Raw genomic sequence first — 57358 nt, forward strand, 5'->3', positions numbered from 1 at the left:
TCTCGATCCGGTCGTAGCCGGCGTTGCGGGCGGTCCAGAACGCGGAGTCCTTGCCGCTGAGCGCGCGCCACTGGGCGAGGAAGTCGGAGGCGCCGATCTCGCGCCCGTCGCTCCAGACGGCCTGCTGGTGCAGCTTGTAGAGCACGACCTGCTTGGGTTCGCGCTCGACGATCTCGGCCTTCTCCAGGTAGTCGGGGTTGGCGACCGGGCGGCCCCTGTCGTCGAGGGTGAACAGGTGCGGCAGCACGGCGCCGGCGACACGGGTGGTGGTGGCGTCGGCATCGGCCTGGAAGGCGTTGAAGGTGCCGGGCAGATCGTCCACGGCCCACTTCAGGGTCCCGCCGTCCGCCACCCGGTCCCGGGTGGTGGCGGCGATGTCCGGGCCGGCGGCCGCCGGGCCGCCCTCGTCGTCGGCCGCGCAGCCGGACAGCAGCGGCAGCGCGAGCACGCCCGAGGTGAGGAGGGCCAAGGAGCGGCGGGTGCGCCGACGCTGGGACATGGGGGTACCTCCGAGGCGACAGACAGGGGTCACGTGCGCCCGGCTGCGGTGCGTTCATCACACCGCAGGCCGGTCACGTGCTCACTGAAAAGGACGGCGCGCGCCCCCTCGCGCACCCCGACGCCGCCACGCCGCCAAGCCCACCCGTGTAGACCAGTGCCCGGGTCCCGGATGGGCCTCGCGTCCGGGTGCGAGAGGAGGAAAGGGCTCATATCGTCCGAAATGTGACCCCGCGCCTCTCCGCTCGTGTCCGCGACCTCCCGCCCGGCCCGCACCCCGACCGGCCCCCGGGGGCCGCCGGACGCCCCGGGACCGCCGCGCCGCCCCCGGACCCCCCGCCCGCCCGGGCCGCCGTGCGCCGGGCCCGGGCGGTGGCCCTGCCGGCGCGGGCGGCCGCCGCGACGGCCCTGGCGGCCGGGCTGCTGCTGCCGGCGACGGCGTGGGCCGCGCCCGGACCGGGCCCCGCGGCGCCGACGGCGGCCGCCGGGGAGGACACGCGGGGGGCCGGGGACTTCGTGCTGCCGGTGATCGCGGTCGGCGCGGCGGGCGCGCTCACCCTGTACGCGCTGAACCGACGCCGCCGGGGACCGGACGGCACGCCGCGCGCACAGGGCACCACCGGGCACGGCGAGGCGTGGACCACGAACCGCCCCGCCCTGCCCGAACTCGACGCGCGGGCCGGCGCCCTGCTGGTCGGCACCGACGACGCCGTGCGCACCAGCGCGGAGGAACTCGGTGTCCTCGTGGCCGCGTTCGGCGAGGAGCGGGCCCGCCCGTTCACGGAGGCGCTGGAGCACGCGCGGGGCGAGCTGGACCACGCGTTCCGGCTGCGCCGGCAGCTCGACGACGCCCACCCGCGGGACGAGGCGACGCGGCGCCGGATGCTGGACGAGATCGTGGCCCGCTGCGCGGAGGCGAACCGTCGACTGGACGCCGAGGCCGGGGACTTCGACCGCTTGCGGGCCCTGGAGAAGAACGCGCCGGCGGCCTTGGCCGAGGTGCGGACCCGGTACGCGGGCCTGGCGGGGCGGGTGATGACCGCGCAGGCCACCGTGACGGCCCTGCGGGAGCGGTACGCGGACTCCGCCTCCGATCCGGTGGCCGCCTTCCCGGCGCGCGCCGAGGAGCGCGCGGCCTTCGCGGAGACCGAACTCGCGGAGGCGGAGCGGTCCGTGGCGGCGTTGGAACGGGCCCGGGCGGCGGTCCGGATCCGGGCCGCCGAGGGGGCCGTGGACCAGGCCGCCGACCTGGTGGACGCGGTGGAGCGGCGGGCCCGGGAGATCGCGGCGGCGGCCGGGCTGCTCGACGGGGCGCTGATCGGGACCGAGGCCGACCTCGCCGAAGCGCGCGGCCTGTCCGCCGGCGCGCCGCCCGGGGCCGATCCGCGCGATCCGGTCGGGCGGGCCGAGGCGATCCTGGCGCGGGTGCGGGAGGGCCTGACGGCCGGTCGGCACGATCCGATCGACTCGCTGCGCCGGGTGGCGGAGGCGGACGCGGCCCTGGACGCCGTCCTGGCCGGGGCCGGGGCCGGGGAGCGGGAGGGCGGCGACCGGCGGGAGGCGCGACGGCCGGCGCAGGCGCTGGCGACGGCGCGCGGCGCGATCGACGCGGCCGAGGTCTCCGTCACGACCACGCGCGGGGCGGTGGGTCCGAGGGCCCGGACCCTGCTCGCGGAGGCCCGCCGGCACCTGGCCCGGGCCGAGGCGGCCGCCGCCGGCGATCCGACGGGGGCCCTGGGCGAGGCGTGGCGGGCCGACGCTCTGGCCCGGGAGGCGGGGGCCGAGGCGGAGCGGGACCTGCGGGCCTGGCACGACCCCTTCGACACCACCATGGGCGGGCGGGGCCGGGGCTCCGGCGGCCTGGGCGGGGCGGTGCTCGGCGGGATCGTCCTCGACGCCTCCCGCGACGAGCGGGGCGGGCACGGCGGTTTCGGGGCCGGGGACCTCGGCGGCTCGGGCCGGCCGCCCGGGTCCTTCGGCGGCAGCGGCACCCGGGGCCGGTTGGGCGACGGCGGCCGCTTCTGACGGCCCGGGACGGCTCCCCCGGCCGGCCCGACGGTGGTCGGGGGGGCCGTCCCGTCGTGCGCTACCCGTACATGTCGAGCAGTTCCTCCGCCGAGAGTTCGGTCGCGGCGGGGCCGGCGATGCCCGGCAGGGGCAGTTCGAACCAGACGGTCTTGCCGCGGTGGGTGCGCCGGGTGCCCCAGCCCGCCGCCAGCATCCCGACGAGTTGCAGCCCGCGGCCGCCCTCGTCGGTGTCGCGGGCCCGGCGCCGGCGCGGTTGCACGAGGTTGGCGTCCCACACCTCGCACACCAGGGTCCGGTCCAGCAGCAGCCGCAGCCGGATCTCGCCCTCGCCGTACCGCAGGGCGTTCGTGACCAGCTCGCTGACCAGCAGTTCCGTGGTGTCGAGCAGGCCCTCCAGGCCCCAGGCGGGCAGGGTGGCGCGGGCGAGTTCGCGGGCCCGGCCCACCGAGCGGGCCTCGCGGGGCAGGCTCCAGTCCCCGACCGCGTCCGGCGGCAGTCCCTGCACCCGGGCCATCAGCAGGGCGATGTCGTCCTCGCCGTGCCGGGTCTCCAGGGTCCGCAGCACATGGTCGGCCACGTCCTCCAGCGGGCGCACGGGGTCGGCGAGCGCGTCGCGCAGCCCGCGCAGCCCGTCCTCCAACGGGTGGTCGCGGGATTCGACGAGCCCGTCGGTGTAGAGGGCGAGCAGGGCCCCTTCGGGGAGTTCGACCTCCACCTCCTCGAAGGGTTCGCCGCCGACGCCGAGCGGCATCCCGGGCGGCACGTCGAGCAGGAGGCCGGGCCGGGGCTCGGCGCCGGGCTCGGCGGGTTCCACGAGGACCGGCGGCAGGTGGCCCGCGTTGGCGATGACGCAGCGCCGGGTCACCGGGTCGTAGACCGCGTACACGCAGGTGGCCAGGTAGACCTCGGCGAGGTCGGCGCCGGCGTGGTGCCGGGAGGCGGAGCGGGAGGCCGCCTGGGAGCCGGGGGCGCCCAGGCCCCGGGCCACCTCGTCGAGGGCGGCGAGGACCTCGGCGGGTTCGAGGTCGAGGAGGGCCAGGGTGCGCACGGCGGTGCGCAGTTCGCCCATGGCGGCGGCGGCGCGCAGGCCGCGTCCCATCACGTCGCCGACGACGAGGGCGGTGCGGTGGCCGGGCAGTTCGATGACGTCGAACCAGTCGCCGCCGACCTCGGTGGCGGCGTTGCCGGGCAGGTAGCGGCAGGCGATGTCCAGTCCGGACGCCTCGGGGGAGCCGGGCGGGAGCAGGCTGCGCTGGAGGAGCAGGGCGCGTTCGTGTTCGCGGCGGTACAGGCGGGCGTTGTCGATGCAGACGGCGGCGCGGGCGGCGAGTTCGACGGCGACGGCCCGGTCGCGTTCGCCGAAGGGTTCGCTGCCCTTGACCCGGGAGAAGCGGGCCATGCCGACGACGGTGTCGTGGGCCACCATCGGCACCAGCAGGGTGCACTGCACGGGGTCGCGGGGGCTCTCGCCGCCCTCCACGATGCGCGGGCGCGCCGTGCGCAGGGCCAGGGCGCCGGGGGATCCGGCGGCATAGCGGTGGATCTCGCCGACGGCCGCCGGGCGGTCCTCGCCGCCGGGACGCGGGATGGAGCCGAGGGCCGGCAGGTCGGAGACGGCGCTGCGGAAGGCGACGCGGCGCAGTTCGGGCGAGGGCAGTCGGGCCGCGCCGGGGCCACCGGGCAGGCTGGGGCGGCCGGGGCCCTGGGGGCGGGCGGGGCGGTCGTCGTCGCCTTGGAGGAGCCCTTGGTAGAGGTCCACGGCGGCGAGGTCGCAGAAGCCGGGGACGGTGACGTCGAGGAGTTCGCGGGCGGTGGTCTCCAGGTCGAGGGAGGTCCCGATGCGGTGGCCGGCCTCGTTGAGGAGGGCGAGGTTGCGGCGGACCCCGGCGGCCTCGCGGGCCGCGAGGCGACTGCGGGTCACGTCGGTGCCGAGGCCGGCGACCCCGATGGGCCGGCCGCTGCCGCCGTGCACGCGGTAGAGGTTGATGGACCAGTGGCGGTCCTCGCGCGCCCCGGGGGTGGCTCCGGTGATCCGCAGGTCGTGCACGGACTCGCCGGTCTCCAGGACCCGGCGCAGGGCCTCGGTCATCCGGTCGGCCTCGTGAGCGGGCAGGTAGTCGTGCACGGTGCGGCCGCGGTGGTCGTCGGCGCGGCCGCCGAAGACCCCGGCGAACCGCCGGTTGGCCCGCTGCACCGTCAGGTCCGTACCAAAGAGGAGGAATCCGAAGGGAGATTGACCGAATATCGCCTGCGAGGCGGCGAGGTCGGATTCGATCTTGCGCAACGCCCGGACGTCCACGACCACGCAGAGCGCGGCCCGCTCCCCCGTGCCGGTCTCGGTGGGCATCACGTAGATCTCGGCCACCCCGCGCTCGCCCTCGGCACCGGGCATCCGGAACGGGACCAGACCGGTCCACTCCTTGCCGTCGAGGATCTCGGCCATCCGGCGCCGGCCCCCGGCCCGCACCTCGGGCGGCATGAAGGCGTCGATCGGATCCAGCCCGACCACCCGCTCCGCGGGCAGCCCGAACAACTCCTCGGCCCGCAGACTCCACTGGTCCACGAGCCCGTCGGGCCCGATCGAGAAGGAGGCGACCTTGATGTAGTCGTAGATCGACCCGGGCGGACTGCTGTGCCACAGTCCGTCGTGCCACGCCCCCTTGGGCGCGCGGGTGTGATCCGTCTGTGCAGGTATCTCGCTCACGCGACCGTCCCCTCCAGCTCACCGCAACCGGACCGGCCCTGCCCGCAGTATTCAGCACCCGGGCCCGGGTGGCACAGCGTTCACGATCACAGCACGATCTCGTTCGTCCCGTTCGAATCGAGCCGGCCCGCGGACCGTCCCGTGATCGCCGACCGGCCTTCACCTTGTTACTCACCAGGAATGGCCAACTCGAACCACACTGTCTTGCCCGTCTTCCCGTGTCGGGTGCCCCAACGCTGGGCGGACACGGCGACAAGGTGCAGGCCGCGCCCGCCTTCGTCGTCCGGCGCGGCCACGCGCTCCCGGGGCGGATCCGGAAGCGGATCGGAAACCTCCACGAGCAGGGCCGGCCGGCCCACCCCGTCCGCGTGCCCCGGAGTGCCGGCCGGAAAACGCCGTACCAATCGCACACCGATGGGCCCGGAGGCGTACCGCAGGGAGTTCGTCACCAGCTCGCTGACCAGCAGGACCGCGATGTCGCCGACGCTGTCGAGGCGCCAGTCGCGGAGCGCAGCGCGCACCACGTGTCGGGCCGTGCGGACGGATCCGGGTTCGGCGGGGAAGGCCCACTCGGCACACGCACCTTCTGTGTCACTCACGCCGATCACTTCCCGGGCCGATCGGTCGGCCCCCGGTCGATCGCGTGCGGGAGCGCCGAGGGATTCCGGCGGCCGCAGGGGCGAGAAAGGGACTAAGTGCGACATACCCGATATTCGGGGTGTCGTACCATCCGTTCCGCCGTGCGGCGGCGCACTGTGGCACGAGCGGCCCACACGCCCCACCCCGCGCTCCCCGTTCCCCCGACCGGGGGACGGAACACAGGATTCGGGGCCCAAGCAGGGTGGCAAGAACCGGACCCGGACACGCCGGAGCCGGTCCGCCCCCGCGGGGACGGACCGGCTCCGTTCACCCGTTCACCCGTTCACGGGCTCAGGGTCGGACGCTCAGCCGTCGGCCCATCTCGGCGACCGCCTCGCGGTCCTGCTCCAGCCAGTCCACCGAGCCCAACTCGGCGGGCGCCAACCAGCGCAGCTCGTCGTGGTCCTCCAGGGGCTCGGGCTCACCGGCCACGAGCCGGGCGGTCCACACGTGCAGCACCAGACCGGGTCGGATCCGCCAGGCCCCGGGCAGGCGCTCGCCCACCTCGACCTCGACGCCCAGTTCCTCGCGCAGCTCGCGGGTCAGCGCCTGCGGCACCGTCTCCCCCGGCTCCGTCTTGCCGCCGGGCAACTCCCAGCGGCCCGCCACCTCGGGCGGGGCGCTGCGGCGGGCCGCGAGCAGCCGCCCGTCCCGGCACAGGGCTCCGCCCACGACCACGCGTTCCGTCATGGAACGGAGCCTATGCCGGCGCACCCGGGCGGACGGACGGGGTCAGTTGCCGCCGATGCCCGAGGTCTGGGGCGCCCGCTCCACGGTGTACGTGCACTTGTCCCTGGAGGCGTCCAGCTTCTCGACCAGGGTCACGGCCTCGGCCCGAGTGGCGTACCTGCCCACCCGATAGCGGTTGCCGGCCTCGTCCTGCCGTATGACCTCCCACGGGAGCGTGGCACCGCTGTCGCTCATCGCGCTTCATCCTCCGCCGACGTAACTGCCCGGGAAACCGCACTGTGCATATGCCGGAGCTTACGCCCGACCTTCACGGAGCGGATACGGGTTTACACGAGGAGATACCTGACGGAGATACGCATCCGGCCACGCGCACCGGTTCGCGCGCCCCGCACGCGGGCGTGCGTTCCCTCGCGGATCACCCGCGCGCACGCCTCGCCCCGCACCGGGACCGCGCCCCCGCGCCTCCCCCGACACTCCGGCACCCCCCTGGCACCCCCTCCGGCGCCCCGCGCCCGAGCCGTCCGCCGCGTCGCGGACGGTCCGCGATGATGGCACGCCCCGCCGCCCGGGGTCCACCCCAACCCGGGCGTGCGGGGCGCGCGTTGGACACGATCCGGCCCCACCGCCGCACCGGTCCCGCGCGTCGATCCGTCGGCCGGGCTACCGGACGGGCATGTGGTAGGCGAGCCGGTACCGGTCGGCGGGGACCACCACGTCCGCCGTCTCCACCGCGCGGCCCGATGCGTAGTACGTGCGTCCGATCACCAGCACCACGTGCCCCGGCACGCCTCCCAGCGCCTTCACCTCGTCCGCCAGGCCCGGTCGGGCCCCGACCTCCTCCACCACGTTGTCCACCACCACGTCGATGGCGGCCATCCGGTCCACCACCCCGCTCCCCCCGAGCGGCCCCTCCTCCGGGAGCATCACCGGCGTGCGCCCGGTCAGGGCCAGGGGCTCCCAGGAAGTGGAGAGCATCATCGGGTCCCCCGCCTCGCGGAACACGTACCGCGTGCGCATGACCCGTTCGCCGGGCTCGATGCCGAGTCGTTCGGCGATCTCGGCGGAGGCGAGGACCTGTTCGCTGACCGACTCCCAGGACCCCCGGGCCGTCGCGTCGGCCTGCTCCTGCCGGAACGGGGTGCAGGCCCCGGGGGTGCGGTATCCGGAGCGGGCCAGCCGGCGCGGCACCGGCCGTTCGCGCACGTACGTCCCCGAGCCGGACCGCCCCTCGACCAGCCCCTCCGCCATCAGCACCTTGCGGGCCTCCAGGGCCACGGTGTCCGAGACCCCGTACTCGGCGCGGATCCGGGCCTGGGAAGGGAGCCGGGTGTGCGGGGGCAGGGACCCATCGACGATCTTCCGCCGCAGGTCCCCCGCGACGCGAAGATAGGCCGGCTGCTCACCGAAAGTCACGAGGCACTCCCATCAGGTTGACAGACAGCTACAGGTTCGCAACCCAGGGTTGTGCGAGGCAAGCGCGGGCCAATGTTTCACTCGATGTGATGAAGGCAGGTCAATCAGGTCGGTTACTCGCGGTCACCGAACGCCCGCACGTCCGGCCCCCGACCCCGGAGCCCGTCACTCCGCCCGCGCCGGCGCCCCCGCCTGACGGCCGCCCGCACCGGCCCCCGCCCATCCTGCCCCGCGCCCCGCCGCCCCACGCTCCCCACCCGAACGGCCCGCCGCGACCCGCCGCGGGCCCGCGCGTCACCGTGCGCGTCGCCGTGCGCGCACGCCGAAGGGGGCGACCGCCGACGGCGGTCGCCCCCTTCTGTTCATCGCGCGGCCGGATCACCCAATCCGCCGCTCCCGGACCTGGAACTCAGGTCCGAGCGAGCCGGTCACGGCTCGACCGGTCGCTCAGAACTGGAGCGCCCAGGAGTCGATCTTGCCGACGTCGGCGGTCGCCTGGTCGGCCACCCGCAGCTTCCAGACCCCGTTGGCGACCTCGGAGGAGGCGTCCACCGAGACGGTCTTGACGACGTTGTCGGCGCTGCCGCCGGTCCGGTTGTGCAGGTTGTACAGGGTGCCGTCGGGGGCGACCAGGTCGATCTTCAGGTCACCGCTGTAGGTGTGCTTGACGTCGATCGACACCTGGAGCGAGGCCGGCGCGTTGCCCGCGACCCCGCTGACGGTGATCGGCGAGTCCACCGTGGAGTTGTCGTTCACCGCGTAGTCCGCGGTGTTCTCGAAGCGCTTCCCGGGCGGGGGCGTGGTGCCGCCGTCACCGATGTACAGCAGCCGGTTCGGGGAGCCGGTGCCGGGACCGGTGACCACGTTCGGGGTGGCCGCCGCGACCAGGGCCGCCGAGACCTGCGCCGGGGTGGCCGCCGGGTTCTGCGAGAGCCAGACCGCCGCCGCGCCCGCGACGTGCGGGGAGGCCATCGAGGTGCCGGAGATGGAGTTGGTGGCGGTGTCGTTGGTGTTCCACGCCGAGGTGATGGCCGAGCCCGGGGCGAAGATGTCGAGGATCGACCCGTAGTTGGAGTAGCTCGCCTTGGCGTCGGTGTTGGTGGTGGCGCCGACGGTGATGGCCTCGGCCACGCGGGCCGGGGACTTGGTGGAGGCGTCGGCGGTCTCGTTGCCGGCCGCCACCGCGTAGGTGATGCCGGCGGCTATGGAGTTGCGCACGGCGGTGTCGAGCGCGGAGTCCGCGCCGCCGCCCAGCGACATGTTGGCCACGGCCGGCTTGACCGCGTTGCGGGTCACCCAGTCGATGCCCGCGACCACCTGCGCGGTGGTGCCGGAGCCCTGGTTGTTGAGCACCCGCACGCCGACGATCTTCGCCTTCTTCGCCACGCCGTACGCGCCGCCCGCGACGGTGCCGGCCACGTGGGTGCCGTGGCCGTGGCCGTCCTGGGCCACGTTGTCGTTGTCGATGGCGTCGTAGCCGTTGGAGGCCCGCCCGCCGAAGTCGGAGTGGCTGATCCGCACACCGGTGTCGATGACGTACGCGGTGACGCCCTCGCCGGCCTTGTCGGGGTAGGTGTAGCTGTTGTTCAGCGGCAGCGCGCGCTGGTCGATCCGGTCCAGGCCCCAGGACGGCGGGCTGGGCTGGGTCGCGTCCACCGTGAACACCCGGTTCTGCACGACGGACTTGACGGCCGGGTCGGCGGCGAGCTTGCGGGCCTGCGCCTCGGAGACCTCCACCGCGTAGCCGTTGAGAGCGGCCGAGTAGGTGCGGTCGATGCGGGCGCCGTAGCGCTTGGCCACCGACTTGCCGCTGTCCTGGGTGGAGCGGGCGCGGTCGTCCTTGAGGGTCACGATGTAGCTGTTGGGCACCGCGTCGGCGGCGCCCGCGTACTCGATGACGCCTTCCGCGCCGGTGCCGGCGGCGGTCGCCGGGAGGGCCGTCAGGCCGCCGAGGGCGAGGGCGACGACGGCCGTCGCGCTGATGGCGGCGAGTTTCCGGCGGGATCGGGGCATCACGGACATGTGAGGGTTCCTCCTCATGAGTGGTGCGCGTGCGGGGGGTTGGTGGTGCTCGTCGTGCGTGCCGTGCGTGGTGCCGTGCGACGTGGGGTGCGAGTGGTGCACGTGGAACACGTGGGGCGCATGGAGCACAGGGGCACGAGGCGGTTCGCCGACGCCCCATCAACAGCATGGGCATGACAACCACTCGACCACGGGGAAACGTCCGCCCCCGTGACCTCCGGCGGCGACGCCCGGCTCAGGTTGACCCAGGCGTCCCTGATCCCACAAGAGGACAACGGAGGCGTAACAACCGCGCCATACGACGGCCATGATTCGGCAAAGGCGCTGCGCACCCGCCGCGCACACCCCGCGGACACCGCCACCCCCGCGAGCGCGGCGCCCGCCCCCGGCCGCCCGACACCCCCGCCCCACCCCCCTCGCGGCGCGCCCCGGCCCCCCGGCACCCGCACGGTTCCGGCCGGCCCCCGCGTCCCGCCGCCGGCCTTCCGTCCCGCCCCGCCGACACGTCCCCGCCCGCCCCGGCCCGGGCCGATCCCGCCACCCCAGGGCGACACCCGGCGCCGCCGACCGTTCGCTTCACGCCACCCCCGGCGCCGGGGCGCCCGCCCGGTCCGGGCCGGGCCGGGGCACGCCGGTGATCGCGGAGCCGGCCCGCCGGCCGGGCCCGGGGCGGGCCCCGGCCGCCACCGGCGACGCCCCCGGGCCGCCCCGCGCGACCCACCGCGGCCCCACCGGAGCGGGTTGTGAAGTTTTCGTGCCCGAGATCACCGCGGGCCCGGGCGGCCCGACGGACCGGGGCACACGAGGCACGGGCCCGGCCGGCCCCACGCGCGCCCCGCGCCTCCGGGGCCTAGCCGCGCGCGGCGGCCTCGTACAGGGCCTTGGCCCGGTCGTCGAAGACGGCCGCCGTGGAGTCCACGTCCGTGTCCCCGCCGCTGAGCACGGCGATCAGCCGGCCCGTGCGCCCCGGCCCGGACCGGTCCGCGATCCACGGGCTGCCGCTCGTGCCGGTCCAGAACCCGGCGCACGAGATGTGCATCATGTCCGGGTCCTCGGTGTCGTGCCCGGTCTGGGTGGTGCAGGAGATCGGCTCGTTGCGCGGGTTGTAGTCCTCGTCGGGGTAGCCGATCACGGTCACCTCCCGCTCGAACCCGGACCCGAAGTCCGGCAGCGGCGCCTTCCCGCGCCCCACCACGTCCTGGAGCGAGCGCCCGTGCTCGTCCGGCTCCACGGTGAGGAACGCGAAGTCGGCGGTGTCGTCGCCCCATTTGCTCCAGCGGTCGTCCACGTGCACCGCCTTGACCTTCCACACGCCGTACGGCTGCCTGCCCGAGCCCGCCCCGTGGAAGGCGGGGGCGAAGGACAGCTCGCCGATCGCGAGCCCGTCGTGCGCCGTCTCCCCCGGCACCCCGTCGGCGCCCTCGGGGGTGACGCAGTGCGCGGCGGTGGCGACGACGTTGCCCTTCGGGCTGTCCACCACGCTCGCCGTGCACCAGTGCGCGCCGCTCGCCATCAGCACCCCGACGGTCGGGAACGCGGTGGGCGGCGGCTCCTCGGCGGCCTTGACGAGCACGACGGTCAGCACCGTCGTCAGCCCGACGGCCGCCGCCGATATGCCCTTCGCCCAGGAACCCATCAGGCCCCGGCGGGCCCGCCGGACACGCCCGTCGCCGCCCGGGCCGGAGCCCGCGACGCGCTCGGCCGGGGATCCGTGCTCCCGTTCGCCGACGGCCCCGCCGTCGGGGCCTGCGACGGCTTCACCGGGTCGGGAGTCGGCTTGAGCAGCACCTCGCTGATCCACCGCAACGAACCCTCCCTCATGCCTCGAATGTAGGACTTGCCGTTGTGCTCGCCATTCTGGATCACCTGCAGGCGGGTGTGCACCGGACCCCGACCGTACTTGCGCATGAACGCCTCGGCGATGTCACGGCCCGGCTCCTTGGTCCCGATCTGGAAGTTGATCCACACGTCCGGCCCGCCCTTGGCGACCAGCGCGGCGGCCAGCTTCTCCGGGTTGTCGGCGTCCATCGCCGCCTTGTTCCCGTGCCACAGCGGGGAATCGGGGTCGGTCTGCACGCCCGAGGCGATGACGGCCTTGAACCGGTCGGGGTACTTCAGGACGTGCTTGAGCGCGCCGAAACCGCCCGAGGAGGAGCCCATGAAGGCCCAGCCGTCGCGGGAGGTGAAGGTGCGGAAATTGGCCTTCGCGAAATTCGGCACGTCATCGACCATCCAGGTGCCCATCTTGGGCTGTCCGGGGATGTCCGAGCCGTCGTAGTGGTACTTGGTGGTCGCGTTGATCACCGGCATGACGAGGATGAACGGCGGGTTGACGCCGTCCTTCGCCCCGTCGATCACGGCCTGCTGGAGCCCGAGACCGGTGCCCATCCAGTAGTTCTTCGGGAAGCCCTGACCGCCGGGCAGCGCGATCATGACGGGGAAGGCGCTCCGGGCGTACGCCGGGTCGTGGTACTCCTTCGGCAGCCACACCCACACGTCGCCGGTGAACCCGGACTTCTCCCCGACCAGGCGGTGCCGGACGATCTCGGTGCCGTCGGGCAGTCGGCTCTCGCGCACGAACGTGGCCTTGGGGCCGGTGGGCATCCGCACGCCGGGACGCGGGGCGGAGGCCGGGTCGGCGCCGGTGGCCTGGTCGGCGTAGGTGACCGGATCCCCTATGTCGTTGAAGAGGTTGAACTTCCACCCGGCCCAGCCACCCCCGCCCAGCAGCAGCGCGCCGGCCAGCACCCCGGCGATCACGCGGCCCCGGCGACGCCGACGCGGCGGGGTGGCGGCGGGGCCCGCGTACGCGTCCGCGCCGGCGGCGAAACCACCCGAGCCGGTGGCCGTGGCGGTGGGAGCGGTGGGGGTGGGAGCGGTGGGGGTGGCGCCGGCGGTGGCGGGGCTCACGTCGATGCCGGCGGGCACGCCCACCCGGCTCGCCGCCGCCGACCGCGCGCGCCGGGCCTCGCGGGCCCGACCCAACGCGAACCGACCCGCGGCCGTCTCCGGCCCACCCGTCGTCTCGCGCGGCGCCGGGGCGTCCCCGACCCCGCTCACACCACTGCGCTGCTGCTGGTCTCGCTGCACGGAACCGTCTCCGACCGTCGTTCACCGGCCTCGCGACGTTCCCCGCGAACCGGACCGAAATATCCCCCTTGCACCCTTCTTAGAGGGTGTGGCACCCGAACGGGTTGCCTGGGCGGGCCGAGTGGCCCCGTGACCTGGCCCTCACCCACCCGCGTGCGCGGGGCGGCCCGCGCGACCCGAGGCCGCACGGGCGGCGGTGTGCGTCAGGTGCTCCGGCGGGCCCCGGCTCGACGGCGAATCCCGCGTCACCGACCACCACGCCCGGCACAGGGCCACCGCGACCGGTCCGCACCAGATTATCCCGCCCCACCCGGCCTCCCCCCACCCCGGACCCCGCCGCGGCACGCACACGGCGCACGCCGTCACGCGACCGCGCTCGACCCCCGCCACCCGCCGCACCCGGGCCGCAACCGCCGCGCGCCCCACCACCGGGCCCCCGGCCCCGGCGCCCCCGAACGCCTCGAAGAGGGGCCGGCCGGGTGGCGCGAATCACCCCCGCCCCGCCGGGCCGCGCGCCCGAACATCGGAGCGGGGGCGTAGCGCGCCCCCGACCCCGCGACGCGCCCGCCCCGCCACCGGCGGCGGCCGGAGCGGGTCAGGGGCTCGGCGACGGGATCGGGCCGTCGCGACCGTCCACGTCGGCCGGCGCCCGTGCGGACCCGCCCCCGGGACGCCTCAGCCCGCGTTCGCCTCGGGCCCCTTCATCGCCTTGCTGATCCACTCCAGCGAGCCTTCCTTCATGCCCCGCACGTAGTGCCAGCCGTTGTGCTCGCCGTTGAGGATCTCCCGGACGGTCACCTTGATCGGGCCCTTGCCGTACGTGCTCTGGAAGTTCGTCAACCGCTCCTTGCCGGACTCCTTGGTCCCGATCTGGAAGTTGACGTACACCTCGGGCCCGCCCGAGGAGATGAGCTTCTGGGCCAGCTTCTGCGGGTTGTTGGCGTCCATCTCGGCCTGGTGGTTCTTCCACAGCGGCGAGTCCGGCACGACCTCGCCGCCACTGGCGATCACGGCCTTGAACTTGTCCGGGTGCTGCATGACCTGCTTGAGTCCCACGAACGCGCCCGAGGAGGACCCCATCAGGGCCCAGCCGTCCCGGGACTTCCAGGTGCGGAAATTGGCCTTGGCGAGGTTCACGACGTCCTCGGACAGCCAGGTGCCCATCTTGGGCTGCCCGGGGATGTCGGAGCCGTCGTAGTAGTACTTGGTGTCGGGGTTGAGCACCGGCATGACCAGGATGAACGGCAGGTTCTTCCCGGCCGCGGCGCCCTCGGCGATCGCCTGCGGCAGCCCCAGGCTCCGGTCGGCCCAGTAGTTGGTGGGGAAGCCCTCGCCGCCGGGGAGCGCGATGAGCACGGGGAAGCCGCTCTTCGCGTACTTCGGGTCCTCGTACTCCTTGGGCACCCAGGCCCACACGTCGCCCTCGAAGCCGGACTTCGCGCCCTTGAGGCGGGTCTTGACGATGCGGGTGCCGTCGTCGAGCTTCGTCGTCTGCTTGAACTCGGCGGCCGGCCCGGTCGGCATGGACACGTCGGACGCCTTCTCGCCGGCGTCCGGCGTCCCGGAGGCCCCGCCACCCTTGGCCTGACCCGCGGGCTTGTCGAACGAGACGACCTCGCCGTTGCCGTCGAACCACTCCTTCTGCCACCCGTAGTACCCGACGCCACCGGCGGCGAGCACGAACACGAGCGACAGGCTCAACCACAGCTTCTTGCGCGAACGCCGCCGGGGCGCCCCGCTCCCGTTCCCGTTCCCGTTCCCGGGCCCGGCCCCGTGCCCGCTTCCGTATCCGGGCGGTCCGGCGGGAGGCCCGGCCGGCGGCTGGTAGGCGGCCCCGGGGTACAGCCCCTGGGCCGGGGGTATCGGCGCGACCGGCGGCGCGGGCACGCCGTACCCGCCCCCCTGGCCGCGCGGCGGCGGCACGGGCCGCCGGGGCGCGAGCTCGGGCCGGTCCGCCGACGAGGGCACGACCGGCGGCACGGCCGCGGGCCCGCCCCCGTCCGGCTCCCCGTCGAACGGCCGCCCGTACCCGGGGTACGGCACCCCGGGCGCGGCGGGCGGCACGGAGGGACCGGGATACGCCGGCCGCGGCGCCTCGGGCGCACCGTACGGACCGGACGCGGCGGGCCGGCCCTGCCCCCCGCCCCAGGGATCACGCGGGTCGACGGCACCGTAGGGCGACGAAGCCGGCGGCGCGTCCGACGGCTCCTGCGGGTACGCGGGACGCCGCGGCGACTCCCCGTACGACTCCTCGGGCCGCGGGCGCTGCGGGTTCTCGTGCACGAATCTCGCTCCGTACGATCTCGGGCTGCCCCGCGCGCTCACGCACGGACCAGACTCGGCGGGCCTTCCCCCTGCTTGATGCGAGAACCCAACCCCAAGGTTCCAAATCCCGGCAAAATCCCCCCCGCCCCGAAACCCCGGTCTCCGCTTGTCCCGCACCCGTCTCTCAGGCCACGGGCGTCACACCGGACACCGACGGGCGTTCACCGTCAGCGACTCCTCTCGCGGGACAGTCCGCCGCGCACGTGTGCTCGACGCGGGCGGTATGGTCATCGACGCGGAACAACACCACACAGTGACACCCCAGAGCCATCCCCTGTTCCAGGACGTGTCGACGCAGGCTCGACATCTGGGCACCCGTCGTTCCCCGTTTGACGGTGATGGGACCGAGGACACCCCCCGTGGCGAACACACGTGACATCGGGGCCTGCCTCAGACCCAGATTCCATGTCAGCCAGCTGTGGACGAGGACACCACTGCCCCTCGTCACGTCCTTGTCCACGACGAGACGGACTCCGTAGACCTTGCCCTCCGGGTCGACCGCCATGTTCTCCGGCCGGTCCGGCTCACTCTCCTCGATGGGGGTCGCCCCCCGCGAGACCAGATCGACCAGCCCCTCACGGGTCGTGCCGATCATGCTGCTGAGCAGGCATTGCCTCAGTCTCCAGGCGGACACCGGATATCGCTCGGCCACGCGCGTGAACAGCGCCTGTCGTGTCATCGGTCCTTCCTCCGTGACCACCGCCACGACCGCCTCGACCGCGTTCGAATAGGGGGTGACCTTCAGATGCGTCCACTCGGTCAGGGCCCACGTCCCCTCCGGCCGCAGTCTCACGAACCTGGTGTCGCGTCGCAGCGCCTCGTTGATCGAGGCGACGGATCCCGTGTCGATCCCCGCGCGAAGGTCATCGGCACGGCTCGGCTCACCCCGCTCGAGCAGCCACAAGTACGCCGCGTCCCTGCCCCGGGCTCGACGGCGGAGCCATGACCCGTCGTCCGCCCGTATCACGGGGCTGCCACCGTGGCCCAGGATCTCCCTGATCGGCACGCCCAACGGGACACCCGCCGCCGCGGCGACGGGGTCCAGTCGCTCGTCCCGAAAGGGCGCCTCTCTCAGCACCTTCCGGAGAACGCTCTCGAGCGTCGTGGCGTCGACCGCCCACCAATGGCGCGTGCTCCCCGCCCAGGTTCGAGGGTTCCGCAACCCGGCGCCTTGGGCGAACACGTCGACGGCCACGTGATCCGCGACCCGCAGGACGCCGGCGATGTCCGCTCGGGAGACGGCGGGGGACACGGCCGACGAACGCAAACGCGCTCGCCAGTTCCCATCATGCAGATCACCGGCCTCGAGCAGACGCCCATGGGCCTTGACGATCAACTGCCTGGCCCTCTCTCCGGTCATCCGACGCTCCCGACCTATGTCCGCCAGTGTCCGCCCCTCAAGGCGGGCCGACAGCAGGTCACGCAGCTGCGGATGCAGAACCGTCCACGTCTCGGCGAGCCAGTCCGTCCCGCCCCCGGCCGCCCCGCCCCCCTCAGTCATCCGTGACATGGGCGAGCGTCAGCCCCAATCGCCGGGCGATCTTCTCGTGTGTCGCCTTCTGCTTGGACGTGACCGGGCGTACGAACGAGTCGACGGCGCAGATGGCCCACGGATGGGTGTCCCCCTCGGCCTGGGCCGAGATCGCCGCCCAGGCGAGGTGCTTGAAATCCTTGATCGGGGCCCACGCGAAGCGCTGCTCCACCTCCTCGTCGTCATCGCGCCGGATCGTCACCCGCAGGGGCTTGATCTCGAGAGTCTCCAGGTCGACGTGCCACCCCGGCCCGAGAGCCCTGGTCACCAGCGTCTCCACGGGTGTCGCGGGCTCGATGACGCACGAGGCCCATTTACCCACTCCGTAGGTGGCGCGCACGTATTCCTTCATCGGCCCGTCCTTGATCCAGGGCCTGACGTTCTCTGGTTTGCCGATGAACGGAATCAGCTTGCCGCCGATCTCGGGGTCCGCGGTCCACATCTGGTAGCGCTTGGTGCGTTCCGAATCCGGGAGATAGGTCCACCGCAATTCGGCGGCCCTCCCGTACAGGCGTCGGACGATCTCTTCTTCGAGGTCCGGGGGCAGCGCGTAGGTACTCATACGATTCCTGTCGTGTAGGGAAACTGCAGACGGACCTCGTCGGCGGCCGTCTCCAGGTCGGCCGCGTCCTGGATCCAATGGTCCATCAGCGACCCGACCGTCTCGTCGCTGAACTCGATGCGCGAGGCATGTGGCATGTGGACCCTCAGGTGTTCGCTCTCGCCGCTCTCGAGAGAACGCCGGAGATCGAGGGTCGCCGCGACCCGGCGGATGTCCGTGACGAAGTCGAGAACCTTCAGCGCGCGCTTGCCCGGGCTGAGCCTCAAGCCCCGACCCAGTTGCTGGACGAAGATCCTCCTGCTGTGTGTGACCCGCAGGAATCCGATCAGGTTCACGTCGGGGACGTCGACCCCCTCGTTGAAAACATCCACGCACGTGATGATCGGAACCCGACCGAGCCGGAATTCGTTCAACAGCAGTTGACGCCGCATTCTGGGAAGGCCGCTGTGCAGAAACGAGGCGTTTCGCCATGCCGGGTCTGAAACCGCGAACAGTCTGGCCATGTGCTCGGCGTGTTCGATCGTCTGACAGAACAGGATCGCGCGCGGCTCCGAGGTGTTGCGCCAGGCCTCGCGGACGTGCTCGACGATCTCCTCGTCACGCTGAGGCAGGAAGAGCGATCTGTTCAGATCTTTGATCGAATGCCCGTGCGAACTGGCGGTCCGCACGACGTCCCAATCGACGTTGTCGACGTAGAGACGGTAATCGACCGCCGAGAGGTATCCGGCGGCCATCCCCTCGGCGATTCCCATCTTGTACGAGAAATAACCGAAATGCGAAGTGATGTCGAATTTGTCACCGCGCCACGGCGTGGCGGTCACCCCGAACCGATCCGCATCACCGCACAGTTCGAGCAGTTCCGCAAATCTTCCGGTCTCCGCCACGTGATGAGTCTCATCGACCATGATCAAGTCGGGGCGGTAACCCAACTTGACGGCCGCCAAGACCGATTCGACGGTCCCCACGACGACACCGTCGAGCTGGTGGGGCTTCCGCTCCCCTGTGAGCAGGCGTGTGGGGACTCCCTTCCGGACGTGCCGCCACATCGCCTTCTCGAGCTGCTCGACGAGGTCCTTCATGTGAGCCACCACGAGGATCCTCGCGTCGGGGCGCTCCTTCAAGAACCCGGCGATAACCTCACCCCCCACAACGGTCTTGCCCAGACCCGTCGCCAGCACGAGGAGCGCCGTGCCCCGGTCCCGTAGGTCGCGGACGACGGCGTTCACGGCCTCCGTCTGATAGGGACGCGGTGAGTACCGGGCCGGTACGTCCTCTGGCATGCGCTCACCGATCGCGCGCAGCGTGGCCCCCTGCCAGACGACGATGTCGATGCCCACCCGCCCCAGCGCCACCCGTCGGGCCTCGGCCGTGGCGTTGAGGTCGGTGTTGGTGACCAAGACCGCTCGATCCGCCCGGTAGTAGGTCCGCGCCCGCTCCAGATCGTCGATCCCCGAACGATCGACCTTTCCGGCCGCCTTCCACTTGCACTGGAAGACCCACTGTTCACGCTCTCGCACCGCCAGTAGGTCCGCGCCGTTGTCCCCCGCGCCGTCGATGACGCGGACATCGGAGAACCCGAGGTGCCACAACGTCCGTTCGACGGCACGGGGCAGCCCCGCAGGCCCTCCGGCCAGGAGCTCGGAGGGCTCAAGGAACGACGCTCTCACCCCTCCTCCGCCAGCTCGTCGGACAGCAGGCGGATGCTCAGCCGGGTCCGCAGAAGCTCACTCGGCGAACCGGAACCGGAGAAACTGGCCCGGGTGGCGACATCGGACACATAGCCGACCGTGCGCGCGAGGCTGAGCCGTTGCGCGGAGGCCGTGGACACCCCCGCGTAGACCCCGGCGAAGACGCGCCCGTCCATGAAGGGTTCCGGCCAGGACTCCAGCAGCCGCACCAGGAAGAGCGCGGGCACGTGCGTCAGGAAGTCCCCGCTCTGACCCAGATCGGCGGTGCGCGTGACCTGACCGTTGGCGATCATCGCGTGCTCGGTCGTGGTGAGCTCGTCGGGGGAGAGGAATTGGAAGGCGCGCTGAGGATCTCCGACGGCGTTCAAGGCCACCACCATGCGCCGACGGACCTCCGCGAGGAGCTCCTGGGCCTCGGCGCTGATCGTCCGGACGTCCAAATCGGTTCCCGGCAAGGACTCCGCCCGGATGGCCGCGATCAACGCCGAGTGGGTCCAGTCCGAATCGCCGCGCACCTTGAGCAGGGCGGCGATCTCGGCGAGGAGCATGTCGGCCGGCTCCGCCCCGAAACGCCGGAACACGGCGTGGTCGAGGTCGAGGAACGCCGTGACGTCGTTGCCGCTGCGCTGTTCCAGCAACACCGGCGTCCGGTTCCCGTGCTCATCGAGCAGCGGGGACTCTCCGAGCTTCCTCGCCTCGACCTCCACGAAGCCGATCTTCCGGTCGGGATGCCCGAAGGAACGGCTGAGAGCGGGGTAGACCACGGAAGTCCTCAGGTAGCGGTCGATCCGCTCCTGCCGGGTCTCCGTCCGCTTCTCCCCGGGCACACCCTGGAATTGAGCCGGTACCGCCGGCCGTGTCGCCACCGGAGGCTCGGCGATCACCACGCGACCGGGCTCCGTCCCGTCCGACTCGGGAAGATCGAGAGGGAGGGCCGACGCTCCACCGAGGGCCTGCAACACGGCGTCCTCGTCGACCCTGCGCGCGGTGGCGGCGACGGCCTTGTCCGTCTTCCCGCGCCGCTTGGCCGCCTCGTGGTCCTGAACGGCCTGCCACCAACGCTCATCCGTCTGGTAGTCGGGATTCCCCCGATGGAATTCCTGGCCCCAGCGTCGCGTGTCGTCGTGAATCGGCTTTCGACCGTCTCCCGGCACCAGATAGCGCTCCCCGGCGTCGTTCCGACGGAACGCCTTGAAGAGGGTGGCCAAGGGGCTCGTGTTCGGGCCGTACTCGAGGGCGGCGGCGCGCTGGGGCAGCAGGGGGGCGACGCCGCGCACGATCTCCACGACCGATCGCCAGCTCCGGTCCCCGTACTCGAACGCGTCCTTCTGGTACGTCACCGGCACGTGGTCGATGTGGATCTCCCCGATGATCCGCCCACCCTGGTGAGCGAGGTCGACCGGGTACTCGGGTTCCTCGTTGCCGACGGCGCCGTCGGGGTTGCGCCACGTGAACAGCTGCTTGTCCCAGCGCAGGATCTTCCGACCGTTGCGCAGGAAGTCGATCCCGAACTGCTTCTTGTCCATGTACCGCTGGATGCCGAGCCATCCGTGCACCCGGCGCTCGCGCACGGAGAGACGATCCCCGCCGCAGTCGTCGCACGCCTCTCGATCGCCGAACTGCCACTGTCCGCAGTCGGCGCAGGCGAGACCGTCGGGCAGTTTGGTGTCGATGGGGATGTAGGCGGGGATCCGTTCCTTGTTGTTGTAGAGGACCGCCCGGTCGTCCCCCCAACGGCAGTGGAGCCTGGGCTTGACCTGATACCCGCCGACCCACAGCTCGAAGGGCCGGTTCGCGAGCAGCCAGGAGTAGACCTCCGCGAGCGAGTTGCGCAACGCGGCCTTGTTCTTGCTCAACCAGCGGGCCCGCACCGGGTGCAGCCTGCTGATGACGATGCGGGTGCCGTGCTCGTTCGGGTCGTTCTTGGGCTCGGTGATGTCCTCGGCCTCGAAATCGTCGCCGATTCGGTCGAGGTCGATCTCGACTCCGATCCACTCGGAGTCACCCTGCCTCGTCGTCAGCACTCGGGTCCGCTTGCCGAGGCGAGCCGTCGAGACGTTGAAGCCCATGCCGAAGAGGCCCAACTTGTCATGCTTGTCGTTGCCCGACCAACCCGCGCGGACCGCGCGCTCGAGCCGCTCGTAGGACATGCCTCGACCCGTGTCCGTGATGACCAGCTCGCCGGCCTCGGAATCGGGCAGTTGGACACTCACGCGAAAGCCGCCCACCCAGGGGCCGCCGGAACGATGGACCTCGGCGAAGTCGTCGAAGGAGTTGTCGATCAACTCGGCGACGCACTGCCACTCGTCGAACTCGATCTCGCCCAGCATGCGCAACACACGCGCGGAAGGAGTGATCTTCATCGTGGGAAACTGTCCTCCGGTTCTCTCGGCTCACGCCGACGACGCCTCGGAGCGACACCCGCTCCGGGCCTGACCCATCCCCCACCTGACGCGGTTCGATGGCCCGCGGCGAAGACTAGGGGTGGGGATCACATGGCGCGGCGACTTTCAGCCGCCGCCGCACCCGTCCTCGCCTCCCTCCCGGGCTCCGTCTCGGAGACCGTCTTCGAACAGGCTCAACGCCACGGCAGATCGTCGTAAGTCGCCACCTGCTCCAGGATGTGCGCGGTCACCTCTTCCCGGAGGACCGCGGGATCGTGCTTGGCGATGCCAAACGTGCGATTCCGCCCCTCGTGGACGGTGTCCCATTTACTCCGGGCGCTCTGACGAGTGCTCTGTCCCTGTTCGCGGCCACCGAATCCGTTCAGGACCGAGTTCCAGACCGGGCGATATCCGCGTCGGAGTCCGTCCTCCCCGAGATCCGCGTGCACGCTCGGCATGAGCAGGGCGCGGAACGCGAACTCCGCCAGCGGCAGGCCCGCGCCCGCGATGGAGGTCCGATGATCTCCCAGACGCTTGAACAGGGGGCTGCGGGACGCCGCCGTCCGACCCGTGGCGCTCTTGGACACGGCCTGGCCGACGTACACCGGTATGTCGAGCCGGGCGAGGGGCGCGTAGAGAGGCAGCGAGGACCCGCGGTAGTAGATCGCGTAGAGTCCCGACCCCTCGAAGCGCTCGATCGACTGGTAGAGGTCGACGAGCGGTTGCCGCTCGAAGGCGTGGCACACGATGTTGGTGAGATCCGCCGTCGACAACGGATCGAAGAAATCAGGCTCATATCCGTCCGACACAAAACCCTCCCACGCCGGCCGCGATCCCGCGGCGCCTCAACGCGAAGATCATATTGAGCGATCGAACGTGACCTCAAGGGGCTTCTCTCCCCAATCGGCGAGAACCATGGTCCCCACTTCCGACGGAGATCCGGGCCGCCTCTCGCGTAACGTCCGTGAACGCGCGATCACGGCTCGGAGCAGACCATTCCGCGGCCGTTCACCGTTGGCTCGCGCGCACTTCCGCGATGACCCGCGCGGCCGCCGCTTCCGGGGACTCGTGCTCCCAGATTCGAACGACCTTCCAGCCTTCCTCGACCAGGACGCGTCCCGTCTCCCGGTCCCTGGCCTTGTTCGTGTCGATCTTCGTCGTCCAGAAATCGACGTTCTTGGTCGCCGGACGGAAATGTTCCGGGCACCCGTGCCAAAAACATCCGTCCACGAACACCGCCACCCGGGCCCTGGTGAACACGATGTCCGCGGTCCTCCGCAATCCCGGGACCGGTCGCGCCGACACTCTGTAGCGAAGCCCCTCTCGGAACAACAGGGATCTGATCAGTCGCTCCGGACCAGTGTCCCGGCCACGATTCCCGCGCATCACGGCGCGGGTGGCGGCGGAGCTCGCCCACGACCCCTCGGGCAACGGTCGCTCGCCGAGCATCCCCCGCTCCCTGGCGATCTCCCACGCGGCGGCCAGGTTCCGGGACCGGGTCGGGCCGTCCACCTCGCCGATGTAGCGCGAGGGCGAGCGCCCGTCGTCGGACCAACGAAGGTACGCCCGGATCCGGCGGGTCCTGGGAAAGACCTTCAGCGTGACGGAGGCGAGGGCGTACCGCTCCTCGTCCAGCGCGACGTAGCGCCGCTCACGCCCCCCGGCCGCCTTGTCCTGCTCCGCCGCGACGGCCTTCCGGCCGCGGCCCTCCCGACCTCGCCACGCCCGATCGGGCGGAGGGTTCCGGTTCCAGGCCGCTCCCCCGAGCCGCTCCTCACCGGTCACGAACGTCCTTCCGGCTCCGCCTCTCCGCGTCGTCGAGCGCCTTGGAGACGGCCTTGGCGAAGGCCTTCCCGAGTAGCACGGGCACGGCGTTGCCCAACTGGCGCATGCGTTCGCCTCGAGGCCCCGCCAGCTTCCAGTCGTCATCGAAGGTCATGACACGAGCCGTCTCCCGCACGGTCATGTAACGGTGCTCGTACGCCGTCCCATCGGAGTTCAACTCGTCGAGCAGCATCACGGACTCGCCGCCCGGCACACCGTGGACGCCCGCCTTCACCGTCTTGGCCGGCTTGTCGAGTTCGTTGGGCGTGTGCCCGTCGTAGATACGGGCCCCTGGCCAACCCACGTGGTCGGCGATCCCACCCTGCTCGGTCCGCTTGTCCAGGAGGTCCCGGTCGATCTCGGGAAGACCCGCGAGCGCGTCGCGCAGGGTCAGCCAGCGAGGGAGCGGGTCACCGTCCTCCAGGGGCAGCTGATCGGCGAAACGAGCGGCCACTCGGTCCCGAACATGGCCCGGAACCTTCGTATGGTCATCCCAGTACGCGCCGGTGAGGAGAGCTCGGGTCAGCGCGTCCTGAGAGTGGGTGGGGGCGGCGTCCCGTTCGAAGGCGTCGTAGTCGACTCCCAGGTCCTTCCGGAACGCCACGAGGATCACCCGGTTACGCACCTGCGGAACGCCGTACTCGGCGGCGTTCACCTGGAACCGCCTGACCTCGTACGACCGCGCGGGATCGGCGTCGCGGGCGTCATGGCGCTCCCGCAGCACCGCGTCGTGCTCACGCCACGTCGCGCCCTCGCGCCGTTCCACGAAGGGCAGGCCGAGTTCCCGCTCGATGTACTCGAAGTAGGAAACGAAGGAAGGACGGACCAGACCTCGCACGTTCTCGCAGATCACGGCCTTCGGACGGATCTCGCGCACGGCCCTGAACATCTCGGGGAACATGTTGCGCGCGTCCTCGTCGCCCTTGGCCACGCCTCCGAGGCTGAACGGTTGGCACGGAGGCCCGCCCGCCAGTAGATCGACGTCGCGCTCCGCCAGGAACCGCATGTCCAGGGCTCGGACATCCCCCTTGACCAAGGGGGCCCCCGGCCCCCGGTCGGCGCCGCCGGAACCCGCCCCGCGACGCTCGTCGAGCCCGTCGAGCCACTTCTCGAGGACGTCGGAACCCACACCCTCCGCGAAGCCCTCGAACCCATTGGCCTCCAGGGTCTCGCAGGCCCTGGGGGCGAACTCGTTCAGCAGGAGGTGCCGAAAGCCGGCCTTGGTACTGGCCTGGACCAGCCCGCCACCCCCCGCGAAGAGCTCCACCGAGGTCCGCTTCATCTGTCCACTCTCCTAGCCGCTCAGCGACCTGAAACCATACCGCGGAGGTGTGACACCAATACCCCGCGGCGAAATGGGCCGGCCCCGGCGATCGAGGAGACCACCGGGACCGGGAGACACGACTCAGACGTTGAAGCGGAATTCGACCACGTCGCCGTCTCGCATGACGTAGTCCTTGCCCTCCATGCGGGCCTTGCCCTTGGCTCGGGCTTCCGTGACCGAGCCGCAGGCGACCAGGTCGTCGAAGCCGATGACCTCCGCCTTGATGAAGCCGCGCTGGAAGTCGGTGTGGATGACGCCCGCCGCCTCCGGGGCCGTCGCGCCCTTCTTGATGGTCCAGGCGCGGGTCTCCTTGGGGCCGGCCGTCAGGTAGGTCTGCAGGCCCAGGGTGTCGAAGCCGACGCGGCCGAGGGTTGCCAGGCCCGGCTCCTCCTGGCCGACGGACTGGAGGAGTTCGAGGGCCTCCGCGTCGTCGAGCTCGGCGAGGTCCGCCTCCAGCTTCGCGTTGAGGAAGATGGCCTCGGCGGGGGCGACCAGGGCGGACTGCTCGGCCTTGAAGGCGTCGTCGGTGAGCTCGTCCTCGTCCACGTTGAAGACGTAGAGGAAGGGCTTGGTGGTGAGCAGGTGCAGTTCGTGGAGGAGGTCGCCCTGCTCCGTGCCCTTGCTGACGCCGGCGGAGAAGAGGGTGCGGCCCTCCTCCAGGATGATCTTGGCGGCTTCGACGGCGGCCAGGACGGCGACCTTGTCCTTCTGGAGGCGGGCCTCCTTCGTCAGGCGGGGGATCGCCTTCTCGACGGACTGGAGGTCGGCGAGGATCAGCTCGGTGTTGATGGTCTCGATGTCGTCCTTGGGCGAGACCTTGCCGTCCACGTGGACCACGTTCTCGTCCTTGAACGCGCGGATGACCTGGCAGATGGCGTCCGACTCGCGGATGTTCGCGAGGAACTTGTTGCCCAGGCCCTCGCCCTCGGAGGCGCCGCGGACGATGCCCGCGATGTCGACGAAGTCGACGGTCGCCGGGAGGATCTTCTGCGAGCCGAAGATGCCGGCCAGCACCTCGAGGCGGGGGTCGGGGACTCCGACGACACCCACGTTGGGCTCGATGGTGGCGAACGGGTAGTTGGCCGCCAGCACGTCGTTCTTGGTCAGGGCGTTGAACAGGGTCGACTTGCCGACATTCGGCAGGCCGACGATTCCGATCGTGAGCGACACGTTGGCGACTTCCCGTAGCTGGAGGGGCGGCGGTCCGGGTGCGGACCATCGCACAGTTTACTTTCCGATGAGCGCACACGCTTGTACGCGTGTCCGGAGCCCGATCCGGCCCGCGGCACCCTAGCGTGATCCCGTGGAGCACTACACGACGCGTTCACCCCATCACCCACCGCGACCCCGCCCGCGCGACCGGTCGGCCGCCGCGCTGCCCGTGCAGGCCGGCGGCCGGCCCGCCGCCGCCGTGCCCCGACGGCCGACCCGCGCGCCCCGCGCGAACGGCGCCCGCGCCCTGACCCGGGGGTCGCGGCGGTTCCCCCGGCCCCGGTTGACGGGGCTCGGGGGCGGGCTGTTCGGCTGCGCGGCGATGCTGCTGGTCGCCGGGATCGCCTGGCTGTTGTTCGATTCCTCGTTGTTCGCCTACGGGCTGCTGTTCCTGCCGGTCGCGGCGGCCCTCGCGCTGTGGATCCGGCCCGCGGACCTGATCACGGCGCCCATCTCGGCCCCGATCGCGTTCGCCGTGGGCACCTGGCCCATCGCCGGCGGCTCGGGCGGGATCGGCGGGCAGGTGATGGGGGTGGTGACGGCGCTGTCCCTGCACGCGGGCTGGTTGTACGCGGGGACGCTGATCGCCGCGCTGATCACCGTGGCCCGGCGGGCCGTGCTGAGCAACCGGCGCCGGCCGAGCCGGCGGGCCGGCGCCGCCGCCTGAACCGACCGCGCCCGAGCCCGCCCCGGAACGCCCGCACCACCCGCACCACCGACACCGCCCGCGCCGTCAGCCCTTGAGGCGGTCCCCGGCGGCCATCGCCGCGCCGACGATGCCGGCGTTGTTGCGCAGTTCCGCCGGGACGATCTCGGCCCGGACCCCCTCGATCAGGGGCAGGAACCGGTCCGCCTTGCGGCTCACCCCGCCGCCGAGGACGAACAGGTCGGGCGAGAAGAGCATCTCCACGTGGGCCAGGTAGCGCGAGAGCCGCTTGGCCCAGCGTTCCCAGCTCAGGTCCCCGTCCTCCTTGGCCTTGACGGAGGCGCGGGTCTCGGCGTCGTGGCCGCGCAGTTCGAGGTGGCCGAGTTCGGTGTTCGGGACCAGCCGGCCCTCGGTGAAGACGGCGCTGCCGATGCCGGTGCCGAGGGTGAGGACGACGACCGTGCCGAGGTGTCGGGCCCGGCCCGCCCCGTGGGCCATCTCGGCGATACCGGCGGCGTCGGCGTCGTTGAGGACGGTGACGTGCCGGCCGTCGAGGGCCTCGGAGAGGGCCTTGGCCGCGTCGAGGTCGACCCAGCCCTTGTCGACGTTGGCGGCGGTGCGGGTGACTCCGTCCACGACCACGCCGGGGAAGGTGATCCCGACGGGGCCGGTCCACTCGAAGTGGCGGACCACCTCGGCCACGCTCTCCACCACCCGGTCGGGGGTGGCCGGTTGGGGGGTGAGGACCTTGTGGCGTTCGGTGGCGAGGTCGCCCCGGGCGAGGTCGACCGGGGCGCCCTTGATGCCGGATCCACCGATGTCCACGCCCATGATCTGCGTCAGCTCCATGGACACACCGTATGAAATCCGGCGCCGGTCGACTACCCGGCGTACCGGACGTTCCGGGGCGTCGCGGCGGTCACTCGCCGGCGACGAGCCCGGCGGCCTCCTCGCGCAGGTCGCGGCGGAGTTCCTTGGGCAGCGAGAAGGTGATCGACTCCTCGGCCGTCTTGACGATCTCCACGTCGACGTAGTCGCGCTCGGCGAGCCAGGCCAGGACCTCCTCGACCAGGACCTCGGGCACGGAGGCCCCGGAGGTCAGGCCCACGGTGCTGACGCCCTCCAGCCACGCCTCGTCGATCTCGCTCGCGAAGTCGACCAGGTGCGCGGCCTTCGCGCCGGCGTCGAGGGCGACCTCGACCAGGCGGATGGAGTTGGAGGAGTTCTTTGAGCCGACGACGATGACGAGGTCGGCGTCGCCGCTCATCGTCTTGACGGCGGTCTGCCGGTTGGAGGTGGCGTAGCAGATGTCGTCGCTGGGCGGCGAGACGAGCAGCGGGAACTTCTCCTTCAGCGCGTCGACCGTCTCCATCGTCTCGTCCACGGAGAGGGTGGTCTGGGAGAGCCAGACGACCTTGGACTCGTCGCGGACCTCGATCTTGGCCACGTCGGCCGGGCCGTCCACGAGCTGGATGTGCTCGGGGGCCTCGCCGGAGGTGCCGATGACCTCCTCGTGGCCCTCGTGGCCGATGAGGAGGATGTCGAAGTCCTCGTTCGCGTAGCGGATGGCCTCCTTGTGCACCTTGGTGACCAGGGGGCAGGTGGCGTCGATGGTCGCCAGCCGGCCTCGCTTGGCCTCCTCGTGCACGGTGGGGGCGACCCCGTGCGCGGAGAACATCACGATGCTGCCGGGCGGGACCTCCTCGGTCCGCTCGACGAAGATCGCGCCCTTCCGCTCCAGGGTCCGCACCACGTACTTGTTGTGGACGATCTCGTGCCGCACGTAGATCGGCGCCCCGTACTGTTCGAGCGCCTTCTCGACGGCGATCACGGCACGGTCGACGCCCGCGCAGTAACCGCGCGGAGCGGCGAGCAGGACACGGCGGGAAGTGGTGGCGGTCATGCCGTCCATCGTACGGGGGCACCCGGGAGGCCCGGGGTCGCCCGTTCGGCACACACTTGATCAAATGTGATCGAAAACCCGTTCCTACCATCACACGGAGGATGGATGGCGTCCGTCCCGCCCCCCGCCCCGCCCGAGCCCCCGCCCTCCCCCGACGGGCCCGCGAGCGCGCCCGAGGGCGGTCGGCTGCGCCGCTCCCTGGGCTTCCGCGACCTGGTGGTCTACGGATTGTTGTTCATCGCCCCGATGGCCCCGGTGGGCGTGTTCGGCAGTCTCGACGCGCGCTCGCACGGCGCGGTCGCCCTCGTGTACCTCGTGGCCACGGTGGCGATGGGCTTCACGGCCTGGTCCTACGCGCAGATGGTGCGGGTGGCGCCGCAGGCCGGGTCGGTGTTCGCGTACGCCCGCAAGGGGCTGGGCGAGGGGCCGGGGCTGATCGCGGGCTGGATGGCGATGCTCGACTACCTGCTGATCCCGGCGGTGGCCTACCTGTTCTGCGGGATCGCGATGAACGCGCTGGTCCCGGAGGTCTCGCGGTGGGTGTGGACGGCGCTGGCCGTCGTGATCACGACCCTGCTGAACCTGTGGGGGGTGCGGGCCGCGGCCCGGGTGGGCTTCGCGGTGCTGGCGCTGGAGATCGCGGTGCTGCTGGTGTTCCTGGTGTCGGCGGTGACGGTGCTGGTGCGCGACGGGGCGCACCGGGACTGGTGGTCGCCGCTGGTCGGGGACGGTTCGACGGCGTTCTCGGTGGCGGCGGTGCTGGGCGCGGTCTCGGTGGCGGTGCTGTCGTACCTGGGCTTCGACGCGATCGCCTCGTTCGCGGAGGAGGTGACGGGGGGCAGCGCGAAGGTGGCGCGGGCGGTGTTGTTCTGCCTGGCGTTGTCGGGGGTGTTGTTCGTGGCGCAGACGTATCTGGCGGCGTTGTTGTCGCCGGTGACGGCGGCGGAGCTGGCGGCGGAGCCGGCTCGGCAGGGGTCGGCGTTCTACGACACGGTGGACTCGGCGGTGGGTCCGTGGCTGCACGATCTGGTGGCGGTGTCGAAGGCGATCGGGGCGGCGTTCGCGGCGTTGGCGGGGCAGGCGGCGGCGGGGCGGCTGGTGTTCGCGATGGCGCGGGAGCGGCGGCTGCCGGGGGTGCTCGCGCGGACCTCGGACGGCACGCCGCGGGTGGCCCTGTCGGTGGCGGCGACGGTGACCCTGGTGGCGGCGGTGTGGGCGGCCTCGCGGGACGACGGCCTGGACCATCTGGTGTCGCTGGTGGACGTGGGGGCGCTGGTGGCGTTCACGTTGTTGCACGCGTCGGTGATCGGCTGGTTCGTGGTGCGGCGGCGGGCGGCGGGGCCGGTGCGGTGGTTCGCGCACCTGGTGGTGCCGCTGGTGGGCGCGGCGATCACGGTGACGGTGATCGTGGAGGCGGCGTGGACGGCGCAGGTGGTGGGGGCGGTGTGGCTGGTGGTGGGCCTGGTGGTGTTGTGGGCGCAGCGGGGCCGGCGGACCGGGGCGCGGGCGTGAGGGTCCGGGGCGGCACGGGGTCGGCGGCGGCGTGTCGGTTGTCCGTGCGGGCCGTTAGCCTCGGCCCATGAGTCTGAACACGTCGGCCGAGGCACCGCTGCCCGTGGGGCGGGTGTCCCGGCTCATCGGGGGCTGGATCGATCGGCTGGGGCAGGTGTGGGTGGAGGGGCAGATCACCCAGTTGTCGCGGCGGCCGGGCGCGGGGGTGGTGTTCCTGACCCTGCGGGATCCGGCGCAGGACGTGTCGATCGCGGTGACCTGTTTCCGGCAGGTCTTCGACGAGGTCGCGGACGTGGTGACGGAGGGCGCCCGGGTGGTGGTGCTGGCCAAGCCGGAGTGGTACGCGCCGCGCGGGCAGTTGTCGTTGCGGGCGAGCGAGATCCGGCCGGTGGGGATCGGGGAGTTGTTGGCCCGGTTGGAGCGGCTGAAGCGCTCGTTGGCGCAGGAGGGTCTGTTCGGCGCGGAGCGCAAGCGTCCGTTGCCCTTCCTGCCGCATCTGGTGGGGCTGGTGGTGGGGCGGGCCTCGGCGGCGGAGCGGGACGTGTTGGAGAACGCGCGGCGGCGGTGGCCGGCGGTGCGGTTCGAGGTGCGCAACGTGGCGGTGCAGGGGGTGCACGCGGTGCCGCAGGTGGTGGCGGCGGTCCGGGAGCTGGACGCGCATCCCGAGGTGGACGTGATCATCGTGGCGCGGGGCGGGGGCAGTGTGGAGGACCTGCTGCCGTTCTCGGACGAGGAGGTGGTGCGGGCGGTGGCGGCGGCGGGCACCCCGGTGGTGTCGGCGATCGGGCACGAGCCGGACTCCCCGTTGTTGGACCTGGTCGCGGACCTGCGGGCGTCGACGCCGACGGACGCGGCGAAGAAGGTGGTGCCGGACGTGGGCGAGGAGATGGACCGGGTGCGGGCGGCCCGGGACCGGGCGCGGCGGGCGGTGACGGCGTTGTTGGACCGGGAGGAGCGGGGGCTGGCGCACGCGGTGGGCCGGCCGGTGTTCGCGCGTCCGCAGCGGATGGTGGAGGCGCGCGAGGAGGAGGTCGAGGCGCTGCTCGGGCGGGCCCGGCGGACCGTGGGACATCTGTTGGACCGGGCGGATTCGGAGGTCGAGCACATCCGGGCGCGGGTGGTGGCCCTGTCGCCGGCGGCGACGTTGGAGCGCGGGTACGCGGTGCTGCGGCGGGCGGACGGGCACGTGGTGCGGGCGGCGGAGGAGGTGGACGCGGGGGACGAGCTGCGGGTGCGGGTGGCCGAGGGCGCGTTCCGGGTCGCGGTGACGGGTCCGGAGCCGGTGCCGGGCGGTGGGGCCTGAGGGCGCGGGCGGGCGGACGCGGTGAGGCGTGACGAGTGACGATGACCAGGGTGTCCAGGGTGACCAGGTGACGAGGGTGACGAGGTGGCGAAGGTGACGGAGAAGGCTTCGGACGCGACGGCGGTCGGGGAGGGCTCGGGCACGCTCGGGTACGAGCAGGCGCGGGACGAGTTGGTGGACGTGGTGCGTCGGCTGGAGGTGGGCGGCACCTCGTTGGAGGAGTCGATGGCCTTGTGGGAGCGGGGCGAGGAATTGGCCGAGATCTGTCGGCGTTGGCTGGAGGGCGCGCGGGCGCGGCTGGATTCGGCGTTGGCGGCGCGGGAGGCGGCGGAGCACGGGGGCGAGGGCGCGACCGACCGCGGCTGAGGCGGGGTGCGCGGGCGGGTCGGCGGCGGCGCGGGATGTGATTCGGGCCACGGGAAACCGGATTTAGTTGAAACTTCACCTAACTCCGGCGTAGCGTTCTGGCCATCGCTTCACTCTTCACCGCATGGAAGAAGGCTTCACCGATGTCCCTCGTTCTCGACGCCGCCGCCCAGGACCTGCTGTTCCGCGAGGCCCGCACCGCCAACTCGTTCACCGACGAGCCGGTGACCGAGGAGCAGGTCCAGGCGATCTACGACCTGGTGAAGTTCGGTCCCACCGCGTTCAACCAGAGCCCGCTGCGCATCACCCTGGTCCGCTCCCCCGAGGCCCGCGAGCGCCTCGTGAAGCACCTCGCCGAGGGCAACCAGGCCAAGACCGCCGCCGCCCCGCTGGTCGCGATCCTCTCCGCCGACAACGAGTTCCACGACGAGCTGCCGGCCCTGCTCCCCCACTTCCCGCAGGCCAAGGACATGTTCTTCGCCGAGCGCCCGGTCCGCGAGCAGTCCGCCCTGCTGAACGCCGCCCTCCAGGCCGCCTACTTCATCGTCGGCGTGCGCGCCGCCGGCCTGGCCGCCGGCCCGATGACCGGCGCCGACTTCGCCGGCATCCAGAAGGAGTTCCTGGACGCCGACCACACCCCGCTGATGATCGTCAACATCGGCAAGCCGGGCGAGGACGCCTGGTTCCCGCGCTCCCCGCGCCTGACCGCCGAGCAGGTCATCACCACCGTCTGAGCCGACGCCCCGGGGCGCCCGCGCACACGCGAAGAGGCCGCCCACCCCGACCGGGGGTGGGCGGCCTCTTCGCGTGCCGTGCGACGCCGCTCGGGCGCGCCGACGCGCGGGCACGGCGCGCCGCTCAGGCGCCCTTCTTGAACTCCAGCGCGTCGGCCATCGCGGCCAGCCCGTCGTGGTCGGCGGTGCCGGTCACCACGGTCACGTGCCCGCCCTCGCGGCGCACGAGCGCGTCGTACTTCTCGCCGTCCCACTGCTCCCAGGACACCCCGCCGGCCTTCCGCTCGGTGCCGGTGGCCTTCGCGCCCTGCGTGACCTTGTCGAGGTACGTGGCGGAGGTGTCGCTGGACTGCTCCACCGCCACGTACCGCTCCTTCGGGTCGAGGAAGCCCAGGTGCCAGGCGTTGGCCTCCTTCCGCGTGTACGTCACGGAGGTCGCCCGCCAGGTGTCGGCCAGGCCGACCGGGGCCGCCACCGGGTACGGGGCCGCCCGGCGGGCCGTGAGGGTCTCGACGCGGTAGTCCACGACCACGGTCGGGTCGGCCTTCTCGTCGTGCGGGACGAACACGTAGATCGCGGCGACCACGACGCCGATGACCGCCAGCGACCGGACCATGTCCCAGATCGTCTGCTTGCCTTTCATACCTGCCACGCCCCATATCGTCCCGCATGGCGGTCGGCGATCACCCGCAGGGGCCCCCTCGGGGTAGACAGGGGTGTCGGGCGTGGGTGGTCGAGCGGGAGGAGCTGTCCGATATGCCGCTCATACGTGACCCCCTCTGCTCATATTGTCGACGTACCGATAGAGTTCCCTCACCCTCGATCCCGGCCGTCGCCGTACAGAAAGGTGCGCTCCGATGACCGAGCACAACCTGCCGCCCCAACTCGAAGTCTCTCCGGAGGCCCCCGACCGCAACCTCGCCCTGGAGCTCGTCCGGGTCACCGAGGCGGCCGCGCTGGCCGCCGGCCGCTGGGTCGGTCGCGGCGACAAGATCGGCGCGGACGGCGCCGCCGTCAACGCCATGCGGACCCTGATCTCCACCGTCTCGATGAACGGCGTCGTCGTCATCGGCGAGGGCGAGAAGGACGAAGCGCCCATGCTCTTCAACGGCGAACGGGTCGGCGACGGCACCGGCGCCGAGGTCGACATCGCCGTCGACCCCATCGACGGCACCACCCTGAACGCCAAGGGCATGCCCAACGCCATCGCCGTCCTGGCCGCCGCCGACCGCGGCACCATGTTCGACCCCTCCGCGGTCTTCTACATGGACAAGCTCGTCACCGGCCCCGAGGCCGCCGACTACGTCGACATCAACGCCCCCGCCTCGGTCAACATCCGCCGCGTCGCCAAGGCCAAGCGGATGGCCGTGGAGGACGTCACCGTCGTCATCCTCGACCGTCCCCGGCACGAGGCCATGGTCAAGGAGATCCGCGAGACCGGCGCCCGGATCAAGTTCATCTCCGACGGCGACGTGGCCGGCTCGATCATGGCCGCCCGCGACGACACCGGCGTCGACCTGCTGATGGGCATCGGCGGCACCCCCGAGGGCATCATCTCGGCCTGCGCCATCAAGTGCCTCGGCGGCGTCATCCAGGGCAAGCTGTGGCCCAAGGACGAGGCCGAACGCCAGAAGGCCCTCGACGCCGGCCACGACCTCGACCGGGTCCTGACCACCACCGACCTCGTCACCGGCGACAACGTCTTCTTCGTCGCCACCGGCATCACCGACGGCGAGCTCCTGCGCGGGGTCCACTACCGCTCCGAGGCGGCCACCACCTCCTCGCTGGTGATGCGCTCCAAGTCCGGCACCATCCGCAAGATCGACTCCACCCACCGGCTCTCGAAGCTGCGCGCCTACAGCGCCATCGACTTCGACCGCGCCCAGCTGTAGTCGGCGCGGCGGTACGGGCGGTACGACGACCTGAGGGGCGTTTCCGGGTGTGCGGCCGGGAAACGCCCCTCACGGGTGTGCGCGCGGAGGTCTCCGCGGAGGTCTCGGGGAGCGGGCCCCCCGGGTCGGGCTCAGCCGGCCGCCGGGATCGGGTCCTGGCCCAGGCCCAGCTCGGTCGCGCGCCGGCGCATCCGCGCCAGCACCACGCGCCGTTCGGCGGCCGTGAGCCCGCCCCAGACCCCGTAGGGCTCGGGCTGGAGCAGCGCGTGCTCCCGGCAGGCGACCATCACGGGGCAGCGGGCGCAGACCCGCTTGGCGGCCTCCTCGCGCGAGAGGCGGGCGGCGGTGGGCTCCTTGGAGGGGGCGAAGAACAGCCCCGCCTCGTCCCTGCGGCACACGGCCTCGGCGTGCCATGGCCCGTCCTCGTCGCGCGCCGGGACCCGTGGTTGGGGCACGGAGGTGACGGGGGCTGTCCGCAGGGCCTGATGCGGCGGATGCTGCACGGTCTACTCCTGACGACGGGGACGCGAGCGAGACACGATGCACCTGTCCCTACCCGCTGTGCACGCCCTTATGCACTGCGTGGCGCCGCCGGGCACTTCGTCCGAAACCCGGCCCGCCGCCGGCCGAGTCCCGCCCCACGGGCCCCGTCCGCCCCACGCATTCAGACCTTCGGGCCGCCGGTCCCCTTGCCCGAGACCTCCTTGCGCAGGGCGCGGGCGAGGTCCACGAGGCGCGAACCGCGCTTGGGCCGGGCCTCGATGTTGCCGAGCAGCGCGAACCCGCGCACGACCACGAGCGGGGCCTGCGGGTCCTCCGCCTGCCGTTCGGCGCCCAGCACCTCGAAGTTGCCGAGCACCCCGCTGCCGAAGCCGCGCAGGGTCACGTTCTCGGGCACCAGGATCTCCACGTTGCCGAGCACGGCCGTGACGCTGATCTCGGTGAGCTGCTGCTCGAACACGGCCTCGGTGAGGTCCAGGGTGATGTCCCCGAGGACCGAGACGGCCCGGGTGTGCGGGCCGGGGCGCCAGTGCCCGCGCCGGGCGACGCTGCTGCACACGGCGAGCACGGTCTCGGCGGTGGCCCCGTAGGGCGCGGCGGGCGCCAGCGGCGGCAGGGGGGCGGCGGGCGCGGCGGACGGGCGGCCCGCGGGCAGGTCGGCGACGAGCGGGGCGAGCCCGTCGACGGTCTTCACGGCGTACAGCGCGTCGAGGCGTTCGGCGTGCTCCTCGGGGCTGAGCCGGCCCTCGGCCACGGCCTCGGAGAGCACGACGGCGATCCGGTCGCGGTCGGCGTCGGAGGCGCGGATCCCGTCGAGGGGCACGGGGGCGACGGGGGCCGCGGGCGCCTCGGGCGCCTCGGGGGCGGCCGGGGGCTCGGGAGCGGCGGTGGGCCGGGCGGCGGGCTCGGGCTGCTTCTGGAGATCCACGGGGCCAGCATAGGCGAGACGCGATAGATCGCGATAGCCCTCGGGCCCGGAAACCGCTCGGATCCGGCCGCGCGCACCCCGCGCCCGGACCCGTGCGCGGGCGCGCACGCCCGCTCCCCCACCGCCCGAACCGCCCGAAACCGTGCGATCCGCGCCACCTCGACCGGAAAGCCTCGTCGGATCACACCAAGATCCGCTCCCGGTGAGCCTTACCTCACAGACGGACCGCCGAACCGAGGTCCTAACCTGGTGAACGCGCTGCCAAAGGGACGTCAGCGTTCGACCGCCGAGTGAGGAATGGCCGCCGTCATGCCAGAGTTTGCGTACACCGACCTGCTGCCCTTGGGCGAGGACACCACGCCCTACCGGCTGGTGACCTCCGAGGGCGTCTCCACCTTCGAGGCGGACGGGCGCACCTTCCTCAAGGTCGAGCCCGAGGCCCTGCGCAAGCTGGCCGAGGAGGCGATCCACGACATCCAGCACTTCCTGCGCCCGGCCCACCTCGCGCAGCTGCGCCGGATCATCGACGACCCCGAGGCGTCCTCCAACGACAAGTTCGTCGCGCTGGACCTGCTGAAGAACGCGAACATCGCCGCCGCCGGCGTGCTCCCCATGTGCCAGGACACCGGCACCGCCATCGTCATGGGCAAGCGCGGCCAGAACGTGCTGACCTCCGGCGGCGACGAGGAGGCCCTCTCGCGCGGCATCTTCGACGCCTACACCCGGCTGAACCTGCGCTACTCGCAGATGGCCCCGCTGACCATGTGGGAGGAGCGGAACACCGGCTCCAACCTCCCGGCCCAGATCGAGCTGTACGCGACCGACGGCGGCGCGTACAAGTTCCTGTTCATGGCCAAGGGCGGCGGCTCCGCCAACAAGTCCTTCCTCTACCAGGAGACCAAAGCCGTCCTCAACGAGGCGTCCATGATGAAGTTCCTGGAGGAGAAGATCCGCTCCCTGGGCACCGCGGCCTGCCCGCCGTACCACCTGGCCATCGTGGTCGGCGGCACCTCCGCCGAGCACGCCCTGAAGACCGCCAAGTACGCCTCCGCGCACTACCTGGACGAGCTGCCGCGCGAGGGCTCCCCGCTCGGCCACGGCTTCCGCGACGAGGCCCTGGAGCAGCAGGTCTTCGAGCTGACCCAGAAGATCGGCATCGGCGCCCAGTTCGGCGGCAAGTACTTCTGCCACGACGTGCGCGTGGTGCGGCTGCCCCGGCACGGCGCCTCGCTGCCCGTGGCCATCGCCGTGTCCTGCTCGGCCGACCGCCAGGCCGTCGCCAAGATCACCGCCGAGGGCGTGTTCCTGGAGGAGCTGGAGCGCGACCCGGCCCGCTTCCTGCCCGAGACCGAGGACACCCACCTCGACGAGGGCGACGTGGTCCGCGTGGACCTGAACCGGCCCATGGACGAGATCCTCGCGACCCTCTCCGCCCAGCCCGTCAAGACCCGCCTGTCCCTGACCGGCCCGCTCGTCGTCGCCCGCGACATCGCGCACGCCAAGATCAAGGAACGGCTGGACGCGGGCGAGGAGATGCCGCAGTACCTCAAGGACCACCCGGTCTACTACGCCGGCCCCGCCAAGACCCCCGAGGGCTACGCCTCCGGCTCCTTCGGCCCCACCACCGCCGGCCGGATGGACTCCTACGTGGCGCAGTTCCAGGCCGCCGGCGGCTCCAAGGTGATGCTGGCCAAGGGCAACCGCTCCCAGCAGGTCACCGACGCGTGCGCCGAGCACGGCGGGTTCTACCTCGGCTCGATCGGCGGCCCCGCCGCCCGGCTCGCGCAGGACTGCATCAAGAAGGTCGAGGTCGTCGAGTACGAGGAGCTCGGCATGGAGGCGGTCTGGCGGATCGAGGTCGAGGACTTCCCCGCGTTCGTGGTCGTGGACGACAAGGGCAACGACTTCTTCCGCGCCCCCGCCCCGGAGCCCACCTTCACGCACATCCCGGTCCGCGGCCCCGGCCTGGCCTGATCCGCGCGCACCCCGGCCCCGGTCGCCCCTCCCTCCCGAGGGGCGGCCGGGGCCGGGTCGTTCCCCGGCGCCGCTACGCGAAGCGCTGGTTCGCCGCTCCCGTGCAGTTCTGGAGGGTGAGTTGGGCCTTCGGGCCGGCCAGGGTCAGGCACAGGCCCGCGGCGGCGGCCGGGCGCAGGGTGGCGCCGTCCCGCACGAAGCTCTGGTTGGCGCCGCCGTGGCAGTTCCACAGGATCAGGCCGGCGCCGGCGGTGTACTTGGCGCCGGGCACGTCGAGGCAGCGGTCGTGGCTGAGTTCGACGCGGACGGAGCGGGTGGTGTCGTCGTACCACCAGCCCTGGTTGCGGCCGCCGTGGCAGTCCCAGCCGATGACCTTGGTGTTGTTCGCGCTGGCGCCGCCGTCGGCGTCGAGGCAGGTGCCGGTCGGCTCGTTGCGCAGCGGGGCGAAGCGGTCGTCCCAGGCGCCGGGGGTGAGCACGGGGGTGCCGGTGCTCGCCGGGTCGGCGCAGGACGCCTCGGTGAGGCCGGAGGAGTAGAGCCGGGTCAGGCAGGAGGCGAACGCGGCGTGGCCGCGCTGGTTGGGGTGGAAGGACTGCCGGACGGTGTTCTCGTCCCAGGGGAAGTGGTCGTCGAGGTCGAGGAAGAGGCCGCGGGCCCAGGTGTCCTCGGAGCAGACCTCGTGGCCGTGGAAGAGCCGGGAGTTGTCGAGGTAGACGGCGCCGGAGTCGCGGGCGGCGGCCCGCATGCCCTTCTCGAAGGCGGGGACGGCGGTGTTGCGGCCCCAGGCGGCGTCGGAGTCGTAGCCGGCGCAGCCGCCGGGGAGCTTGCCGGGGAAGTTCGGGTTGTCGCCGAAGTCGGGGCCGATGGGGCTGGGGTAGCCCATGACCACGAGCTTGTAGTCGCCGTCGGCGTAGCCGGCGTCGCGCATCACGGTCCTCAGGTCGGCGACGGTGGCCTCGACCTTGGGCCGCAGGGCGTCCACGCGGGCCTGCCAGCCGCCCGCGTACTTCGGTTCGCAGGTGCCCTGGGAGAGCAGCCAGCGGGTGACGCAGTCGGTCATGACGGGGCCGAACTGGAGGTCGTCGTTGGCGCCGGCGACGAGGAGCACCATCTTGATCCGGCTGTTGCGGGCCTTGACGGCGAGGTTGTCGCTCTGGACCAGCTCGTCGGCGTACTGCTTGGTGCCGCCGATCCGGATGTTGCCGGTGTAGGCGCCGGAGCAGGCCACGTTGAAGGTGAGGTCGGCGGGAATGCCGGTGCGGTGGATCGCGCTGTCCGGAGAGCGGTGGCACTGGTTGGTCGGGGTGTTGGTCGCGGGGTCGTAGACCCCGACGCCCTCGCCGGAGATCTCGCTGTCGCCGAGGGAGATCAGGCCGGTCTTGCGCTGGTCGAGGGGTCGGATCGCGGGGTCGCCGTAGATCCGGGTGGCCTCGGCGGCGCGGATCGCCTCCAGTTCGGGCGAGAGGGGCACGACGGTGCGGGACGCGGCGGTGGGGGCGGGGGCCGGGGTCGCCTGGGCCGGAAGGGTGAGGGCCCAGGTGGTGCCGAGGGCGGCGGCGAGGGCGGTGAGGCCCGCGCCGGCGGATCTGAGCCAGGCTTGGTGGGGGCGTGCCATGGAAGTACCTCCCCGAGATAGGTGTTACCCACGGTATTTACTGGCGGGTAGGGGAGTTGGGAACGGCTGCAACAAGACATTCGCTCATCTTTTTCCGGAGGACCCCCGATGACCGACCGACAGAGCCCCGCCTTCCGCGTCGAGCACGACTCGATGGGTGAGGTGCGGGTGCCCGCCCACGCCAAGTGGCGGGCCCAGACCCAGCGCGCCGTGGAGAACTTCCCCGTCTCCGGCCGCCCCCTGGAACGCGCCCACATCGCCGCCCTGGCCCGGATCAAGGCCGCCGCCGCCGAGGTCAACTCCCGGCTTGGGGTGCTGGACCCCGAGACGGCCCGCGCGATCCGGGCCGCCGCCGAGGAGGTCGTCGCCGGGGACTGGGACGCCGAGTTCCCCGTGGACGTGTTCCAGACCGGCTCGGGCACCTCCTCCAACATGAACGCCAACGAGGTGATCGCCACCCTCGCGAGCGAGCGCCTCGGCTCCCCCGTGCACCCCAACGACCACGTCAACGCCTCGCAGTCCAGCAACGACGTGTTCCCCTCCGCCATCCACATCGCGGCGGGCGAGGGGATCACGGGCGAGCTGATCCCCGCCCTCGACCACCTCGCCGAGGCCCTGGCCGCCAAGTCCGCCGAGTTCGCCGAGGTGGTCAAGGCGGGCCGCACCCACCTCATGGACGCCACCCCCGTAACCCTCGGCCAGGAGTTCGGCGGCTACGCGGCCCAGGTCCGGTACGGGGTGGAACGACTCCGGTCCGCCCTGCCCCGCCTGCTGGAACTCCCGCTCGGCGGCACCGCCGTGGGCACCGGCATCAACACCCCGCCCGGGTTCTCCGCCGCCGTCATCGCCGAGGTCGCCGCCGCCACCGGACTGCCGCTGACCGAGGCCCGCGACCACTTCGAGGCCCAGGGCGCCCGGGACGCGCTGGTCGAGACCTCCGGCGCGCTGCGCGTGATCGCCGTCTCGCTCACGAAGATCGTGAACGATCTGCGCTGGATGTCCAGCGGACCGCGCACCGGATTGGCCGAAATCAATCTTCCCGATCTCCAGCCGGGGTCCTCCATCATGCCCGGCAAGGTCAATCCGGTGATCCCCGAGGCCGTGGCCATGGTCGCGGCCCAGGTGATCGGCAACGACACCACCGTCACCGTCGCCGGCGCCTCCGGGAACTTCGAACTGAACGTGATGCTGCCGGTGATGGCCCGCAACCTGCTGGAGTCGATCCGGCTGCTGTCCCACGCGAGCCGGCTGCTCGCCGACCGCACGGTCCACGGCATCACCGCCAACGTGGAACGGGCCCGCGAGTACGCCGAGTCCTCCCCCTCCGTGGTCACCCCGCTGGCCCCGCTGCTCGGTTACGAGGAGGCCGCCCGGATCGCCAAGCGGTCCCTGGCCGAGCGCCGCACCATCCGGCAGGTGGTCGAGGACGGCGGATACCTGGAGCGCGGCGAACTGACCGTCGAACAGCTGGACCGGGCCCTGGACGTGCTGCGCATGACCCACCCCTGAGCCCGCGCACCCACCCCGGGCGGGCGATGGTTTTCGGCCGAACACGTCCGTCCGGGGTCCCGTGTCGCACCCGTGACCCGCACCACGGCCCGGCGCCGGAACCGGGCCCTACCATCTGATCCATGGCAGCGATGGCAGGCCGCGGGGGCGGCTCAGCAGACGGCCGGGGCCCGACCCCGGCCCCCGGGTCCGAGCGGACCCGGCCCGCCGGCGTGCCCGGCCCCCACGGCGCACCGGAGCCCCTGACGGCGCGCTGGGCCCCCGGCACGGCGATCCTGTGGCGCTACCGCGACCACACCCCCGCCGGACCCGGCTCCCCGGCCCCGGTGCACATCTGCCGTCCCGTCACCGTCGTGCGGGACACGCCCGAACTCCTCGCGGTCTGGATGGCGCCGGGCACCGAGTGCGTCAAGCCGATCCTCCTCGACGGCACCTCGGTGCACGACGAGCCGCTGGCCACCCGCTACACCGCCCCGCGCACCACCACCCGCAGCCGCTGGTTCGGCGAGGGCGTGCTCAAGCTGGCCCGCCCCGGTGACCCCTGGTCGGTCTGGCTCTTCCGCGACCACGCCGGCCGGTTCAAGAACTGGTACGTCAACCTGGAGGACCCGCTGCGCCGCTGGAGCGGCGGGGTCGACTCCGTGGACCACTTCCTCGACATCGTCGTCGACCCCGACCGCAGTTGGTCCTGGCGGGACGAGGACGAGTTCGAGCAGGCCCAGCGGGTCGGCCTGATCGACGCCGAACAGGCCGACCGGGTCCGCCGCGCGGGCCTGGCCGCCGTCTCCGTGATCGAAGCCTGGGGCCCGCCGTTCGACGACGGCTGGGAGGACTGGCGGCCCGATCCGGCCTGGACCGTGCCGATCCTGCCGACCGACTGGGACCGTACCCCCGCGCACATGACGCCATGAGACTCTTGATGCGCCCCCGGAGGCCGGTCGTAGGATCGTGCCCCGCCGCCGACGCGGGGCGCACGGGGCGGGCGACACCGAAGGGACGCGAGAGGGGACGACCCCGCAGGAAGAACGGCCTGCACCACACCGACGACGGTGCCCGCCGCCGCTGAGCGGGTATACCGCGACTGACCCTTTCGAACGCAGTGAGTGCAGCGCACATCGAGCGAGCGCAGACGGACGGAATTCCACGCGTGACGGAGCACCCCACCTCTCACGAGGGCCCGCAGCCCGCCGCGGCGGCCGTGTCACCGGCGTCCGGCGACCCCGGCACGCCCCCGATCCACGCCCCCGGGGGCCGGACCGGCGGGTCGCTGCCGCGCTCCCTCGGCGGGGGCGCCGGCGGGGGCGACCACGCCCACGACAAGACCCCGGCCCCCGCCGACCAGGCCACGCGGCCGGCCGGCGGGCCCGGACGGATCCTCGGCGACGCCGGGTGGGAGGGCGTCGAACCGCTCGGCCCGCCGATCGAGGGGCCCGAGTCGCTCGCCGCCGAAGCCCTCGACGCCGAACCCTTCGGACCCCGGCTGCTCGACCCCGAGCCCGCCGGGGCCCAGACCGGGGCCGGCGTGCCCGGGGCCCGCCGGCGCGCCGGCGACCGCTCCGGGGACCTCGACGCCGATCCCGCGCCCACCGGCCCCGCCGCCGACGTCGACGCCGCCCGCCTCCTCGCGGGCGCGGGCGCGGGCCAGGGGGCCGGCATCCCGCCGGGCACCGCCCGCGCCGCCGGCGACCGCCGCGAGGGCGACCGGCTGCGCTTCGTGGGCGCCGCCACCCGCCGGATCGCGCGCGGCATCGACCTCGACGAGATCGTGCTGGGCCTGTGCCGGGCCACCGTGCCCACGTTCTCCGACGCGATCCTCGTCTACCTGCGCGACCCGCTGCCGGTCGGCGACGAGCGGCCCACCGGTCCCGTCGTCTTAAGGCTGCGCCGCACCGACCGGCTGCGCCCGATCGACGACCTCGCCGAGGCCGCGCGGGCCGCCGCCGGCGGTGTTCCCGGTCCCGGTCTCGCCGACCGCGTGATCGGGGTCAGCCCGCACGACACCCTCGGGATCGGTCTCGATCTCGCCGCGGCCGCGGGGGCCGCCGGCGAACTCGATTTCGGCCGGCTCCCGATGACCGGCCCCCAGGGCGACCTGCCGGCGAACGAGCTGTGCCCGATCCCGGCCGGCGGGGCGCTGGCGGAGGTGCTGCGCGGGGTCCGCCCGGTGTTCGGCTCCTCCGTCGCGGCCCGCGAGGCCCTGCCCGAGCTGCTCGGCGCCGAGCACCCGCTGCCCGGCGGGCGCCGCTCGCTGCTCGCGCCGCTGCGCGGCCGGCGCCGGGTGATCGGCGCGGCCGTGTTCCTGCGCAACGAGGAACGCGCCGAGTTCGACCAGGACGACCTCCTCGTCGCCGCCCAGCTGGCCACCCACACGGCCCTGGGCATCGACAAGGCGGTCCTCTACGGCCGCGAGGCGTACATCGCCGACGAGCTGCAGCGCACGATGCTGCCCGACAGCCTGCCCCAGCCCACCGGGGTACGGCTCGCCTCGCGCTACCTGCCGGCCGCCGAGACGGCCCGGGTCGGCGGCGACTGGTACGACGCCATACCGCTGCCCGGCAGCCGGGTCGCGCTCGTCGTCGGCGACGTCATGGGCCACTCCATGACCTCCGCCGCGATCATGGGCCAGCTGCGCACCACCGCGCAGACCCTGGCCCAGCTCGACCTGCCCCCGGCCGAGGTCCTGCACCACCTCGACGAGCAGGCCCAGCGGCTGGGCTCGGACCGGATGGCGACCTGCCTGTACGCCGTCTACGACCCCGTCTCGCACCGGATCACCATCGCCAACGCCGGGCACCCCCCGCCGGTGCTGCTGCACCTCGGCGGGCGTGCCGAGGTGCTGCGGGTGCCCGCCGGGGCCCCGATCGGGGTGGGCGGCGTGGACTTCGAGGCCGTCGAGCTCGACGCGCCCGCCGGCGCCACCCTGCTGCTGTACACCGACGGCCTGGTGGAGTCCCGGCTGCGCGACGTGTGGACCGGCATCGAGCACCTGCGCGAGCGCCTGGCGCGGACCGCGCAGCTCACGGGCCTGGACCACCCGCCGCCGCTGGAGGCCCTGTGCGACGAGGTCCTCGACATGCTCGGCCCCGGCGACCGGGACGACGACATCGCGCTGCTCGCGGCCCGTTTCGACGGGATCGCGCCCAGTGACGTGGCCTACTGGTTCCTCGACCCGGAGGAGACCGCCCCCGGGCGGGCCCGCCGGTTCGCCCGCCGCGCCCTGGCCCGCTGGGGGCTGGAGGAGCTGGGGGACTCGCTGGAGCTGCTGGTCAGCGAGGTGGTCACGAACGCCGTGCGGTACGCGGAGCGGCCCGTGACCCTGCGGCTGCTGCGCACGGACGTGCTGCGCTGCGAGGTCGGCGACGACTCCCCGCAGCTGCCGCGCCAGCGTCGGGCCCGGGACACCGACGAGGGTGGCCGCGGCCTGTTCCTCGTCAACCGGATGGCGCGCCGCTGGGGCGCGACCCGGCTCAGCAGCGGCAAGGTGGTGTGGTTCGAGCTGACCCTGCCCAGCTCGGGGCGGGCGGCGCGGCCCCCGCAGTAGCCCCTTCACGAGCCCTTCGCGTCCGCCCCGCGTGCGACACCGCGCGCGGGGTAGGCGCGCCCTCGGCAACGAAACGAGCCCTTGTGGGAGGCGATCGTGACCGAGGAAACGCGGCGGACCCCCGCCACGACGAACAACGCGGGCATCCCGGTGGAGAGCGACGAGCACTCGCTGACCGTCTCGCCGGACGGCCCGATCCTGCTCCAGGACCACTACCTGATCGAGAAGATGGCCCAGTTCAACCGGGAGCGGGTGCCGGAGCGGGTGGTGCACGCCAAGGGGGCGGGCGCGTACGGCACCTTCCAGGTGACGGCCGACGTGAGCCGGTACACCAAGGCGGAGGTGTTCGCGCCGGGACGCCGCACGGAGGTCCTGGCCCGGTTCTCCACCGTCGCGGGCGAGCAGGGCTCCCCGGACACCTGGCGCGACCCGCGCGGCTTCGCGGTGAAGTTCTACACCGACCAGGGCAACTACGACCTGGTCGGCAACAACACCCCGGTGTTCTTCGTCCGTGACCCGATGAAGTTCCAGGACTTCATCCGCTCGCAGAAGCGCACCATCGACGGGGGCCTGCGCGACCACGACATGCAGTGGGACTTCTGGACCGGCTCCCCCGAGTCCGCGCACCAGGTGACCTGGCTGATGGGCGACCGCGGCATCCCGAAGAGCTACCGGCACATGGACGGCTTCGGCTCGCACACCTACCTGTGGGTCAACGCGGCCGGCGAGCGGTTCTGGGTGAAGTACCACTTCCGCACCGAGCAGGGCATCGGGTTCCTGACCCAGGCGGAGGCCGACGAGCTGGCCGGTTCCGATCCGGACGTGCACCGCAAGGACCTGCGGGAGGCCATCGAGGGCGGCACGCCGCCGAGCTGGACCCTGTCGGTGCAGATCATGCCGTTCGCGGAGGCCGAGGGGTACCGGTTCAACCCCTTCGATCTGACGAAGGTGTGGCCGCACTCCGACTACCCGCTGGTCGAGGTGGGCCGGATGACCCTGGACCGCAACCCGGAGGACTTCTTCGTCCACGTCGAGCAGGCCGCGTTCGAGCCCTCGAACCTGGTGCCGGGCATCGGCCCGTCCCCGGACCGGATGCTGCTGGGGCGGCTGCTGTCGTACCCGGACGCGCACCGCTACCGGATCGGCGCGAACTACGCGCAGTTGCCGCCGAACCGGCCGCGCACCCGGGTGGCGAGCTACGCGAAGGACGGCGCGATGCGCTTCGAGTCGCCGGCGGTGGCCCGTCCGTACGCCCCGAACTCCTACGGCGGCCCGGCCGCCGACACGGAGCGGTTCGGGGACCCGGCGGGCTGGGCCTCGGCGGGCGAGATGACGCGCACCGCGCAGTCCCTGCACGCGGAGGACGACGACTGGGGGCAGGCGGGCACGCTGGTGCGCGAGGTGCTGGACGACGCGGCCCGTGAGCGGCTGGTGGGCAATGTCGCGGGGCACCTGGCGGACGGGGTGAGCGCGCCGGTGCTGGCGCGGGCGCTGGCGTACTGGCGGCAGGTGGACAAGGCCCTGGGCGACCGGGTGGCGGCCCGTCTCCGGGAGGACTGAGGGCACGCGCCGGACATGCCACCGAACATGCCGCCGCCCGGCGACGCGGGATGCGTCGCCGGGCGGCGGTGTCGTGCGCGGTGCGGGGTGGTGCGGGTGCGCTAGGGGCGGGGCGGGAAGAGCGGTCCGCCGTTGTCGCCGCCGTTGTTGTCGCCGCCGTTGTTGTCGCCCCCGCCCGGGTTGCCGCCCGGGTCGGGGTCCTTCGACGCGCTGTGGGTCGGCCGGACCGAGGTCGTGGGCCGGTTCGAGGGGCTGTTGCCGCCGCCACCGCTGGACTGGCTCGTCGACGGGACGGGCTTGCGGGAGCCGGACGGCGTGCCGCTCGGGAGCCCGGAGGGGCTCTCGGAGGTGCTGGGCTCGCGGACCGGGGACCCGGTCGGGGCCGGCGGGACGTCGGGCTGTCCCATGTCGGCGTCGGGGAGGGAGAACTCCTTGGTGTCGACGCCGGAGAGCGCCTTGACCATGTAGGTCTTCCAGATCGCGGCGGGGAAGGTGGAACCGCCCGCGCGACCGCCGCCGGCGATGCCGTGCAGCGAGACCTGACCGCTGTCCTTGGGGTTCTGGCCGTAGATCGAGACGATCGTGGTCAGTTCCGGGGTGTAGCCGGTGAACCAGGCGGAACGGTTGCTCTCGGAGGTACCGGTCTTGCCCGCCGCGTCGTAGGCGCTGCTCTGGACCTTGTTGCCGGAGCCCTCGCGGACCACGCCGGTGAGGACCTTGGTGACGGTGTCGGCGGTGGTGCTGCTGACGGCCTGGCCGCCGACCCCGTTGACCTTCTCGAAGGTGCGGCCCACGTGGCGGGCGTCCTTGACGATGAGGGGGGTGGTCTTCTTGCCGTGGTTGGCGAGGGTCGCGTAGGCGGCGGCCATGTCCACGGTGCTGGAACCCATGGTGCCCAGGGACATGGCCGGCCGGTCGGCGGGCCAGTTGTCCTTGCTCTTGGGGTTGTTGTCGACCATGCCCATCGCGAGCGCGGTCTCCTTGGTCTTCTCCGGGGTGGCGTCCACGATGAGCTGTGCGTACACGGAGTTGACGGAGGAGTTGGTCGCCTTCTGCAGCGTGATCATCGGGCTGCCGTCGTCGCCCTTGTAGCTGACGTCGTCCTGGTTCTCCGGGTTGAACGGGATGGGGCTGCCGACCACCTTGCGCTTGCTGGTGCCGTCGTACAGCGTCTGCGGGCTGATCTTCTTGCCGTCCTGGGTCCGCGCGCCGGTCTCCAGCGCCGCGGCGAGCACCATGGGCTTGAAGGTCGAGCCGGGCTGGTAGTCGGTGCGCATGGCGTTGCTGGCCCACTGCTCCTTCTGGCCCAGCCCGCCGTACATCGCGACGATGGCGCCGGTCTTGTTGTCCACCGAGGTGGCGCCGGCCTGCACGGCCGCGTCGGGACGCTCGGGGTCGGTGCTCTTGCGGTCGAGCTTGGACTCCAGCTCGGCCTGGACGGCCTTCTCCAGCGCGTCCTGCTTCTTCTTGTCGATGTTGAGGGTGATGGTCCAGCCACCGGCCTCGATGGCGCCCTTGTCGACGTTGTAGCGCTTGGCCATCTCGTCGTTGGCGGCCTGGATCAGGTAGCCCTTCTGGCCCTCCATGCCCGGGGTGGGCTTGGGCTTGATGGGCTCCTGGAACTTCATGGTCTGGCGCTTGGCCTTGTCCAACTCGCCCATCTCGACCATGTTGTCGAGGGTGGCGTTGAACCGGACCATGACCAGTTCCTTGCCGTTCGGCCCGGCGGTGGCCCAGTCGTACTGGTTCGGGGCCTGGAGCAGCGCGGCCAGGTAGGCGCCCTGTTCGAGGGTCAGCTTGTCGGCGCCGACGCCGTAGTACGCCTTGGCGGCGGCCTCGATGCCGTAGGCGCCGCGGCCGAAGTAGCTGGTGTTCAGGTAGCCCGCGAGGATCTCGGGCTTCTCCTTCTCCTGGTCGACCTTGAGGGAGATCACCATCTCCTTGAGTTTCCGCGTCGCGGTCTGCTCCTGGGTCAGGTAGTAGTTCTTGACGTACTGCTGGGTGATGGTGGAACCGCCGGAGCGGGCCTGACCGGTGGCGGCGTTGAACACCGCGCGGGCCAGACCCTTGAAGTCGATTCCGTTGTCCGAGTAGAAGTCCTTGTTCTCGATCGCGATGAAGGCCGTCTGCACGTCCTTCGGGATGCGGGAGAGCTCGATCTTCTCGCGGTTCATCTTGCCGACGCGGGTCATCACGGAGCCGTCGGAGTACTGGTAGACGTTGCTCTGGAGTTCGGCGTCGGCGTTGCCGCTGGGGATGTCCACGTAGAAGTAGAGGCCGACCGCGCCGGCGATGCCGAGCAGGATCATGCCGAAGAAGGCCCCCAGGATCTTCTTCCAGCCGAAGAAGCGACGTATGCCGGTCGGCTTCCCGCCTCCCGCGCCGCGGCCTTTCGGCGCTCGCCGCGCCCCGCGCTGCTTCTGCGCCCGTCGCGCCTCTGCTCGGCCCATCGCTCCCGCTCCGCTCGAAAACACCCCCCGACGTCAGCTTCGAAAGCTAACACCACGGGGTGTGGACAAATGCCGGACAAATTGTGCTCATATCGCCCATATCGGACGTGAGAATCAGCACCCACACCAGGGGAACCGAGCCTCAGAATGCCGTGTCCCTTGCCCTTCCGCGAAAAACTGATATCACTTTGATAGAGCGTTCGAGCGAACGCCACACTCCAAACGGGGGCGAACCATGACCAAAGACACCGTCGAAGCGCAGATCCACGCCGCGGCGAACGTCCGCGAACGCGCCGCCCACAGCGTCGGGGGCGGCACCGCCCTCCTCGGCGGGCTCGTCGGCGTGCTCGCCGGCGCCGGCCTGATCGTGTGGGGTTCCACGGAGGGCCCGATCGCGTTGCTGCCGGTCGGCATCGTGCTCGCCGTCCTCTCCTTCGTCGCGATGGCCGGCCTGAACACGATCTCCCCCGGCGAGGCCCGCGTGGTCCAGCTCTTCGGCCGGTACAAGGGGACGATCCGCGTCGACGGCCTGCGCTGGGTCAACCCCCTCACCTCGCGCCACACCATCTCCACCCGGGTCCGCAACCACGAGACGGCCGTGCTGAAGGTGAACGACGCCTACGGCAACCCGATCGAGCTGGCCGCCGTGGTGGTCTGGCGGGTCGAGGACACCGCGCGGGCCGTCTTCGCCGTCGAGGACTTCACCGAGTTCGTCGAGACCCAGACCGAGGCCGCCGTCCGGCACATCGCCATCGAGTACCCCTACGACTCGCACGACGAGACCGGGCTGTCGCTGCGCGAGAACGCCGAGGAGATCACCGAGAAGCTGGCCGCCGAACTGCACGCCCGGGTCGAGGCCGCGGGCGTGAGCATCGTCGAGTCCCGCTTCACCCACCTCGCGTACGCTCCGGAGATCGCCTCCGCGATGCTCCAGCGCCAGCAGGCCGGGGCCGTGGTGGCCGCCCGGAAACTGATCGTGGAGGGCGCGGTGGGCATGGTGAACCTCGCCCTCAACCGCCTGGAGGAAGAGGACATCGTGGAACTGGACCCGGAGCGGAAGGCCGCGATGGTCTCCAACCTGCTCGTCGTGCTGTGCGGGGACCGGGCCGCGCAGCCCGTCGTCAACACCGGCACCCTGTACCAGTGACCCCCGCCCGGAAGCAGGTGCTGCTGCGGCTCGACCCGCAGGTCTACGAGGCGCTCGCCCGGTGGGCCGGCGAAGAGCTCCGCAGCGCCAACGCCCAGATCGAGTTCCTGCTGCGCCGGGCCCTGTCCGACGCGGGCCGGCTGCCCTCGGCCGCCGGCCCCATCCCCCGCCGGGGCCGCCCCGCCCGGGACGCCGAACGCGCCGCCGAGCACGCGGCCGAGCAGTCGGCGCCGCGCCCCGGCACCCGGGCCCGACCCACCGGCCCGCCCCCGCCGCCGCGCGAGGGCCCCTGAGCACGACGCCCGCCGGCTGCGGGGCCGGACGGGTTCGAAGATTGCCCGAAAGTACGAGACATGGGCCCTGACCTGGGAAGACTCCCGGGTCAGGGCCTTCGTCACGCCCGCCCCGGGCCGCCCGACCCCCCGGCTATACACCGTGCGTATACACCGTGTGTAGAGTCGTGCCCATGTCCATAGGTCACACATTGCTCGGTCTCCTGGAGACCGGACCCCGCCACGGCTACGACCTGAAGCGCACCTTCGACGAGCGCTTCGGTCACGACCGCCCCCTCGCCTACGGGCAGGTCTACTCGACCATGTCCCGGCTGCTGCGCAACGGCCTCGTCACGGTCGACGGCGTCGAGGCCGGCGGGGGGCCCGACCGCAAGCGGTACGCCATCACCGAGGCCGGGGTCACCGACGTCGCCGACTGGCTCGCCCGCCCCGAGGCGCCCGAGCCGTACCTCCAGTCCGTCCTCTACACCAAGGTCGTCCTCGCCCTGCTGACCGGCCGCGACGCCGCCGACCTCCTCGACACCCAGCGCTCCGAGCACCTGCGCCTGATGCGCACGCTGACCGCCCGCAAGCGCAAGGGCGACATCGCCGACCAGCTGATCTGCGACCACGCCCTGTTCCACCTGGAGGCGGACATGCGCTGGCTGGAACTGGCGGCGGCCCGGCTGGACCGGCTCGCGGCGGAGGTGCGCGCGTGAGCACCCCCTCCCCCGCCGCCCCGGCGGGCTCGCTGCTCGCCGCCCACGACCTGCGCAAGTCCTACGCCGGCACGCCCGCCCTCGACGGCGCCGCGTTCTCCGTGCACCCCGGTGAGATCGTCGCCGTGATGGGCCCCTCCGGCTCCGGCAAGTCCACCCTGCTGCACGTGCTCGCCGGGATCGTCACCCCCGACTCGGGCAGCGTGACGTACGCGGGCCGCGAGCTGAGCGGCATGTCCGACGCCGAGCGCAGCGCCCTGCGCCGCACCGACTTCGGCTTCGTCTTCCAGTTCGGGCAGCTCGTGCCGGAACTGACCTGCCTGGAGAACGTGGCCCTGCCGTTGCGGCTGGCCGGCGTGAAGCGGCGGCGGGCCGAGGCGGGCGCCCGCGAGTGGCTGGCCCGGCTGGAGGTGGACGACGTGGCCGACAAGCGGCCCGGCGAGGTCTCGGGCGGGCAGGGCCAGCGGGTGGCCGTGGCCCGGGCCCTGGTGGGCACCCCGCGCGTGGTCTTCGCCGACGAGCCGACCGGCGCCCTGGACTCCCTCAACGGCGAGCTCGTCATGCGGCTGCTCACCGACGCGGCCCGGTCCACGAACGCGGCCGTCGTGCTGGTCACCCACGAGACGCGGGTGGCGGCGTGGTCGGACCGGGAGATCGTCGTGCGCGACGGCCGCTCCCGCGACATGGAGCGGATCGTATGAGCGCCTCGAACGGAGGCTGGGGCCGTGATCTGGGGATGGGGCTGCGGTTCGCGTTCTCCGGCGGCCGCGAGGGCCTGATCCGCACGGTGTTGACGGGCGTGGGCGTGGGTCTCGGCGTGGCCCTGCTGCTGATCACGACGGGCCTGCCGAGCGCGCTCCAGGCGCGTGACGCGCGGTCGGCGGCGCGGTCGGCGCAGACCTCGGAGACCTTCGACGCGGCGGGCCGGGACACCCTGTTGTTCTCCCGGGCCGAGATGAGCTGGCGGGACCGGGACGTGGCCGGGGCGCGGGTGCTGGCCGAGGGCCCGGACGCCGTCGTGCCGCCGGGCCTGAAGAAGGTGCCCGGCCCGGGCGAGTTGGCCGTCTCCCCGGCCTTGGACGCGCTGCTGCGCTCCCCGGAGGGGAAGCTGCTGCGCGAGCGGCTGCCGCAGCCGATCACGGCGATCATCGGCGAGCAGGGCCTGATCGGCCCCTCGGAGCTGGCGTTCTGGCAGGGTGACGGGCGGCTGGCGCGGGAGGTGACGGTCGCGGACTCCGGCGTGAAGCGCATCAAGGCATTCGAGAACAGGTCCACGAGGGAACCGACCCCGCCGGTGATCGTGCTGCTGATCACGCTGACGTTCGTGGCCCTGCTGATGCCGGTGGCGGTGCTGATCGCGGCGGCCGTGCGGTTCGGCGCGGACCGGCGCGACCGGCGGCTGGCGGCGCTGCGGCTGATCGGCGTGGACGCGCGGTCGGCGCGGCGGATCGCGGCCGGCGAGGCCATGGGCGGGGCGCTGACGGGGCTGGCCTGGGGGGTGCTGTTCTTCTTCGCGGGCCGCGAGCTGGTGCGGTTCGTGCAGGTCTCGAAGTTCAACTTCCTGCCCTCGGACCTGAACCCGACCTGGTGGCTCGCGCTGATCGTGGGGCTGGCGGTGCCGGCGGCGGCGGTGCTCGTCACCCTGTTCTCGCTGCGGCGCGCGGTGATCGAGCCCCTGGGCGTCGTGCGCTTCGCGCGTCCGCAGCGGCGCCGGCTGTGGTGGCGGGTGCTGCTGCCGCTGGCCGGGGTGGCCGTGCTGCTCCCGATCATGAACCGCGGCGAGGACGAGCCGGTGCGGGAGTACCAGGTGACGGTGGGCGTGGTGTTGGTGCTGGTCGGCATCACCACGCTGCTGCCGTGGGTGATCGACGCGGCCGTGGGCCGGCTGCGGGGCGGGCCGCCGGCGTGGCAGCTCGCGATCCGACGGCTCCAGTTGGACGGCGGGACGGCGGCGCGGCTGGTCAACGGCATCGCGGTGGCGGTGGCCGGGTCCATCGCGCTGCAGATGATGTTCGTGGGCAGCGAGAGCTCCTTCGCCCAGAACACCGGCCAGGACCCGGACCGGGCCACGATCTCGATCAACGCGAACGGCGTCGGGGACCCGCACACGCTGACCGCGATGTCCGACACCATCGCCGGTCTGCCCGGGGTGCGCAGGTCGTTGGCGCTGGTGCAGACGACGGCGGCGGCCGAGCGGAAGACCGAGGGCGTCGGGATCCAGGTCACCATCGGCACCTGCGCCGCGCTCTCGGAGATCGCGGACCTGCCGAAGGACTGCCGCGACGGCGCCGCGTACCTGCTCTCCGGCAAGGAGGCGGGCACGGGCAAGCCGGTCGAGACCAACGGGCCGCAGCGGCCCGTGCCGACGGCCGGGCAGAAGCTGTTCATCGGCAACGTGTACGGCTTTGACGGCATGCCCGGAGTGCCCGAGCGGCGGGACGAGGCGCGCCCGTGGACCGCACCGTCCCCGCTGCCGGTGGTGGACGGCCGGCGGGACCCGCAGGGCCGGTTCGAGAGCGGGATCCTGCTGACCCCCTCGCTGATGCCCGCGGGGCTGGAGCGGGACGCCTACGGTTCCGTGCAGGTGGTCACCGAACAGGGTGACGCGGACGTCCTGGAACGGGTGCGCACGGCCGCGTACCTGGCCGATCCGAAGGCCACGGCGTTCACCCTGCAACGGGTGAAGCTGGCCGACCAGTACGAGTCGGCCCGGGACGGGCTGCTGTTCGGGGCGATCGGCGTGCTGGTGCTGATGGGGCTGAGCATGCTGGTCTCGCAGATCGAGCAGGTCCGGGAGCGGCGCAAGCTGCTGGCCTCGCTGGTGGCGTTCGGCACGAAGCGGTCCACGCTCACGTTCTCGGTGTTGTGGCAGACGGCGGTGCCGATCGTGTTGGGCGTGCTGCTGGCGACCGCGGCCGGGCTGGGCCTGGGTTCGGTGCTGCTGCGGATGTCGAACGTGCCGGTGACGGTGCAGTGGGGGCCGATCGGGATCCTCGCGGCGGCCGGGGTGGGGGTGTCGGCGGCGGTGACGCTGCTGAGCCTGCCGTCGCTGCTGCGGGTGATGCGGCCGGACGGGCTGCGCACCGAGTAGCGACGCGTTCGCCGGTCGCGCCGGGTCGCCCCGCGGGGCGGCCCGGCGTTCGCGCGTCAGCTCCCGTCGGTGAGCCAGACGGGCAGGGGGCGGACGGCCTCGCGCAGGGCGTCGGCGAAGGCGTGGAACTCCTCGGCCCGGGCGGAGCCGGTGCGGGCGGCCAGGGCGATCCGGCGGGTGGGGGCGGGTTCGGCGAAGACGCCGGTGGCGAGGTGCTCGTTGCGGGCGGTCTCCAGGCGCAGGGCGGTGCGGGGCAACAGGGTCACCCCGAGTCCCCCGGCGACCAGTTGTACGAGGGTGGACAGTCCGGCGGCGGTGGTGGTGACCTCGGCGCCCTCGCGGCGGCCGGCCTCCCGGCACACGTCGAGGGCCTGGTCGCGCAGGCAGTGGCCCTCGTCGAGGAGGAGCAGGCGCAGGGTCCGCAGTTCCTCGTGCGGGATGTCGCGGCGGCCGGCGAGGGGGTGGTCGCGGGGGGTGAGGAGGACGAAGTCCTCGTCGAAGAGGGGGATCTCGGTGACCCCGGGCACTCCGAGGGGCACGGCGAGCAGCAGCAGGTCCAGGCGGCCGGCGGCGAGCCCGTCGAGGAGGGTGGCGGTCTGTTCCTCGTGGACCTGGAGGTCCATGCGGGGGTAGCGGCGGCGGAACAGGCCGAGCACGGTGGGCAGCAGGTAGGGCGCGACGGTGGGGATGACACCCAGGCGCAGCGCCCCGGTGAAGGGGGCGCGGGCGGCGTCGGCCTCGTCGTGGAGGGCGTCGGCGGCGGCGAGGACGGCCCGGGCGCGGACGGCGATCCGCTCCCCGGCGGCGGAGAGCAGCACCTTGCGGGTGGTCCGTTCGAGCAGCCGCACCCCGAGGGTCTCCTCCAGGGCGGCGACGGCGCCGGACAGCGCGGGCTGGCTCATCCCGATGGCGGCCGCGGCGGCCCGGAAGTGCAGGTGGTCGGCGACGGCGACGAAGGCCCGCAACTGCGCGAGGGTGGCCTGTTTCGCCCCCCTCCCCCGCTGCCCGACCCCCGCCACGCCCCCGACGGACGCCAGGGCACGGGGTACGGCGGAAGACATTGAAAGGAACCTCCGATCACTGTTTTCCAGAGTAGCTATTTCACTGATCAATCGCTCTGTGCCAGGATGTGAGATCCGTCCAACCCCCAGAAAACCCCTCGAATCGGACGGGTTTTCCGCGCTCTAGGAGTACACGTGCTCACCGTCGGTGACAAGTTCCCCTCGTACGACCTGACCGCCTGTGTCTCGCTGGAGGCCGGTGAGGAGTTCGCCCAGGTCGATCACAAGACCTACGAGGGCAAGTGGCGCGTCGTCTTCTTCTGGCCGAAGGACTTCACCTTCGTGTGCCCCACCGAGATCGCCGCGTTCGGGAAGCTGAACGAGGAGTTCGCCGATCGTGACGCGCAGATCCTCGGGGTTTCCGGCGACTCCGAGTTCGTGCACCACGCCTGGCGCAAGGACCACGCCGACCTGCGTGACCTGCCCTTCCCGATGCTCGCCGACTCCAAGCACGAGCTGATGCAGGCGTGCGGGGTGCAGGGCGAGGACGGTTTCGCGCAGCGCGCCGTGTTCGTCGTGGACCCCGACAACGAGATCCAGTTCTCCATGGTGACCGCCGGCTCCGTGGGCCGGAACCCCAAGGAGGTCCTGCGGGTCCTCGACGCGCTCCAGACCGACGAGCTGTGCCCGTGCAACTGGAACAAGGGCGAGTCCACCCTCGACGCCGGCGCCCTGCTGGCCGGTGAGTGACCCGTGGCCCTCGACACCCTGAAGTCGGCCATACCGGACTTCGCCAAGGACCTGCGCCTCAACCTCGGCTCCGTGATCGGCAACAGCCCGCTGCCCGCGCAGCAGCTCTGGGGCACGGTCCTGGCCTGCGCCATCGCCGCCCGCTCCCCGCGCGTGCTGGCCGAGCTGGAGCCCGAGGCCAAGGCCGCGCTCTCGCCCGAGGCGTACACGGCCGCGAAGTCCGCCGCCGCGATCATGGCGATGAACAACGTCTTCTACCGCACCCGCCACCTGCTCTCGGACCCCGAGTACGGCAACCTGCGCGCCGGTCTGCGGATGAACGTCATCGGCAACCCGGGCGTGGAGAAGGTCGACTTCGAGCTGTGGTCCCTCGCGGTCTCCGCGATCAACGGCTGCGGCCAGTGCCTCGACTCGCACGAGCAGGTGCTCCGCAAGGCCGGCGTGGACCGGGAGACCGTGCAGGAGGCCGTCAAGGTCGCCTCCGTGATCCAGGCCGTGGCCGTCACCCTCGACGCCGAGGCCGCCCTCGCCGGTCACTGACCGCGCCCGGCACCCCCGTCACGACGACGCGCGCCCCGTTCCCCGCACCAGGGGGGACGGGGCGCCGTCGCGTCGTGCGCACGGACGCCTGCGGGGGCCTCAGTCCCGGATCCTGAGGGCCTCCATGATCGCCCGGGTGTCCTCCACCAGCGCCGACTGCACGGCCACCGGGTCGGCGAACGGCGCCGGGCCCGCGCTCCTCTCGCCCTCCCCCTGCGGCCGCCCGCGCACCCAGGTCGTGAACACGGCCCCGCCCTCGCGGACGACGAGGTCGTAGGAGGTGTGCGTCTCGCCGCCGGTGTCGAAGAGCAGCGCCTCGTCCCCCAGCCCGGGCACCGCGCGGACCTCGTCCGAGGCCGCCCCGTAGCCCGTGCCCCACTCCCGGGCCCGCACCGCGAACTCGGCCGCCGGGTCCGTCACCGCGTGCAGCTCGACCCGGATCCCGGCCGAGTACTCCGCCCGCCCCAAGGGCACGGGCCCCTGGTCGTCGTTGGCCCGGGTGTCGCGGTCACAGGACCCGCCGGTCAGCACCGGGTCCTCGGGACGGCGGTCGGAGTGCTGCCCGGGGAACGGCTTCAGCGCGTTCGACAACGCCGTGAACCCGGCCACCGCGCACAGCGACCCGGAGGGCATCGCGTGGTCGAGCCGGGGCGCGGTCAACTCGCGGGCGAGGGGGCCGCGGAACGCGTACAGCCCGCCCGCCCACAGCGCCGAGGCGCCCACCGCGCCCACCAGCGCCCACGCCAGGGCCCGGCCGCCGCCCCCGCGTCCGGTCGGACGGGACCCGGGCGCCGGCTCCGGCCCCGTCGCGGGCGCCGAACCACCGGGCCGCGTCCCGCCGTCGGGTCGCTCCCAGTCGGCCTCGGGCTCGCCGATCATCCCCGCGCCCCTCCCCCGGAGCCGGGAGCCCGGTAGGCCGCCATCGCCGCGCGGGCGTCCTCGATCAGGGCCGCGCGGACGGCGCCCTCGTCGACGAAGGGCGGTTCGGCCCGCCCCGGCTCCAGGCCGCCGGTCGCCTTCGACACCACGAGGGTGAACACCGCGCCCCCGTCCCGCACCCGCAGGGTCATCGTGTCCCGGGCCGGCGACGTGACCACCTCGGCCTCCTCGCCCAGGCCCGGCACCGGGCTCGCGGCCCCGTCCCGCGGCTCCTGCGGCCCCGGGGCGAACTCCGGCGCCGCGTCCCCGCCGTACAGGACCACGCGCATCCGCGCGGTCCAGGCCACCGGAGCGGGCGTCGGCTCCTGTGAGCCGGCGGTCCCCCGGCGCGCGCACGAGAAGCGGTCCACGGCCGGGTTGGCCCGGGTCTCCGCGTCCGCCGCCGGGTCCTCGTCCCAGGGCGCGACCAGGCGCGACAGCTCCGCGAACTCGGCCCCCGCGCACACGTCGGACGCCGGTATCGCGTACCGGGCCCCCGACGCCCGCGCCCCTTGCGCGGCCCCCTCGGGCGCGGCCCGCTCCTCGGCGGCC

The 57358-nt window shown here is 72.6% G+C and carries 47 protein-coding genes (2 of these 47 only partly in view); 19 read left to right on the top strand and 28 right to left on the bottom strand.

Annotation, left to right across the window (positions count from 1 at the left end; translation table 11 throughout):
* Nucleotides 1-499 carry the 5' end (the start) of an ABC transporter family substrate-binding protein gene (locus ACN20G_RS07735; protein ID WP_424211987.1) on the bottom strand. The gene continues 1826 nt to the left of window position 1, outside the view, so the window shows 499 of its 2325 coding nt (coding positions 1-499); the start codon lies at nucleotides 497-499; the stop codon falls past the left edge of the window.
* A 224-nt stretch (nucleotides 500-723) separates the two neighbouring features.
* Here ACN20G_RS07735 and ACN20G_RS07740 point away from each other — a divergent pair, with 224 nt between their 5' ends.
* The gene (locus tag ACN20G_RS07740; protein WP_424211988.1) at nucleotides 724-2523 is read left to right on the top strand and encodes a TPM domain-containing protein; all 1800 of its coding nucleotides are present in this window, start codon (nucleotides 724-726) and stop codon (nucleotides 2521-2523) included.
* A gap of 61 nt (nucleotides 2524-2584) precedes the next feature.
* Here ACN20G_RS07740 and ACN20G_RS07745 read toward each other — a convergent pair whose 3' ends face one another.
* The 17 genes from ACN20G_RS07745 to ychF all read right to left on the bottom strand — a co-directional run bounded on the left by ACN20G_RS07745 (nucleotide 2585) and on the right by ychF (nucleotide 25892).
* Entirely contained in the window at nucleotides 2585-5221 is a 2637-nt protein-coding gene (locus tag ACN20G_RS07745) for a SpoIIE family protein phosphatase (RefSeq protein ID WP_424215418.1), read from the bottom strand.
* Between the two features lie 176 nt (nucleotides 5222-5397).
* On the bottom strand, nucleotides 5398-5838 hold the full coding sequence (locus tag ACN20G_RS07750; RefSeq protein ID WP_424211989.1) for an ATP-binding protein: 441 nt from the start codon (nucleotides 5836-5838) through the stop codon (nucleotides 5398-5400).
* Nucleotides 5839-6160: 322 nt separating this feature from the next.
* Nucleotides 6161-6559 carry a (deoxy)nucleoside triphosphate pyrophosphohydrolase gene (locus ACN20G_RS07755; protein ID WP_424211990.1) on the bottom strand — a complete coding sequence of 133 codons (399 nt, stop codon included), beginning with the start codon at nucleotides 6557-6559 and terminating at the stop codon, nucleotides 6161-6163.
* Nucleotides 6560-6601: 42 nt separating this feature from the next.
* Nucleotides 6602-6793, bottom strand: a complete 192-nt coding sequence (locus tag ACN20G_RS07760; protein WP_424211991.1) for an SPOR domain-containing protein — start codon at nucleotides 6791-6793, stop codon at nucleotides 6602-6604.
* Nucleotides 6794-7219: 426 nt separating this feature from the next.
* The gene (locus ACN20G_RS07765; protein WP_424211992.1) at nucleotides 7220-7972 is read right to left on the bottom strand and encodes a GntR family transcriptional regulator; all 753 of its coding nucleotides are present in this window, start codon (nucleotides 7970-7972) and stop codon (nucleotides 7220-7222) included.
* A 447-nt stretch (nucleotides 7973-8419) separates the two neighbouring features.
* Nucleotides 8420-9994 (bottom strand): S8 family peptidase, encoded by a 1575-nt coding sequence (locus ACN20G_RS07770; RefSeq protein ID WP_424211993.1) that lies wholly within the window; start codon nucleotides 9992-9994, stop codon nucleotides 8420-8422.
* Nucleotides 9995-10844: 850 nt separating this feature from the next.
* Nucleotides 10845-11630 (bottom strand): trypsin-like serine peptidase, encoded by a 786-nt coding sequence (locus tag ACN20G_RS07775; protein ID WP_424211994.1) that lies wholly within the window; start codon nucleotides 11628-11630, stop codon nucleotides 10845-10847.
* Nucleotides 11630-13084: an alpha/beta hydrolase gene (locus tag ACN20G_RS07780; RefSeq protein WP_424211995.1), complete on the bottom strand. Its 1455-nt coding sequence runs from the start codon at nucleotides 13082-13084 to the stop codon at nucleotides 11630-11632. Before ACN20G_RS07780 ends, ACN20G_RS07775 begins: the two co-directional genes overlap by 1 nt.
* Before the next feature lie 675 nt (nucleotides 13085-13759).
* Nucleotides 13760-14785, bottom strand: a complete 1026-nt coding sequence (locus ACN20G_RS07785; RefSeq protein WP_424211996.1) for an alpha/beta hydrolase — start codon at nucleotides 14783-14785, stop codon at nucleotides 13760-13762.
* A gap of 748 nt (nucleotides 14786-15533) precedes the next feature.
* Nucleotides 15534-16910: an RNA polymerase subunit sigma-70 gene (locus ACN20G_RS07790; RefSeq protein ID WP_424211997.1), complete on the bottom strand. Its 1377-nt coding sequence runs from the start codon at nucleotides 16908-16910 to the stop codon at nucleotides 15534-15536.
* A complete protein-coding gene (locus ACN20G_RS07795; protein ID WP_424211998.1) occupies nucleotides 16903-17502 on the bottom strand; it encodes a hypothetical protein in 600 nt (199 codons plus the stop codon). The genes ACN20G_RS07790 and ACN20G_RS07795 overlap by 8 nt, the downstream gene beginning before the upstream one ends.
* Nucleotides 17499-19169, bottom strand: coding sequence for a DEAD/DEAH box helicase family protein (locus ACN20G_RS07800; protein WP_424211999.1), 1671 nt, complete (start codon nucleotides 19167-19169; stop codon nucleotides 17499-17501). Before ACN20G_RS07800 ends, ACN20G_RS07795 begins: the two co-directional genes overlap by 4 nt.
* Complete coding sequence (locus ACN20G_RS07805; protein ID WP_424212000.1) at nucleotides 19166-21553, bottom strand: ATP-binding protein; 2388 nt, start codon at nucleotides 21551-21553, stop codon at nucleotides 19166-19168. The genes ACN20G_RS07800 and ACN20G_RS07805 overlap by 4 nt, the downstream gene beginning before the upstream one ends.
* Before the next feature lie 215 nt (nucleotides 21554-21768).
* The gene (locus ACN20G_RS07810; protein ID WP_424212001.1) at nucleotides 21769-22383 is read right to left on the bottom strand and encodes an Eco29kI family restriction endonuclease; all 615 of its coding nucleotides are present in this window, start codon (nucleotides 22381-22383) and stop codon (nucleotides 21769-21771) included.
* Between the two features lie 199 nt (nucleotides 22384-22582).
* Nucleotides 22583-23359: a very short patch repair endonuclease gene (locus ACN20G_RS07815; RefSeq protein ID WP_424212002.1), complete on the bottom strand. Its 777-nt coding sequence runs from the start codon at nucleotides 23357-23359 to the stop codon at nucleotides 22583-22585.
* Entirely contained in the window at nucleotides 23349-24680 is a 1332-nt protein-coding gene (locus tag ACN20G_RS07820; RefSeq protein ID WP_424212003.1) for a DNA cytosine methyltransferase, read from the bottom strand. Before ACN20G_RS07820 ends, ACN20G_RS07815 begins: the two co-directional genes overlap by 11 nt.
* Nucleotides 24681-24803: 123 nt before the next feature.
* Nucleotides 24804-25892 (bottom strand): redox-regulated ATPase YchF, encoded by a 1089-nt coding sequence (gene ychF / locus ACN20G_RS07825; RefSeq protein WP_424212004.1) that lies wholly within the window; start codon nucleotides 25890-25892, stop codon nucleotides 24804-24806.
* A gap of 133 nt (nucleotides 25893-26025) precedes the next feature.
* Between ychF and ACN20G_RS07830 the strand changes: the two genes are divergently transcribed.
* Complete coding sequence (locus tag ACN20G_RS07830; protein WP_424212005.1) at nucleotides 26026-26601, top strand: DUF6542 domain-containing protein; 576 nt, start codon at nucleotides 26026-26028, stop codon at nucleotides 26599-26601.
* 66 nt (nucleotides 26602-26667) lie between these two features.
* Here ACN20G_RS07830 and ppgK read toward each other — a convergent pair whose 3' ends face one another.
* Nucleotides 26668-27429, bottom strand: coding sequence for a polyphosphate--glucose phosphotransferase (gene ppgK, locus ACN20G_RS07835; RefSeq protein ID WP_424212006.1), 762 nt, complete (start codon nucleotides 27427-27429; stop codon nucleotides 26668-26670).
* A 70-nt stretch (nucleotides 27430-27499) separates the two neighbouring features.
* Nucleotides 27500-28492 carry a 4-hydroxy-3-methylbut-2-enyl diphosphate reductase gene (locus ACN20G_RS07840; RefSeq protein ID WP_424212007.1) on the bottom strand — a complete coding sequence of 331 codons (993 nt, stop codon included), beginning with the start codon at nucleotides 28490-28492 and terminating at the stop codon, nucleotides 27500-27502.
* Between the two features lie 96 nt (nucleotides 28493-28588).
* Here ACN20G_RS07840 and ACN20G_RS07845 point away from each other — a divergent pair, with 96 nt between their 5' ends.
* From ACN20G_RS07845 to ACN20G_RS07860, 4 genes are all read left to right on the top strand, one after another.
* Nucleotides 28589-29995 (top strand): APC family permease, encoded by a 1407-nt coding sequence (locus ACN20G_RS07845; protein ID WP_424212008.1) that lies wholly within the window; start codon nucleotides 28589-28591, stop codon nucleotides 29993-29995.
* A gap of 67 nt (nucleotides 29996-30062) precedes the next feature.
* On the top strand, nucleotides 30063-31298 hold the full coding sequence (gene xseA / locus ACN20G_RS07850) for an exodeoxyribonuclease VII large subunit (RefSeq protein WP_424212009.1): 1236 nt from the start codon (nucleotides 30063-30065) through the stop codon (nucleotides 31296-31298).
* An 84-nt stretch (nucleotides 31299-31382) separates the two neighbouring features.
* A complete protein-coding gene (locus ACN20G_RS07855) occupies nucleotides 31383-31664 on the top strand; it encodes an exodeoxyribonuclease VII small subunit (protein WP_424212010.1) in 282 nt (93 codons plus the stop codon).
* Nucleotides 31665-31807: 143 nt separating this feature from the next.
* On the top strand, nucleotides 31808-32398 hold the full coding sequence (locus tag ACN20G_RS07860; protein ID WP_424212011.1) for a malonic semialdehyde reductase: 591 nt from the start codon (nucleotides 31808-31810) through the stop codon (nucleotides 32396-32398).
* A gap of 124 nt (nucleotides 32399-32522) precedes the next feature.
* Here the strand turns inward: ACN20G_RS07860 and ACN20G_RS07865 are convergent, their stop codons facing one another.
* On the bottom strand, nucleotides 32523-33041 hold the full coding sequence (locus ACN20G_RS07865) for a DUF4245 domain-containing protein (RefSeq protein WP_424215419.1): 519 nt from the start codon (nucleotides 33039-33041) through the stop codon (nucleotides 32523-32525).
* A gap of 214 nt (nucleotides 33042-33255) precedes the next feature.
* Between ACN20G_RS07865 and glpX the strand changes: the two genes are divergently transcribed.
* Nucleotides 33256-34290, top strand: a complete 1035-nt coding sequence (glpX, locus tag ACN20G_RS07870; RefSeq protein WP_424212012.1) for a class II fructose-bisphosphatase — start codon at nucleotides 33256-33258, stop codon at nucleotides 34288-34290.
* Nucleotides 34291-34421: 131 nt separating this feature from the next.
* On the opposite strand, the gene ACN20G_RS07875 is transcribed toward glpX, so the two are convergent.
* The gene (locus ACN20G_RS07875) at nucleotides 34422-34793 is read right to left on the bottom strand and encodes a WhiB family transcriptional regulator (protein WP_424212013.1); all 372 of its coding nucleotides are present in this window, start codon (nucleotides 34791-34793) and stop codon (nucleotides 34422-34424) included.
* A 161-nt stretch (nucleotides 34794-34954) separates the two neighbouring features.
* On the bottom strand, nucleotides 34955-35719 hold the full coding sequence (locus tag ACN20G_RS07880) for a DUF1707 SHOCT-like domain-containing protein (protein WP_424212014.1): 765 nt from the start codon (nucleotides 35717-35719) through the stop codon (nucleotides 34955-34957).
* A 309-nt stretch (nucleotides 35720-36028) separates the two neighbouring features.
* Here ACN20G_RS07880 and ACN20G_RS07885 point away from each other — a divergent pair, with 309 nt between their 5' ends.
* Entirely contained in the window at nucleotides 36029-37693 is a 1665-nt protein-coding gene (locus ACN20G_RS07885; protein ID WP_424212015.1) for a fumarate hydratase, read from the top strand.
* Between the two features lie 73 nt (nucleotides 37694-37766).
* On the opposite strand, the gene ACN20G_RS07890 is transcribed toward ACN20G_RS07885, so the two are convergent.
* Nucleotides 37767-39308, bottom strand: coding sequence for a ricin-type beta-trefoil lectin domain protein (locus tag ACN20G_RS07890; RefSeq protein WP_424212016.1), 1542 nt, complete (start codon nucleotides 39306-39308; stop codon nucleotides 37767-37769).
* 108 nt (nucleotides 39309-39416) lie between these two features.
* On the opposite strand from ACN20G_RS07890, the gene ACN20G_RS07895 reads away from it, so the two are divergent.
* The 4 genes from ACN20G_RS07895 (at nucleotide 39417) to ACN20G_RS07910 (ending at nucleotide 45918) form a co-directional block, all read left to right on the top strand.
* A complete protein-coding gene (locus ACN20G_RS07895; RefSeq protein WP_424212017.1) occupies nucleotides 39417-40817 on the top strand; it encodes a class II fumarate hydratase in 1401 nt (466 codons plus the stop codon).
* A gap of 131 nt (nucleotides 40818-40948) precedes the next feature.
* Nucleotides 40949-41728, top strand: coding sequence for a cytidylyl-2-hydroxypropylphosphonate hydrolase (gene fomD / locus ACN20G_RS07900; protein WP_424215420.1), 780 nt, complete (start codon nucleotides 40949-40951; stop codon nucleotides 41726-41728).
* 236 nt (nucleotides 41729-41964) lie between these two features.
* Complete coding sequence (locus ACN20G_RS07905; RefSeq protein WP_424212018.1) at nucleotides 41965-44358, top strand: SpoIIE family protein phosphatase; 2394 nt, start codon at nucleotides 41965-41967, stop codon at nucleotides 44356-44358.
* A 96-nt stretch (nucleotides 44359-44454) separates the two neighbouring features.
* Nucleotides 44455-45918 (top strand): catalase, encoded by a 1464-nt coding sequence (locus ACN20G_RS07910; protein ID WP_424212019.1) that lies wholly within the window; start codon nucleotides 44455-44457, stop codon nucleotides 45916-45918.
* Between the two features lie 101 nt (nucleotides 45919-46019).
* On the opposite strand, the gene ACN20G_RS07915 is transcribed toward ACN20G_RS07910, so the two are convergent.
* Complete coding sequence (locus ACN20G_RS07915) at nucleotides 46020-48368, bottom strand: transglycosylase domain-containing protein (protein ID WP_424212020.1); 2349 nt, start codon at nucleotides 48366-48368, stop codon at nucleotides 46020-46022.
* A 235-nt stretch (nucleotides 48369-48603) separates the two neighbouring features.
* On the opposite strand from ACN20G_RS07915, the gene ACN20G_RS07920 reads away from it, so the two are divergent.
* From ACN20G_RS07920 to ACN20G_RS07940, 5 genes are all read left to right on the top strand, one after another.
* Entirely contained in the window at nucleotides 48604-49515 is a 912-nt protein-coding gene (locus ACN20G_RS07920) for an SPFH domain-containing protein (protein WP_424212021.1), read from the top strand.
* On the top strand, nucleotides 49461-49808 hold the full coding sequence (locus tag ACN20G_RS07925) for a hypothetical protein (protein WP_424212022.1): 348 nt from the start codon (nucleotides 49461-49463) through the stop codon (nucleotides 49806-49808). Before ACN20G_RS07920 ends, ACN20G_RS07925 begins: the two co-directional genes overlap by 55 nt.
* Nucleotides 49809-49981: 173 nt before the next feature.
* Nucleotides 49982-50506 (top strand): PadR family transcriptional regulator, encoded by a 525-nt coding sequence (locus ACN20G_RS07930; protein ID WP_424212023.1) that lies wholly within the window; start codon nucleotides 49982-49984, stop codon nucleotides 50504-50506.
* Nucleotides 50503-51207 (top strand): ABC transporter ATP-binding protein, encoded by a 705-nt coding sequence (locus tag ACN20G_RS07935; protein ID WP_424212024.1) that lies wholly within the window; start codon nucleotides 50503-50505, stop codon nucleotides 51205-51207. Before ACN20G_RS07930 ends, ACN20G_RS07935 begins: the two co-directional genes overlap by 4 nt.
* Nucleotides 51204-53597: an ABC transporter permease gene (locus ACN20G_RS07940; protein WP_424212025.1), complete on the top strand. Its 2394-nt coding sequence runs from the start codon at nucleotides 51204-51206 to the stop codon at nucleotides 53595-53597. Before ACN20G_RS07935 ends, ACN20G_RS07940 begins: the two co-directional genes overlap by 4 nt.
* Before the next feature lie 56 nt (nucleotides 53598-53653).
* On the opposite strand, the gene ACN20G_RS07945 is transcribed toward ACN20G_RS07940, so the two are convergent.
* Complete coding sequence (locus ACN20G_RS07945; protein WP_424212026.1) at nucleotides 53654-54658, bottom strand: hydrogen peroxide-inducible genes activator; 1005 nt, start codon at nucleotides 54656-54658, stop codon at nucleotides 53654-53656.
* 135 nt (nucleotides 54659-54793) lie between these two features.
* Here ACN20G_RS07945 and ACN20G_RS07950 point away from each other — a divergent pair, with 135 nt between their 5' ends.
* Nucleotides 54794-55348, top strand: coding sequence for a peroxiredoxin (locus tag ACN20G_RS07950; RefSeq protein ID WP_424212027.1), 555 nt, complete (start codon nucleotides 54794-54796; stop codon nucleotides 55346-55348).
* Between the two features lie 3 nt (nucleotides 55349-55351).
* Nucleotides 55352-55888: an alkyl hydroperoxide reductase gene (locus tag ACN20G_RS07955; protein WP_424212029.1), complete on the top strand. Its 537-nt coding sequence runs from the start codon at nucleotides 55352-55354 to the stop codon at nucleotides 55886-55888.
* Nucleotides 55889-55987: 99 nt separating this feature from the next.
* Here ACN20G_RS07955 and ACN20G_RS07960 read toward each other — a convergent pair whose 3' ends face one another.
* Together ACN20G_RS07960 and ACN20G_RS07965 are read right to left on the bottom strand one after the other, a co-directional pair.
* Complete coding sequence (locus ACN20G_RS07960; protein ID WP_424212030.1) at nucleotides 55988-56767, bottom strand: hypothetical protein; 780 nt, start codon at nucleotides 56765-56767, stop codon at nucleotides 55988-55990.
* On the bottom strand, nucleotides 56764-57358 hold the 3' portion of the coding sequence (locus ACN20G_RS07965; protein WP_424212031.1) for a hypothetical protein. It continues 215 nt past the right edge of the window; the window shows 595 of its 810 coding nt (coding positions 216-810); its start codon lies off the right edge, out of view; the stop codon is at nucleotides 56764-56766. The genes ACN20G_RS07960 and ACN20G_RS07965 overlap by 4 nt, the downstream gene beginning before the upstream one ends.

The sequence above is a fragment of the Streptomyces dryopteridis genome, assembly GCF_049606955.1.
GTDB lineage: Bacteria > Actinomycetota > Actinomycetes > Streptomycetales > Streptomycetaceae > Streptomyces.

What these genes read in the sequence shown, in the direction of transcription:
- ACN20G_RS07755 (WP_424211990.1), bottom strand. Translation starts at nt 6,559, where the DNA reads ATGACGGAACGCGTGGTCGTGGGCGGAGCCCTGTGCCGGGACGGGCGG.
- ACN20G_RS07760 (WP_424211991.1), bottom strand. Translation starts at nt 6,793, where the DNA reads ATGAGCGACAGCGGTGCCACGCTCCCGTGGGAGGTCATACGGCAGGAC.
- ACN20G_RS07770 (WP_424211993.1), bottom strand. Translation starts at nt 9,994, where the DNA reads ATGTCCGTGATGCCCCGATCCCGCCGGAAACTCGCCGCCATCAGCGCG.
- ACN20G_RS07775 (WP_424211994.1), bottom strand. Translation starts at nt 11,630, where the DNA reads ATGGGTTCCTGGGCGAAGGGCATATCGGCGGCGGCCGTCGGGCTGACG.
- ACN20G_RS07790 (WP_424211997.1), bottom strand. Translation starts at nt 16,910, where the DNA reads ATGACTGAGGGGGGCGGGGCGGCCGGGGGCGGGACGGACTGGCTCGCC.
- ACN20G_RS07795 (WP_424211998.1), bottom strand. Translation starts at nt 17,502, where the DNA reads ATGAGTACCTACGCGCTGCCCCCGGACCTCGAAGAAGAGATCGTCCGA.
- ACN20G_RS07805 (WP_424212000.1), bottom strand. Translation starts at nt 21,553, where the DNA reads ATGAAGATCACTCCTTCCGCGCGTGTGTTGCGCATGCTGGGCGAGATC.
- ACN20G_RS07820 (WP_424212003.1), bottom strand. Translation starts at nt 24,680, where the DNA reads ATGAAGCGGACCTCGGTGGAGCTCTTCGCGGGGGGTGGCGGGCTGGTC.
- ppgK (WP_424212006.1), bottom strand. Translation starts at nt 27,429, where the DNA reads ATGGAGCTGACGCAGATCATGGGCGTGGACATCGGTGGATCCGGCATC.
- ACN20G_RS07840 (WP_424212007.1), bottom strand. Translation starts at nt 28,492, where the DNA reads ATGGACGGCATGACCGCCACCACTTCCCGCCGTGTCCTGCTCGCCGCT.
- ACN20G_RS07845 (WP_424212008.1), top strand. Translation starts at nt 28,589, where the DNA reads ATGGCGTCCGTCCCGCCCCCCGCCCCGCCCGAGCCCCCGCCCTCCCCC.
- xseA (WP_424212009.1), top strand. Translation starts at nt 30,063, where the DNA reads ATGAGTCTGAACACGTCGGCCGAGGCACCGCTGCCCGTGGGGCGGGTG.
- ACN20G_RS07860 (WP_424212011.1), top strand. Translation starts at nt 31,808, where the DNA reads ATGTCCCTCGTTCTCGACGCCGCCGCCCAGGACCTGCTGTTCCGCGAG.
- ACN20G_RS07865 (WP_424215419.1), bottom strand. Translation starts at nt 33,041, where the DNA reads ATGAAAGGCAAGCAGACGATCTGGGACATGGTCCGGTCGCTGGCGGTC.
- glpX (WP_424212012.1), top strand. Translation starts at nt 33,256, where the DNA reads ATGACCGAGCACAACCTGCCGCCCCAACTCGAAGTCTCTCCGGAGGCC.
- ACN20G_RS07885 (WP_424212015.1), top strand. Translation starts at nt 36,029, where the DNA reads ATGCCAGAGTTTGCGTACACCGACCTGCTGCCCTTGGGCGAGGACACC.
- ACN20G_RS07890 (WP_424212016.1), bottom strand. Translation starts at nt 39,308, where the DNA reads ATGGCACGCCCCCACCAAGCCTGGCTCAGATCCGCCGGCGCGGGCCTC.
- ACN20G_RS07895 (WP_424212017.1), top strand. Translation starts at nt 39,417, where the DNA reads ATGACCGACCGACAGAGCCCCGCCTTCCGCGTCGAGCACGACTCGATG.
- fomD (WP_424215420.1), top strand. Translation starts at nt 40,949, where the DNA reads ATGGCAGGCCGCGGGGGCGGCTCAGCAGACGGCCGGGGCCCGACCCCG.
- ACN20G_RS07915 (WP_424212020.1), bottom strand. Translation starts at nt 48,368, where the DNA reads ATGGGCCGAGCAGAGGCGCGACGGGCGCAGAAGCAGCGCGGGGCGCGG.
- ACN20G_RS07920 (WP_424212021.1), top strand. Translation starts at nt 48,604, where the DNA reads ATGACCAAAGACACCGTCGAAGCGCAGATCCACGCCGCGGCGAACGTC.
- ACN20G_RS07930 (WP_424212023.1), top strand. Translation starts at nt 49,982, where the DNA reads ATGTCCATAGGTCACACATTGCTCGGTCTCCTGGAGACCGGACCCCGC.
- ACN20G_RS07940 (WP_424212025.1), top strand. Translation starts at nt 51,204, where the DNA reads ATGAGCGCCTCGAACGGAGGCTGGGGCCGTGATCTGGGGATGGGGCTG.
- ACN20G_RS07945 (WP_424212026.1), bottom strand. Translation starts at nt 54,658, where the DNA reads ATGTCTTCCGCCGTACCCCGTGCCCTGGCGTCCGTCGGGGGCGTGGCG.
- ACN20G_RS07960 (WP_424212030.1), bottom strand. Translation starts at nt 56,767, where the DNA reads ATGATCGGCGAGCCCGAGGCCGACTGGGAGCGACCCGACGGCGGGACG.